Source organism: Vibrio sp. 9-16B-A1, from assembly GCF_056726165.1.
On sequence record NZ_JBSDZD010000003.1, the window covers coordinates 385,507 to 435,320 of the forward strand.

55 protein-coding genes (1 of these 55 running past the window's edge) are annotated in these 49,814 nt (G+C 50.2%); 25 read left to right on the forward strand and 30 right to left on the reverse strand.

Annotation, left to right across the window (positions count from 1 at the left end; genetic code table 11):
- On the forward strand, nucleotides 1-17 hold the final stretch of the coding sequence (locus ACVB80_RS07790; protein WP_481080714.1) for a hypothetical protein. It extends 277 nt beyond the left edge of the window; the window shows 17 of its 294 coding nt (coding positions 278-294); the start codon falls outside the window, past its left edge; it ends in the stop codon at nucleotides 15-17.
- 64 nt (nucleotides 18-81) lie between these two features.
- Here ACVB80_RS07790 and ACVB80_RS07795 read toward each other — a convergent pair whose 3' ends face one another.
- From ACVB80_RS07795 to ACVB80_RS07805, 3 genes are all read right to left on the reverse strand, one after another.
- On the reverse strand, nucleotides 82-636 hold the full coding sequence (locus tag ACVB80_RS07795) for a sugar O-acetyltransferase (protein WP_481080715.1): 555 nt from the start codon (nucleotides 634-636) through the stop codon (nucleotides 82-84).
- 80 nt (nucleotides 637-716) lie between these two features.
- Nucleotides 717-1,106 carry a VOC family protein gene (locus ACVB80_RS07800; protein ID WP_481080716.1) on the reverse strand — a complete coding sequence of 130 codons (390 nt, stop codon included), beginning with the start codon at nucleotides 1,104-1,106 and terminating at the stop codon, nucleotides 717-719.
- A complete protein-coding gene (locus tag ACVB80_RS07805; protein WP_481080717.1) occupies nucleotides 1,103-1,291 on the reverse strand; it encodes a hypothetical protein in 189 nt (62 codons plus the stop codon). The genes ACVB80_RS07800 and ACVB80_RS07805 overlap by 4 nt, the downstream gene beginning before the upstream one ends.
- A gap of 195 nt (nucleotides 1,292-1,486) precedes the next feature.
- On the opposite strand from ACVB80_RS07805, the gene ACVB80_RS07810 reads away from it, so the two are divergent.
- Nucleotides 1,487-3,226, forward strand: coding sequence for an SgrR family transcriptional regulator (locus ACVB80_RS07810; protein WP_481080718.1), 1,740 nt, complete (start codon nucleotides 1,487-1,489; stop codon nucleotides 3,224-3,226).
- 259 nt (nucleotides 3,227-3,485) lie between these two features.
- Nucleotides 3,486-5,129, forward strand: coding sequence for an NAD-dependent malic enzyme (locus ACVB80_RS07815; RefSeq protein ID WP_481080719.1), 1,644 nt, complete (start codon nucleotides 3,486-3,488; stop codon nucleotides 5,127-5,129).
- A gap of 129 nt (nucleotides 5,130-5,258) precedes the next feature.
- Here the strand turns inward: ACVB80_RS07815 and ACVB80_RS07820 are convergent, their stop codons facing one another.
- The 9 genes from ACVB80_RS07820 to ACVB80_RS07860 form a co-directional block, all read right to left on the reverse strand.
- Complete coding sequence (locus tag ACVB80_RS07820) at nucleotides 5,259-5,864, reverse strand: hypothetical protein (RefSeq protein WP_481080720.1); 606 nt, start codon at nucleotides 5,862-5,864, stop codon at nucleotides 5,259-5,261.
- A complete protein-coding gene (locus tag ACVB80_RS07825; RefSeq protein WP_481080721.1) occupies nucleotides 5,837-6,556 on the reverse strand; it encodes a hypothetical protein in 720 nt (239 codons plus the stop codon). The genes ACVB80_RS07820 and ACVB80_RS07825 overlap by 28 nt, the downstream gene beginning before the upstream one ends.
- A complete protein-coding gene (sctJ, locus tag ACVB80_RS07830) occupies nucleotides 6,540-7,301 on the reverse strand; it encodes a type III secretion system inner membrane ring lipoprotein SctJ (RefSeq protein ID WP_481080722.1) in 762 nt (253 codons plus the stop codon). The genes ACVB80_RS07825 and sctJ overlap by 17 nt, the downstream gene beginning before the upstream one ends.
- 13 nt (nucleotides 7,302-7,314) lie before the next feature.
- On the reverse strand, nucleotides 7,315-7,656 hold the full coding sequence (sctI, locus tag ACVB80_RS07835) for a type III secretion system inner rod subunit SctI (protein ID WP_481080723.1): 342 nt from the start codon (nucleotides 7,654-7,656) through the stop codon (nucleotides 7,315-7,317).
- Nucleotides 7,649-7,930 (reverse strand): hypothetical protein, encoded by a 282-nt coding sequence (locus ACVB80_RS07840; protein WP_481080724.1) that lies wholly within the window; start codon nucleotides 7,928-7,930, stop codon nucleotides 7,649-7,651. Before ACVB80_RS07840 ends, sctI begins: the two co-directional genes overlap by 8 nt.
- A gap of 77 nt (nucleotides 7,931-8,007) precedes the next feature.
- Nucleotides 8,008-8,223, reverse strand: coding sequence for an EscF/YscF/HrpA family type III secretion system needle major subunit (locus ACVB80_RS07845; protein WP_481080725.1), 216 nt, complete (start codon nucleotides 8,221-8,223; stop codon nucleotides 8,008-8,010).
- Between the two features lie 170 nt (nucleotides 8,224-8,393).
- A complete protein-coding gene (gene sctD, locus ACVB80_RS07850) occupies nucleotides 8,394-9,599 on the reverse strand; it encodes a type III secretion system inner membrane ring subunit SctD (RefSeq protein ID WP_481080726.1) in 1,206 nt (401 codons plus the stop codon).
- Entirely contained in the window at nucleotides 9,596-11,146 is a 1,551-nt protein-coding gene (sctC, locus tag ACVB80_RS07855; RefSeq protein WP_481080727.1) for a type III secretion system outer membrane ring subunit SctC, read from the reverse strand. Before sctC ends, sctD begins: the two co-directional genes overlap by 4 nt.
- Nucleotides 11,147-11,148: 2 nt before the next feature.
- Nucleotides 11,149-11,574, reverse strand: coding sequence for a hypothetical protein (locus ACVB80_RS07860; RefSeq protein ID WP_481080728.1), 426 nt, complete (start codon nucleotides 11,572-11,574; stop codon nucleotides 11,149-11,151).
- A gap of 352 nt (nucleotides 11,575-11,926) precedes the next feature.
- Between ACVB80_RS07860 and ACVB80_RS07865 the strand changes: the two genes are divergently transcribed.
- From ACVB80_RS07865 to ACVB80_RS07905, 9 genes are all read left to right on the forward strand, one after another.
- A complete protein-coding gene (locus ACVB80_RS07865; RefSeq protein WP_481080729.1) occupies nucleotides 11,927-12,235 on the forward strand; it encodes a hypothetical protein in 309 nt (102 codons plus the stop codon).
- 35 nt (nucleotides 12,236-12,270) lie between these two features.
- A complete protein-coding gene (locus ACVB80_RS07870; protein WP_481080730.1) occupies nucleotides 12,271-13,278 on the forward strand; it encodes a DUF1521 domain-containing protein in 1,008 nt (335 codons plus the stop codon).
- A gap of 10 nt (nucleotides 13,279-13,288) precedes the next feature.
- Nucleotides 13,289-13,549, forward strand: a complete 261-nt coding sequence (locus tag ACVB80_RS07875) for a hypothetical protein (RefSeq protein ID WP_481080731.1) — start codon at nucleotides 13,289-13,291, stop codon at nucleotides 13,547-13,549.
- Nucleotides 13,550-13,561: 12 nt separating this feature from the next.
- On the forward strand, nucleotides 13,562-14,071 hold the full coding sequence (locus ACVB80_RS07880; protein ID WP_481080732.1) for a hypothetical protein: 510 nt from the start codon (nucleotides 13,562-13,564) through the stop codon (nucleotides 14,069-14,071).
- On the forward strand, nucleotides 14,005-14,589 hold the full coding sequence (locus ACVB80_RS07885; RefSeq protein ID WP_481080733.1) for a SycD/LcrH family type III secretion system chaperone: 585 nt from the start codon (nucleotides 14,005-14,007) through the stop codon (nucleotides 14,587-14,589). The genes ACVB80_RS07880 and ACVB80_RS07885 overlap by 67 nt, the downstream gene beginning before the upstream one ends.
- Nucleotides 14,573-15,532 (forward strand): type III secretion system translocon subunit SseC family protein, encoded by a 960-nt coding sequence (sctE, locus tag ACVB80_RS07890; protein ID WP_481080734.1) that lies wholly within the window; start codon nucleotides 14,573-14,575, stop codon nucleotides 15,530-15,532. Before ACVB80_RS07885 ends, sctE begins: the two co-directional genes overlap by 17 nt.
- Before the next feature lie 9 nt (nucleotides 15,533-15,541).
- Entirely contained in the window at nucleotides 15,542-16,354 is an 813-nt protein-coding gene (locus ACVB80_RS07895; protein WP_481080735.1) for a hypothetical protein, read from the forward strand.
- Between the two features lie 71 nt (nucleotides 16,355-16,425).
- Entirely contained in the window at nucleotides 16,426-16,818 is a 393-nt protein-coding gene (locus ACVB80_RS07900; RefSeq protein WP_481080736.1) for a type III secretion system chaperone family protein, read from the forward strand.
- Entirely contained in the window at nucleotides 16,815-20,510 is a 3,696-nt protein-coding gene (locus ACVB80_RS07905) for a hypothetical protein (protein WP_481080737.1), read from the forward strand. Before ACVB80_RS07900 ends, ACVB80_RS07905 begins: the two co-directional genes overlap by 4 nt.
- 212 nt (nucleotides 20,511-20,722) lie before the next feature.
- Here the strand turns inward: ACVB80_RS07905 and sctU are convergent, their stop codons facing one another.
- From sctU to ACVB80_RS07945, 8 genes are all read right to left on the reverse strand, one after another.
- The gene (gene sctU / locus ACVB80_RS07910) at nucleotides 20,723-21,757 is read right to left on the reverse strand and encodes a type III secretion system export apparatus subunit SctU (protein WP_481080738.1); all 1,035 of its coding nucleotides are present in this window, start codon (nucleotides 21,755-21,757) and stop codon (nucleotides 20,723-20,725) included.
- 4 nt (nucleotides 21,758-21,761) lie between these two features.
- Nucleotides 21,762-22,544, reverse strand: a complete 783-nt coding sequence (sctT, locus tag ACVB80_RS07915; protein ID WP_481080739.1) for a type III secretion system export apparatus subunit SctT — start codon at nucleotides 22,542-22,544, stop codon at nucleotides 21,762-21,764.
- Complete coding sequence (gene sctS, locus ACVB80_RS07920) at nucleotides 22,545-22,811, reverse strand: type III secretion system export apparatus subunit SctS (protein WP_481080740.1); 267 nt, start codon at nucleotides 22,809-22,811, stop codon at nucleotides 22,545-22,547.
- Between the two features lie 10 nt (nucleotides 22,812-22,821).
- Entirely contained in the window at nucleotides 22,822-23,472 is a 651-nt protein-coding gene (gene sctR, locus ACVB80_RS07925) for a type III secretion system export apparatus subunit SctR (RefSeq protein ID WP_481080741.1), read from the reverse strand.
- The gene (locus ACVB80_RS07930) at nucleotides 23,465-24,385 is read right to left on the reverse strand and encodes a hypothetical protein (RefSeq protein ID WP_481080742.1); all 921 of its coding nucleotides are present in this window, start codon (nucleotides 24,383-24,385) and stop codon (nucleotides 23,465-23,467) included. Before ACVB80_RS07930 ends, sctR begins: the two co-directional genes overlap by 8 nt.
- 55 nt (nucleotides 24,386-24,440) lie before the next feature.
- Entirely contained in the window at nucleotides 24,441-24,941 is a 501-nt protein-coding gene (locus tag ACVB80_RS07935; RefSeq protein WP_481080743.1) for a hypothetical protein, read from the reverse strand.
- A gap of 220 nt (nucleotides 24,942-25,161) precedes the next feature.
- A complete protein-coding gene (gene sctO / locus ACVB80_RS07940) occupies nucleotides 25,162-25,662 on the reverse strand; it encodes a type III secretion system stalk subunit SctO (RefSeq protein ID WP_481080744.1) in 501 nt (166 codons plus the stop codon).
- On the reverse strand, nucleotides 25,659-27,035 hold the full coding sequence (locus tag ACVB80_RS07945; protein ID WP_481080745.1) for a FliI/YscN family ATPase: 1,377 nt from the start codon (nucleotides 27,033-27,035) through the stop codon (nucleotides 25,659-25,661). The genes sctO and ACVB80_RS07945 overlap by 4 nt, the downstream gene beginning before the upstream one ends.
- A gap of 343 nt (nucleotides 27,036-27,378) precedes the next feature.
- Between ACVB80_RS07945 and ACVB80_RS07950 the strand changes: the two genes are divergently transcribed.
- Genes ACVB80_RS07950 through sctV form a run of 5 tightly spaced genes read left to right on the forward strand, consistent with a single transcriptional unit; the run spans nucleotide 27,379 to nucleotide 31,513 of the window.
- Complete coding sequence (locus ACVB80_RS07950) at nucleotides 27,379-28,377, forward strand: TyeA family type III secretion system gatekeeper subunit (protein ID WP_481080746.1); 999 nt, start codon at nucleotides 27,379-27,381, stop codon at nucleotides 28,375-28,377.
- Nucleotides 28,364-28,747: a hypothetical protein gene (locus tag ACVB80_RS07955; protein WP_481080747.1), complete on the forward strand. Its 384-nt coding sequence runs from the start codon at nucleotides 28,364-28,366 to the stop codon at nucleotides 28,745-28,747. Before ACVB80_RS07950 ends, ACVB80_RS07955 begins: the two co-directional genes overlap by 14 nt.
- A complete protein-coding gene (locus ACVB80_RS07960) occupies nucleotides 28,740-29,114 on the forward strand; it encodes a hypothetical protein (protein ID WP_481080748.1) in 375 nt (124 codons plus the stop codon). Before ACVB80_RS07955 ends, ACVB80_RS07960 begins: the two co-directional genes overlap by 8 nt.
- Entirely contained in the window at nucleotides 29,111-29,422 is a 312-nt protein-coding gene (locus ACVB80_RS07965) for a hypothetical protein (protein WP_481080749.1), read from the forward strand. The genes ACVB80_RS07960 and ACVB80_RS07965 overlap by 4 nt, the downstream gene beginning before the upstream one ends.
- Nucleotides 29,423-29,440: 18 nt before the next feature.
- Nucleotides 29,441-31,513 (forward strand): type III secretion system export apparatus subunit SctV, encoded by a 2,073-nt coding sequence (gene sctV, locus ACVB80_RS07970; RefSeq protein WP_481080776.1) that lies wholly within the window; start codon nucleotides 29,441-29,443, stop codon nucleotides 31,511-31,513.
- Nucleotides 31,514-31,540: 27 nt separating this feature from the next.
- Here sctV and ACVB80_RS07975 read toward each other — a convergent pair whose 3' ends face one another.
- The 6 genes from ACVB80_RS07975 to ACVB80_RS08000 all read right to left on the reverse strand — a co-directional run bounded on the left by ACVB80_RS07975 (nucleotide 31,541) and on the right by ACVB80_RS08000 (nucleotide 38,793).
- Entirely contained in the window at nucleotides 31,541-32,029 is a 489-nt protein-coding gene (locus ACVB80_RS07975; protein WP_481080750.1) for a hypothetical protein, read from the reverse strand.
- A complete protein-coding gene (locus ACVB80_RS07980) occupies nucleotides 32,016-32,864 on the reverse strand; it encodes a winged helix-turn-helix domain-containing protein (RefSeq protein ID WP_481080751.1) in 849 nt (282 codons plus the stop codon). Before ACVB80_RS07980 ends, ACVB80_RS07975 begins: the two co-directional genes overlap by 14 nt.
- Before the next feature lie 597 nt (nucleotides 32,865-33,461).
- On the reverse strand, nucleotides 33,462-35,375 hold the full coding sequence (locus tag ACVB80_RS07985; protein ID WP_481080752.1) for an alkaline phosphatase D family protein: 1,914 nt from the start codon (nucleotides 35,373-35,375) through the stop codon (nucleotides 33,462-33,464).
- Nucleotides 35,376-35,548: 173 nt separating this feature from the next.
- Complete coding sequence (gene uxuA, locus ACVB80_RS07990) at nucleotides 35,549-36,733, reverse strand: mannonate dehydratase (RefSeq protein WP_481080753.1); 1,185 nt, start codon at nucleotides 36,731-36,733, stop codon at nucleotides 35,549-35,551.
- A gap of 118 nt (nucleotides 36,734-36,851) precedes the next feature.
- Nucleotides 36,852-37,652, reverse strand: coding sequence for an FCD domain-containing protein (locus tag ACVB80_RS07995; RefSeq protein ID WP_481080754.1), 801 nt, complete (start codon nucleotides 37,650-37,652; stop codon nucleotides 36,852-36,854).
- A gap of 157 nt (nucleotides 37,653-37,809) precedes the next feature.
- Nucleotides 37,810-38,793: a TRAP transporter substrate-binding protein gene (locus tag ACVB80_RS08000; protein ID WP_481080755.1), complete on the reverse strand. Its 984-nt coding sequence runs from the start codon at nucleotides 38,791-38,793 to the stop codon at nucleotides 37,810-37,812.
- Between the two features lie 337 nt (nucleotides 38,794-39,130).
- On the opposite strand from ACVB80_RS08000, the gene ACVB80_RS08005 reads away from it, so the two are divergent.
- From ACVB80_RS08005 to ACVB80_RS08035, 7 genes are read left to right on the forward strand one after another with little or no spacing between them, the layout of a single operon-like run.
- Nucleotides 39,131-39,640: a TRAP transporter small permease gene (locus tag ACVB80_RS08005; protein ID WP_481080756.1), complete on the forward strand. Its 510-nt coding sequence runs from the start codon at nucleotides 39,131-39,133 to the stop codon at nucleotides 39,638-39,640.
- Between the two features lie 16 nt (nucleotides 39,641-39,656).
- The gene (locus tag ACVB80_RS08010; protein ID WP_481080757.1) at nucleotides 39,657-40,958 is read left to right on the forward strand and encodes a TRAP transporter large permease; all 1,302 of its coding nucleotides are present in this window, start codon (nucleotides 39,657-39,659) and stop codon (nucleotides 40,956-40,958) included.
- Between the two features lie 47 nt (nucleotides 40,959-41,005).
- A complete protein-coding gene (locus ACVB80_RS08015) occupies nucleotides 41,006-42,469 on the forward strand; it encodes a mannitol dehydrogenase family protein (protein WP_481080758.1) in 1,464 nt (487 codons plus the stop codon).
- Between the two features lie 11 nt (nucleotides 42,470-42,480).
- Nucleotides 42,481-43,893, forward strand: a complete 1,413-nt coding sequence (uxaC, locus tag ACVB80_RS08020; RefSeq protein ID WP_481080759.1) for a glucuronate isomerase — start codon at nucleotides 42,481-42,483, stop codon at nucleotides 43,891-43,893.
- On the forward strand, nucleotides 43,893-44,843 hold the full coding sequence (locus tag ACVB80_RS08025) for a sugar kinase (protein ID WP_481080760.1): 951 nt from the start codon (nucleotides 43,893-43,895) through the stop codon (nucleotides 44,841-44,843). The genes uxaC and ACVB80_RS08025 overlap by 1 nt, the downstream gene beginning before the upstream one ends.
- 2 nt (nucleotides 44,844-44,845) lie before the next feature.
- On the forward strand, nucleotides 44,846-45,472 hold the full coding sequence (locus ACVB80_RS08030; RefSeq protein ID WP_481080761.1) for a bifunctional 4-hydroxy-2-oxoglutarate aldolase/2-dehydro-3-deoxy-phosphogluconate aldolase: 627 nt from the start codon (nucleotides 44,846-44,848) through the stop codon (nucleotides 45,470-45,472).
- Between the two features lie 5 nt (nucleotides 45,473-45,477).
- The gene (locus tag ACVB80_RS08035; RefSeq protein ID WP_481080762.1) at nucleotides 45,478-45,996 is read left to right on the forward strand and encodes a YgjV family protein; all 519 of its coding nucleotides are present in this window, start codon (nucleotides 45,478-45,480) and stop codon (nucleotides 45,994-45,996) included.
- Here ACVB80_RS08035 and ACVB80_RS08040 read toward each other — a convergent pair.
- The 4 genes from ACVB80_RS08040 to ACVB80_RS08055 form a co-directional block, all read right to left on the reverse strand.
- Nucleotides 45,964-46,383, reverse strand: coding sequence for a cytochrome c3 family protein (locus tag ACVB80_RS08040; protein ID WP_481080763.1), 420 nt, complete (start codon nucleotides 46,381-46,383; stop codon nucleotides 45,964-45,966). The genes ACVB80_RS08035 and ACVB80_RS08040 overlap by 33 nt on opposite strands.
- Nucleotides 46,380-46,886, reverse strand: coding sequence for a cytochrome c3 family protein (locus ACVB80_RS08045; protein ID WP_481080764.1), 507 nt, complete (start codon nucleotides 46,884-46,886; stop codon nucleotides 46,380-46,382). The genes ACVB80_RS08040 and ACVB80_RS08045 overlap by 4 nt, the downstream gene beginning before the upstream one ends.
- A 3-nt stretch (nucleotides 46,887-46,889) precedes the next feature.
- Nucleotides 46,890-47,927, reverse strand: coding sequence for an ethylbenzene dehydrogenase-related protein (locus ACVB80_RS08050; protein WP_481080765.1), 1,038 nt, complete (start codon nucleotides 47,925-47,927; stop codon nucleotides 46,890-46,892).
- A 178-nt stretch (nucleotides 47,928-48,105) separates the two neighbouring features.
- Entirely contained in the window at nucleotides 48,106-48,681 is a 576-nt protein-coding gene (locus ACVB80_RS08055; protein WP_481080766.1) for a hypothetical protein, read from the reverse strand.
- A gap of 123 nt (nucleotides 48,682-48,804) precedes the next feature.
- Here ACVB80_RS08055 and ACVB80_RS08060 point away from each other — a divergent pair.
- Nucleotides 48,805-49,814, forward strand: a 1,010-nt coding sequence (locus ACVB80_RS08060) for an IS4 family transposase (protein ID WP_481080767.1), incomplete at its 3' end; no start/stop codon positions are given.

A 49,814-nucleotide genomic window follows, 5' to 3' on the forward strand; every position in this document is an offset into this window, starting at 1 on the left:
GGGGTCGTCTTCAATAATCCTCCGGGTGGGTGAGAGCTTAGTCTGAACTGGCCCGGCAGGGTCAGGCCAGTTCAGACAGTATCAATTGATGGCTCTTATCACCCGCGCCGGATTTCCGCCAATAACCACATTATCCCCAAAGCTTCTGGTCACCACCGCTCCAGAGCCGACTACCACATTGTCACCCAGCGTTACCCCGGGATTAATGACCGCGTGGCCACCAATCCAGCAGCTGTTGCCTATGGTGACCGGGCGGGCGAACTCCACTCCGCCGTTTCGCTCCTGCGGATCGAGAGGGTGGCAGGCGGTATAGATGCCAACCTGAGGCCCGATAAAGCAGTTATCTCCAATGGCGACTCTGGCGCAGTCGAGGATTACTCCTCCGTAGTTCATATAGAAGTTTTCACCCACAGAGATGTTGCTTCCGTAGTCACAGTGAAAACCGGGCTGAACAGAGAGAGTACCTGCCACCGAGCCAAACAGTTCATTTAAGATCCCGATCCGTTTACCGCCCTGTTCCGGTGTTGTTTGATTGTACTTATGGGTAAGGGAGCGTGCCCTGGCGCGCATGTCAGATAAGGCTTTGTCTGCGGGATTGTACCTCTCTCCTGATAGCATCAATTCAAGTTCGGTCATGGCTGTCTTGTTCAATCTGTTCACAAAAATGGGGCTGAAAAGTCCGGTACACAGCAGGCCGCGTACCGGGTTGTGGATTTTTATACGGTCAGTTCGAGCCGGTTTCCTTCAGGGTCAAGTATCACGCTTTCATAGTAACCGTCACCTGTCCGGCGCGGGCCATCCATGACTTTGTATCCGTCAGTGCGGAACTTCTCAGTCATCTGATCCACTTTATCTTCCGAGCCCAGAGAGAAAGCCAGGTGCGCCAGGCCGGTGAACTGGATGTAAGGGTCGGCAGGCAGGACATCAAACGAGTCCATATGCATCAGTTCAAGTCTGGCGCCTTCCGGCAGCGTCAGAAAATAGGAAGAGAACTTGACGCTTTGGTTTTCATATTTCTCATTACTCTCTGCGTTGAAGTAGTGCTGGTAAAAGCGCTTCATGCTTTCCAGGCAGTTACACCAGATTGCGACATGTTCAATTTTCATTTCGGTTCCTCGTTATCCTGAATGTTCCAGAGACACAGCGACAGCAGGGATGACATATAGACAATTGCTTCTGCCTCAATGGCGCTGCGGGTTGCGGACAGCCGGAAACGGTAGTAATTGGCCAGTCTCCCTGTCGCTGCGCTGCTGTTAATTTGTTGCGGAAGATTTGTTTTCATCTTTGTCATGGTCACATCTTCATGCGTTGCTATGGAGCTATTATTGATGGAAATGCGGCAGGTAAAAACAGAGTAAGATCTTTTGTTTTCTTCCTTATATTTGCGAATTTAAGGCGAGGAAGGGTGCTTTCTGCCTGATCTTGGTTAAAATGAGGAAGTGATGAACAAAAATAGGTGCGGATTTTGTCGCGGGATAAGCTGATCATGTATTACTTACGTCTGACTCCGTTAGGTGTGAGAGCAGACGTACTTATTGCATTGTCTGATGTTGCTCAGGCGATGTTTACCAGTGTCAGGCATTGCCGGACTTTGCTTAAGGAGATGCATGAGGCCAGCTGGCTGGAGTGGACTCCGAGGGTTGGCCGGAATCAGCGCTCAACGCTGCACCTGAAGTTTCGCCCTGATGAGATAAAGGCTGAGCTGGCTAATGAGATGATCTGTGAAGGGCGCTACGAAAAGGCGCTGGAGCTGGTTGATAACGATCAGGCGCTGTTTGGTCAGCTGTTGCAACAGACCTCAGGCGCAATCCGGCGCGAGGGCCGTTTGCATATTCAGCTGACTTACGCCAGACCATTCTCAGAACTGCTGCCGCATATTCCACTCAGAAACAGCGAGCGCTTTCTGCTTCGTCAGGTCTACTCTTGTCTGACCCGGTGTGACGATAAAGGAAATGTTACCCCGGAGCTGGCGCATCACTGGAGTTACGATGAGCAGAGCTATAAGTGGCGTTTTTATCTTCGTCCTGAACTCAGTTTTCATGACGGCATCCAGATTAACGCAGAGGAAATCGCCGGACTGTTTAACGGGCTGAGAGCGCTTGCCGGATATCGTGAGGAACTGGCACACCTGGTTGCTGTCAGGGCGGTAAACCTGCATTGTGTGGAGTTTCAGCTGAACGAGCCAGACCCAGGTTTTGCCGGATTGCTGGCAGATGGGCGGTACTCCATCCAGCCTGTATCTCAGCTCTCTTCAAGGGTGGGGCCGGTCGGTTGTGGTGCGTTTCAGGTGCAGGAGCATTCGCAGCGAAGAATACAGCTTAAAGCGTTCAGTCAGTATTACGGATGCAGGGCGATTGCCGATACTTTTACTGTCTGGCAGGTGGCCCCTGAGGAAACAGATTCGTTTGGTCAGACGACGATTCAGACTGACGTAGCAAAGAAAAAGCAGCCCTTGTGCTCACATCATCTGGCGAAAAGTGACAGCTCTGAGCAATCCCGGGAAGGTCTGCATACAGGCGTTGAAGACGGCTGCATGTACATTCTTTTCAATCACCGGGCAGGGCTTGGATTGCAGCAGCGTAAGCATCTGAGTCAGATTCTGTCTTCCGGTCAGTTTGTTGAGGAGCTGAGCAGGGAGAATAAGACCATTGAGGCTGTGCCCGCGCGCAATCTGTTACCTGGCTGGATTCCCGTATCCGGTGTGCCATCGCCGCCGAAACTGTTGTCGGGTGATCTGCTGCCAGATGAGCTCAGCATCGCGCTGTTTAAACATCAGGCGCTGATGGACAGTGTTCAGCCAATTACCTCTTTGCTGCAAAGGGCAGGCATAACATGCAGGTTTAACCTCTATTCATTTGAAGAGTTCAACTCCAGGGCGTTGGCTGGCAATCTGAATGAGGATCTTATCCTGAGCTGCATGAATCTGGATGATAACCTGCCAGTTTCGGCTTATCGCTGGCTGCTGTCAGATCCTGCGTTACACCAGAGTCTGGCTCCGGAAAACAGCCAGTGGCTGAAAGCTGAGCTGAGGCGCATCCGGCAGACAAGCACCTTAACTGAATACATGCCCGGGCTGGAGGCGCTTTCCGTTGCTATGCTCGGTGATTCCTGGCTGCTGCCACTGTTCCACCAAAAACAGACCCTGCATTTTGAAGGGGTGCTGAAAGGCGTTTCTATTACCCCATGGGGCTGGCCTTCGATTCAGGAAGTCTGGGCTGAGGATTAGCCTGCTGTCGGTTGCTAAATAGCAGTAATTATCAATGGCTCTTTCACTCAACAAATTTATTTTGTGAAAAGAGCCAATGTCTCTGATATTTGGTTAGAAAAGCACCAGCTGGCAACTATGATGTAAGTGTATCCGGTTGGTTTGAAAACTGGTCCAGATTATTTCCCATTCAGCCTGATACGTTAATAACAGCGAGCAATATCATTGCTTTTGCGGCGAGCTGTCACCATTGGGCGATAAAAATAAGAAGGGACTTGTTATGCCTGATTCAACTGATGATAAATTCTGTCGTGGTGTCAAAGTTTTGCATGATCCGGTTCGTAATAAAGGAACCGCGTTTACGGACGCTGAACGTGAACGGTTAGGGTTAAGAGGCTTGCTTCCTCCCCGCATTCATTCCAGTGCGGAGCAGGAGTTGCGGGTGTTGGGCAATATTCGCAACAAAACAACGGATCTGGAGAAGTATCTTTTTCTGATAGCACTTCAGGACCGTAATGAGACATTGTTCTACCGCGTGGTGATGAACAACATCGAAGAGATAATTCCCCTGATATACACCCCAACAGTGGGTAAGGCGTGCCAGGAGTTTGGGCATATATTCCGCCGCCCCAGAGGGCTGTTTATCTCAATTAATGATCGTGGCCGGGTGGCTGAGATTTTGGATAACTGGCCCCATGACCAGGCCAGGGTCATAGTCGTTACTGACGGTGAGCGGATTTTGGGCCTGGGCGATCAGGGCGCCGACGGGATGGGCATTCCGATAGGTAAGCTTGCTTTGTATTCTGCCTGTGCGGGAATTGATCCTACTCAGTGCCTGCCGATAACTATTGATGTCGGCACGAACAACGAGGCCCTGCTTAATGATCCGCTTTATATTGGCCTTGAGCGGCGGAGGGTGCGCGGCAGTGAATACTATGAGCTGATTGAGGAGTTTATTACTGCGGCAGAAAAGCGTTTCCCCGGTGTGCTGATACAGTTAGAGGACTTCGGTAACGTCAATGCCTTCAGGTTGCTCAGGTACTACCGTGATAAGAGCTGCCTGTTTGATGATGATATTCAGGGTACGGGCGCTGTAGGGCTGGCAGGTATACTGAGTGCGCTGCGTATTACCGGCGGCAAGCTTGAAGACCAGCGTATCCTGTTCTTTGGTGCAGGCCAGGCCGCAATCGGTATAGGTAACACTGTGGTTGCTGCTCTTACCGCCAGAGGCGTTCCTTTGGAAAAAGCCAAACAGTGCTGCTGGTATTTCGATACCCAGGGGCTGCTTACCGATAAGCGGGAAAATGTGCCTTCGCCAAAGCAGCCGTTTGTCCACAGCGGCAGCCCGGTGACCAGTTTTACTGACGCTATCCGTCAGGTTAAACCGACTGCCATCATTGGCGCATCAGGCCAGCCAAGTGAGTTCTCAGAGCCGGTAATAAAAGCCATGCTGGAGCTCAACAGCCAGCCGATCATCTTTGCACTTTCCAATCCTACTTCAAAAGCGGAGTGTACCGCCGAGCAGTGTTATCGCTGGACTGATGGCAGGGCAGTGTTTGCCAGCGGCAGTCCTTTTCAGCCGGTTCAGCTTGGTAACAGAACTTTTGTTTCAGGGCAGGGGAACAACGCCTATATTTTCCCCGGCGTCGGACTTGGGATTGTCGCAAGCGGTGCTACACGGGTAACCGATGAGATGTTCCTGGTGGCTGCGCAGGCCCTGGCGGACACGGTAACAGAAGAGGATTTAGCCCTTGGCAGGATTTATCCCGCCCTGTCCCGGATACGCGAAGTGTCAACGCTGATTGCGGCTGAGGTTGCCAGGGTAGTGTATGAGCGGGGGCTGACCAGCAGGGAGCGGCCGGATGATATTCTTGCTGATATTCACCAGCAGATGTATCAGCCGGTTTATCCGCATTATGCTTAATCTTTAATGAGGCTCAGGAAAACCAACGTTTTTTTCTGGCCGGTCAGCTAACTCACCTCTGCTGGCTGGCCCTTTTTATACGGCATCGGTTCAACGGCAGCACCAAAGCCAACTGGTTGCTGGCAGGCCTTACCGGCTGCTCTGTAATTGCTTCATCAGGTCATCCACTGACAGCATATGGATTTTGTCGTTGACCTCAATCTCAATGCAGTCTGACATCTCATGAATACCTTCTATTGTCAGGTGGGGAAACAGTTTTGCAATATCAGACAGGACAGCTTCAGGTACCCGTATAGTCATGCTCTGCTTTGTGTTCCATTTTTGAATACTTCTGTGGACCATACTGCTGATAAGCGCAGCTTCATCAATGTTGGGGAGCATTGAGGCCAGTCCATCTGCCAGTGTGCTTTCGAGCTGCGTCTGAAAATTGTTAAGCGTTTTCTGCCAGTATCGGCGTTGATGTTCTTCCAGCTGAAGCTCTTCCAGCCGGGCCTGGCACAATGCGGCTTGTTTGGCCTCTTCAAGTATTCGCGAACTCTCGGTACGCGCCTGCTCCAGTATTTCCTGTGCCTTCTGGTGTGCCTGTTCTGATGCGGACTGAGCTGACTGGAAGAGCGCTTCCAGTTGTTCGTCAGCTCTGCTCAGGCGCAGAACCGTATCCGACGGTACGATGAGACTCTGCTCAAACTGAATGCCGTCCTGAGTGCTCAGGAAGGGTAGAATTTTGCGTACCATTTTGGGGATATCCTTTTCAGACAATGAGAAGTGGAGTGCTCAAGTTCGCTCCGGTTTAAGGGAAAACGGTTTGTTGGTTTATCAAGCGTCCGGCCCGGTTTTGCGAGTTTAAGCAGCAAGAGATGTCTGGCCAGAGAGGGCCATCCTCTTGAGATCATTTCTGCACCGACAAAGGCGGTTTGGGTAATATGATTTTTAAGAAAGTAACTTACCGGGATAGAGTGCGAGTGGTTAGGCAGAGCCATATACAACATGACCGGTTTCAGGTGGTTCCTGGGGTGCCCAGGGTCGCAAAGGGCTGAGGTTGTCAGCCAGTTGTAGTGCTGGGAGAAGTGCCTTTTTAACGCTTCTATATCTTTTGGGGCGATATATTTGTTTATCTGCCCGGCATAAACACAGGCTGCCCATAGTTCGAAGATTGCGGTCAGTTGCTTACCTGGCATCAGCGACATGAACAGTAGCGGCCAGGTATGTGAATCTGCTGAAGTGGTGATCCATCCAAAATCTGCGTTGAGATCAATGTTGAAGAACTCAATCAGAGCCTGGTTGAGAAGGCCGCCTTGTCTGCCAGCCGAACAAACCGGTATAGAGGAAATGCCCATGGTTTTGGTAAAGAAATCTTCAACATGTGAAATATGAGCATGTTGTTTTATGTTCAGTATTTGCTGCGTTATTTCATTGCATAGTGACATTTTCCAAGACCTCCTGTTGCTGCTTCCTGTACTTGCGGTTAATCAACACAAACGTGACAGCCATGGCGATTGAGATAACGGTTAAGAGAATGACCAGGCCATACAGATAGATAGTCTGGTTATTTTGTGTTTTGTCCGGAGTGAGCAGTTCCGGGGGAGGGGAGTCAGATTCGACCAGGACGACTTTAACATCATCGTACTCCAGTCCTTCAATACTGCTCTGTATCAGGCTTTTTATCTCCGGTTTTAACTGAGATATATCGTTGTTTTGAGTGTGTTTGACGAATACAGCGGCAGAAGAAGGCAGAGCTTTCTGGCTGGCGCTGCTTTCAGGGATAACGAGGTGTACCCTGGCTGTGATCACCCCGTCGATCTGATTCAGCGTTTCTGCCAGTGACTGAGACAATGAGTACTCTAAGCGGGCTTTCTCCTGCGTTGGAGTGGCTACTAATCCATCCTGGGGAAACAGTTGCTCTACCGTAGCGAAGTGCTTACGGGGAAAGCCGTTCTGTTTGAGCAGCTCTACTGCTGCGGGGAACTGGCTCTCTTCTACCTTAATAATGACGTTATCTCCGCTCCCTCCAGGAGTTTTCTTTGAGGCATCAATATTGTGACGTAACAGCAGAGAGAGCATCTGGTTCGCTTCTTCTTCCGGCAAATTGGAATACATGTTCTCTTTACAGCCGGAAAGCAGAATAAGAATCAGAAATACAAGCAGTGACAGGCTTCGAACTGGAGCAGGCATGATGTTCTCCGGCTTACTGGCTTTTCAGCAGGGTATCAATATTCTGGGTCGACTTGCTTACGGTTCTGGCAAGTGTCTCTTCAGCCAGCATCAGCCGTGATAAATCCATCTGAACCTGCATCAGATCAGAGAGAGTCATCTCACTTTCTGTTGTTACTTTGGTTTCAATGGCGCTGGATTGCTGCTGAAAATCAGAGCGGATATTCTGAACGCCCTCCAGAAAAACCTTGCCCAGAGGCTGAAGTGGCTTAGCCATTTCCTGACTAAACATTGACTCCAGTCCGATATCGAAGACAGCCGAAGAAGAGGTCAGCTCTGAAAGTGTGTTGGTTAAAGGTGAAACGGGCTCAATCATTGTTCAGCTCTCTGGTAAGTTGTTGGTAAAGAGGGTAGAAAGAGGAACCGGGAGCAATTTCGCTGCTCTCCAGTTTCTGGCTCGCTTTGTATGGTTTTCCTGACAGCAGGTGTGTGAAAGCAGAAAACAGTTTACCCGCGTCAGACTGGTCACTTTCCAGTGTCAGGAGTGCTTTCTGGTATTGCTCAAGCCGGCTCTGGCAAAGTGAAAATATCAGCCTGGCTACCTGCTCCTGATAACACGCAGCGGGTGAGTCGCTGCTGCGTTTCAGCATGGGGGCTAAGATTGCCAGGGTTGCCTCAGCATCGCCTTTCTGTGCGGCAGAGAGTGCGACCTGAGCAAGTGCCTGAGCTACATTTTTTGAACTATCCCCTGCAAAGTATCCCGGACTATCTTGATCGTCGCGCTCTGCAGGGATACCAGTGCGGACCATTCTCCCATCAGCTGTTGAAACTGAACCATGTCCGCTGAACTGTCCGGATCCATGCCTTGGGAAAAGTTGTCCATCTCGGCAGTCTTGGCATCGAGTGCTGAGCCGATGGTTAGGTTGATGGAATCGAAATCCATGGTTTTTCTCCTGTGGGCTTTCTGTAAGGGTTTTCAGAGCCTGCCTGATCGCTTTCATCCAGCTCTCTGTATGGTCAAATTCATCCTGTCGCAGGGGCTGCGACATTGTTTTCTCAGCCCGGCGGAGTGCATTGCTTAGCACGGTCTTTGCCCGGGCCAGTTGGGTACTGTCAGTTAGCATTCGGGCCTCCGGCTGAGATCCAGATTCTCTGGCCGTTTTTAGAAAGCGCTATTCCCTGCTCACCGATCGACTGTATGGTGAAGCCGCTGCCAATAACCGCATCCTCCAGGTATTTCTGTCCGTTAGTGAGTTCAATGTAAGGGGTCCGGCTTGTGATCACTGCTCTCAGGTTCGGCAGTACACCATCCGGGTGAACGGTCGGTTGGTAGCTCATCATCACCTGATCGCCAAACTGGCTGGCCGCCTGGTGGATAAGCGTATATATCTGCTGACGCTGCTCCCCGGTTGCCTGACCGGTCAGCAGGATCTGGTGGTCATATTCTGAAACACCGATCTGCCCGAGTCCTTCCTTTTTGAGCGACTTAGTCAGCCACTGAGTCAGCGCCGAAATAGTGATGACGTTAAATGAGACTTTTTTTACGCCCGGGATCTCTGTCCTGATCGCTTTGCTCAGGTTTGGCGTTGTCAGTTGATCCGGGACTACGCCAGAGATAATGGCATTGCCTGTTGAGCTGACAGTGACCTGATAATCTTTTAAATTGTGTTCGCTCAACCAGGTCCGGACTGACCCTGCCAGCTTGTCCTGCCGGTAAACACGCCAGACAATGGGTTTGCCATATTGCGCTCTCGCCTGGCTGAGGGTTTGCCGGGATGATTTCCGGTCAGGCAGATAGCCGGAAATCAGCACTTGTTTGTCCTGTTGGCTTATGTTTATGGATTCAGCAAAGCCCGAGCCGTATAGCAGAGGTTGCCCGTTTCTGTTGTTGTCCCGATCACTTGCTGCAAAGTAGAGTGAGGCATTAAGGCTTCCGACGCATAACAGGCCGGAAATGAGCAGGCCTGATCTGGGAAGGCGAAATCTCTTAATCGGTGGAGCCTGAACAGCAGGCCAGGGCTGATCCTGCAGGCCTAAAGTGAAGGCGACGGTACCGATTTGAACCACATCAAATGGTGATATCTTCGATATTGATGATGACTGCTTTCGTCCGTTAAGATACCAGGGGTTTTTAGACAGCATTTTTAGCACCAACAGAGACTCGGTTACGGTTATCTGAAGGGATTGCTCATTAAGTCCCGAGTCACTGATCACACAATCGGCCTGCGTTGGGCTGGAGCCGACAACAAAATGCTTCTTGTCGATTTCCAGTTCTGCTCCCGAATGCTTTCCACTGAGGACTTTGATTACCCAGGTCATTTTGTTTTCCTCGTGTTGTCTACTGCCCACTTAAGTGCAGCAAGTTCAGGAAGTGCATCGAAGTTCAGTTCTTTACGAACAGTGCTTTCATCAACATTGACTGGTTGATCGGGAAGTATCCGGGGCCTGATAAGAAACATCCGCACTGCACGGTGCTCGTCTTCACTATTGAACCGGAACAGGCGTCCCAGATAGGGGATATCCCCTAGAAGCGGGACTTTTGAGTTTCCATCGACCTGTCTCTCGGTATAAAAGCCACCGATTAAAAGACTCTGGCCTTTGTAAACCGTTGCCTGAGTTACAATTGTGCTCGCCTTAACTACAGGCAGGTCTGAGATTGTCTCCTTTTCCCTTGAGCCATCGGTTAAAGAAATATCCATACTGATAGCTTCACCTTTCGCTGACGGAACAATACGCGGTATGACCACAAGCTCGGTGCCTGAATAAAGAGTAATTAGCTGAGCATCCTCTTTTGCCTCGACTTTGGCATAAAACTGCTCTTTATTACTGATGATTGCGCGGCTGTTTTCTTTTGCCAGCAGAGTAGGCCGGGAAAGGGTCCTTGCTTTATTTTCCTGCTCCAGTGCTTTCAGGGTCAGGTAGAAACTGTTGGACTGTGGCTCTTCGAGAGTTGTTGAACTTGAGCTGGTGACACCGTTGCTGCTGTCGAAATTGAACGCAAAATGATTGCCATGAATTGTCCAGTTGACGCCTATCTCTTTGAGTGCACCCTCAGTGATGTCGACAATGGAGACAGAAATCTCGATCTGACGCCGGGCACTATCAAGAGTTTTGATCAGTTCCAGGGCTTTCAGATAGGCCGGCTCTGTATCATAGATGAGTACGGAATTACTTACGCTGTCAGCAACGAGGTGACCCTGAGCATTTTCTTTATCGTACCCAAGCAGTTCCTGCAGACGCGTTACCATGCCTGCCTCGACAGTGCCGTCTGTCAACTGTCGGTCATCGACACTGGTATGCTTTAGTGCAACCACATAAGGCCGGAGCTGGTGATTAGGTGTTTGAGAGGCAATAGCGTCCAGTCCCCTGGCTGCTTCTTCCGCAATTTCAAGAAACTTAGGCGGGCCGGACACCAGTATCAGACCGCTTTCAGGAAGACTCTTAAGGCCGAACTGGTTAAGGTTTAATCCAATCGCCTGCATCTTCTGGATAAAACGTTCTGGTGAGATGCTGATCAGAGTAATTAGTCTGGTCTGTATTTCCTGCGGACAGTTGAAATAGATGGCGGTATCAAGCTTAAACCACACCACATCGTAGGCGGATGATAGCTTTAAAAGAAATGCATCACCGGAGTTGGCTTTCAGATAGCCGTTGAAGTCCTCATTCAGGCACTCACTGATCACAGCCGAAAGGCCGTAGTGACTGGAGAAAGCCTTCAGTACTTCAGATACCGGTGTGTTGTGCGCCCGGTAGCTGAACTGAGATTGTTCAAATACTGTTTTTGCCTGTGCCTGCAGGCATAGCCCGGACAATAAAGCCAGCAGCAGAACAGAGCAGGCAAAGCGTAATGTGCGAGATATGACCATACCTACACCATTATCATATGCGGAGTATTGGCGGTGTAAGGAGCCGTATTGTGCTTTTGCTCCATTGATGTGAATTTTTCTCTCGCCCATATTAAATCGCTTACCGCTTCTGTATATCCTTCCAGATTCTGGCTGCGGGAGGACAGTCTTATCTTCAGCCAGTAACTGTTTTCTTTTTCTCTGAAGTAAATTTCAGTCTCAGTGTTCGGAATAATGCACAGCATGGTTTTCAGTACTTTTCGTACAAGTAAGTTGTTTTGGTTGGCTGAGTCCCTGGTATCCAGAGTAATAATGCATGTCCTCAATTCATTTAACTCTGTGTCTTCCTGGATGACAGTGTTTTTGATGAAGAAGGTTAGCCCGGAATCATTGGTTAAATGACCGGTGATATTGTGTTTTTTTAGAAACTTGCGGGTGACTTCGTTCATTCTTTTTATCCAGTTCTAATGCTTCGTATATCCTATTTGTTTTTTGGGTAAGAATCTCAATAAAACAATAAAATGATTATTAACTCGTTTTTTGTTTGATACGTTAGAAGGTTTTGATTTAACTTTTGCTAATTTATATTTCTTGTGTAAGTCGTTGTTATGGAGGTGTTTTGTGTCTTTTGGGGTTTTTATTAAAGGATTGGTATTTTTCAGGCTTAATAAATTTGTGAATTAGTTTCTGCTGAGTGTTAATCCTGCTTGGTCGGGTGTAGAGTCTGGATTGTTTAGTCACTTCTTTGCTTCTGGTTTTCAATCGATGGCAGAGATATCACGTTTGTTATGAGGTGTAAAAATGCCGATTGATGCCAAGCTCAATATTGATCCGCTGGTTCTGGCTATTCGTGAAAATCACGAGCTATATCAACAAGCACTGCATTTGCTCGATGCTTCCAGAATTACGATGGAAGAAACTCCCCAGCATTGGATTTTGAAATCTGAACATCTTAAGGAAGCGGTGGGTGTAGTGAGTAGAAATAATCTTGTTGACCAGGATGAACTGAACTTAATTGATGGTAAGGCTTCACTGTCTGCCCCGGGAAAGGGTATTGATAAAGTGTCTGGACCCAGGGTCGCTTATAAGAGTGGCCGAATGTTTGTTTAATCGAAATTCAATCGTAAAAAACAGGAGACAACATTATGTCTGATGTAACAGGTGTATCGAATATTAATGCCGGTAATGCAGGAGAGCTATCCAGTATGTCCCTGGACGCTGCTTATGCGGCAGTGATGGTACACAGAAACGTATTACTTGATAACCAGGTGCGTGAAAGTCTTGACGAAGTTAATTCTCAGAACCAGGCAATGGAAGACGCTCAGAAATATCTGGCGGAGGCCCGTGAAGCGGCGATGAACTCCGGCGACATAGTGGATGAAGCAACCTGGAAAGTTGAAGGCAACACGATCCAGTTGGACGGTGGTTATTCCATTACTTTTAATGATGACCAGACCGCATCCTGGACCATTAACGGCCCGGATGGTGAAAGCACCACAGTTTGGGGAGACCCACACGTCAATGAAAGTGATGAGTCTGGTAACAGAAACTGGGACTTCAAGGAAGACGTCACCTTTGTACTTGGGGACGGAACCAAGATAACAGTAGGTACCGAGGACTACGGTAATGGTATGACCGTAACGGATTCCCTGACCATTACCAAAGGGAACCAGTGTATCCAGGTAACCGGCATTATGGACGGTAATGTCCAGATTAAAGGTCCGACTTTAGACGGGATCGCAGTCGATGAAGCGACCAATGACGGAACCATTATCCATATGGGGGACAATGCGGCTGACTGGCTCACAGAAGGTGGCGACGAAATCGACAGTGATCAGGCTATGAGTGATACGCAGACCATTAATGAAATGGAAACCGATATCCCTGAAATGAGCGATGAAATGCGTCAATGGATGGATGCTAACGGTATCGCTTATCCACCAAGTGAAGACGGTACCTATTCACCTGAAGAGTGGCAGACGATTATCAAAAACATCGAAGGTTTCAATGACAGTCAGTCTTCAATCTCACAGTTGAGCATGGTTGAACTCCAGTCTCTGATGGGCAAATTGCAGCAGGGAATCGAATGGCAGTCTAACGAAATCAGCAAGTTCCAGGGCACCAGTTCCAGCGTTGTTCGTAACATGGCTTAAGGAGTTGATGATGCTTGAAGAGCATAGCGTCTTTGATGTTTTGGATGAGCACACGCAGCGTCTGCAACTGCTGAGCTCAAGGTTTCAGGATCTGGTGGATACGGCCACCCAGCTTGGTTTCAGCGACCTTGCGGAGAGCTTTCGTTCACAAATTGGCCTGGATCAACTGCGGGAGGTCGATCAGTTACGTGATCAGTATCTGGCTGATCTTGATCCCGCAGCACCATATCGTCCGGAATCTGCCCTGCCGGGCTCAGGGCACCACTATTAAGGAGAACAAGTAATGGACAGTGCAACATTTGTATCGCCGGTCACTTTCAATGAGATGAACAATATTCAGCAACTCCCGTTGGAAGGCCTGGTCGCGATCGTAATGAGTGAGCGTTCTGCGCTGCTGGAAAACAAGGTGCGCGACCACCTGGAAGCCGTAGAGTCAAACAATAATCAGCTTGAAGAGCTCAACGGAGTAATGGCGACGCTGCGTAACGATATGTCTCAGATGGGAACCGAAGCGGATGACGAGGGGACGATGTCACCGGAAGTCGAAGCGTACCTCCAGGCCAACTTCCCTGACTTTGAAGTGAGTGGTGATCATAAGTACACACGAGCGACGATGGAGCTTCAACTGGAGAACATGAAAGGTAAAGCCGACTCGTTATCCTCTGTCTCTCAGCTGGACATGGTTGAGCTTCAGTCTGTTATGGGGAAATACGAGCAGAGCATTGAATGGATGTCGAACCTGGTCAGCAAGATTCAGGGAACCAGCGGTTCGGTTATCCGGAATATGGCGTAATAAATAGGGTGTTTTCTATGCTAAATGCAGCGATCGACAGCGAGTTATCAGATGAAATCCTGAACTTTCTGAGTGGAGGTGGAACACTGGCAGAGATTTATGATCTCAGTCCGTCAATGATTGAAACGGTCTATCAGGTTGGTTACCGGTATTACAGCGCCGGAAGCTATTCAGATGCTGAGTCCATATTCCGTTTTCTGTGCACATTTGACCACTTTTCAGCCAGAAATTTTCTCGCGCTCGGGTCCTGCTTGCAGATGCAGTCACAGTTTCAGGCAGCGCTGGATGCATACAGTTTTGCCGGAGTACTGGATTGCAACGATCCAAGACCTCCTTACCATGCCGCTCAGTGCCATTTAAGACTGGGTGCCAGACAGGAGGCCGCAAGCGGATTTTACGCTGCCAGTCGGCTGAAAGGAAAACAGAGTAAACACGATAGATTATGTGCAGATGCGGCGGTGCGCTATAAGCAGCTCAGCTCTGTACTAAAGGTGAATGATGATGGAAATCATAAATAACCTGTCGTTTTCAGCACTTGATGACAGCTCAGGTATCTCATTTAACGAGGTGGAAAAGCTGATACGCAACGTGCCGGGGAAAAATCAGGCCGTTCAGGTCAGCCAGGCTCCCTCTACCGGGCCCAAGCCAGGCCAGGTTCCTGTTCTGGATCAGCCGGATATGGGACTGGTCGATTTGACTACTGCACTGTTAGAAGCGCAGAGCAAACTTGAGCAGGAACAACTGGGATTTACAAAAAACGACATTGAAGCAACAAGCATAAAAAATGAAGCGGCGCACAAAGAGCGTATCTCTTCACTTGAAGAATCAATAAAAGAAATGGAAAAGGCGCAAAAAGGCGGTCTTTTCGGCAAGATTTTTGGCTGGATCGCTACTATTGCCACCTGCATTGCGGCAGTAGCGACGGCTGTAGTGACAGGTGGCGCAGCAGCAGCGCCACTTATGGTGGCGGCAGGGTTGATGCTGGCACAACAGATTTCTTCAGAGTGTGGGACGTCGTTGACGGAATTTATAGCGAAAGCGCTGGAGCCGATAATGGGGGAGCAGGCGGCGCAGTGGGTAGCCGATATCGCCTTTGCGGTGGCTGTGATTGCCCTGACGCTGGGAGCCGGAGCCGGGGCTGCTGCAAACACAGCGTCCAAGGCTGTGAAAATAGCGACTCAGATTGGCCAGGCGGCGAGGGTGACAGGCGGAGTCTCGACTGTCGCCCAGGGGGCCAGCCAGGGAGTTGCGACAGAGGCAAATTATCAGGCCACCATGTATCAGGCAGATGCGAAAGAGATAGCCGCATTTATTGCCAAAATGCAGGCGATGATGAGTGAGAACACAGACCGGGTGCAGGAGCTCCTGCTGAGTATTCAAAATTGCACGTCAAAAGTGATGGCAATAATGAACAGCAGCCATAGCACAGGGCAGTCAATTTCTCAGAATATTCTGGCCTAAGGAGTAATTATGGATATTCAGACGATATCTGGAAACCCTGTTTCGGCCGGGTCAGGTCCGGATGGGCCACTCGATCTTGTGGTACGTCAGTCAGTTACGGAGAAACAGGCTGTAGCCGTGCATAATCAGGTTCCAGGCGAGGCTTTCGGGAAAATTCCGCCTCCTGAATTGGAGGGAAGCACTTCTCCTGTTTCCACCGCCTCAACCAGAGAAGCCGTGAATGACATCGGCCGGATGAGCGGTTCAGGAAATGTTGCGCTGGATTTGGCCGAAATCCTTAAAGAGCTGCACAAGTTTGGACTTACTCAGTATAAGTATGCCAAAGAGGCGCGGCACGCGGAGCGTGACTCTGTAATGGCAGCATGTGAAGGACAGGCTGACAAAATGCGTGAGCAGGCGAAAGACGAACGTATCTCTGGCTGGGTTTCTGCTGGTTTTTCAATGGCAAGCGGCATTGTACAAACCGGTATTGGAGCCTGGGGTTCTTATAAGGCCAGCACTGTGGGTACTAAATCCATCAACCCGAACAAGGTCTCGATGGAAACGCGTATTCAGAGTGCAAACCATCTGGCTGAAGGAGGAAGTCATGTGCTGGAAGCAACCGGGCAGCTTATTTCAGCCCAGTTCAACTACCTGGCCAAGAACAAGGAGGCAGATGCAAAACTGTTAGAAGGAGAACAGAAACTGCATGAGTCTGCTATGGATGACGAAAAAGCCAGGGTGGATTATTACAGGGACATGATGAATGACTGTAAAGAAAAGCTGGAAAAAATCCTCACTGGCTCGATCGAAACAAGTAAGAAAATAACAGCCAGAGCATAAATATCAGGAACAGCACCTGCAGGGATGTGGGTGCTTTTTTTGTCCGATCGTTAAAGTAATATGGTGAAATTATGAATAATATCAGTGCGTTGCTAAAAGAGTTATGCGCATACTTCAGGCTGCCTTTTAACGGGCAACAGGAAGTAATGTTCCAGGATGACAATGGTGGAGTGTGGAAGATTGAAGTTGAAAGTGAATTTAATCTTATCGCGATATCTTCTGAACTGGAGGAACTGGAACATACTACCGAACTTCCATTGAAGCTGCTTGCCCTTAATAACCGTAAAGACCTTACCTGGGGGGCAATGTTTTCTTATAACGCAGAGCCGGGGATATATAACCTCAGCTATTGTATTCCTGCTGCTTTATGTGACTTTGTTTTAATAAAAAACGTTACAGAAAACCTGATAGTACTAAGGTCTTCCGTTATCAGCGAAATTAAGCAGGAGAAGGTGGAATTATGAGCCCGGTAATTCACAGAAGTACCAGCACGGTTTCATCTGTTAGTGCTGCAGAGCAACACAGGCAGCCTTCCCAGAGCCAAACCCTGAAACGCTCCCAGAGCCTGCTGTCACCAGCTAAAGAAGGTGCCCGTGTTGAGCCTGTAACCAGTTCAGTACAGGATGTTCGCTTTTCTCCTTACAGCACGAAATCAATCAATACTGACAACTTTGTGGATCTGAGGGCGCTGTCGTTAAAAACTAACCTGTCTTTGATGGCTGAAGTTACCGGAGACGGAGACTTAAGGCTCATAACCGGTAAGAGCAAGGGTTTATTAAGAGAGGCGGCTCACCAGGCGAAGCGAGCACTTGGTAAAGATGGGGCGAACAGTCACCGTTTATCTGGTGTGGTATCAGTACCGGATCTCTATCAGGGCCATGGCAAGAAACTGAACCTGGAAAAGTTGTGGGTTTCTGAGGGAAGAACACTACTCGCCAGGCAAAAAGACAGCAATGATGTTTATGAAATCTCCCTGAGGCCAGAAAAAACCAAGGTAGTGCTGAAAGGAGAGGGTGAGGGCAGTGACAGCGAGTCGTTTAAAATTAATGTCGTAGCGAAAAAGCATACTCAGAGCCAGCCAGATGCCGTTTCAGCGGACACTAAAGCGCAGACTGTTAAAAAAGGCGAAGACACAGTCCGGGTATCTCTGCCGAGGCAAGGCTTAAAGGCAGTAACGTTTACGGATATCAAGCCCTGTGGCGATGACTACCAGCTGTCGGTCGTCGACAGTAATGGAAAGAAAGGAGTGCTTTATACGGCGCCGGAAGGACGCGGGAAAGAGTTAAAACAGCAATTTGCTCACTTTACTGATCAGGTCCCCGTTCATCCGCTTAAGAAAGGTCAGACTCCATGGACATCGATGGATCCATTTGAAAGAAAACACACCATAGGAAACAACTATTCTCTGATTTCTGCGCTTCAGAACAATGTCGCGCACAGGGTGGAATCGGCACGGAAGAAATGGCATCAGGGAAGGCATCTTGCGGCGGTAGGCTCTGCCGTGAAAGTGCTGGACCCTGGCTTGTGTGCTGCCACCAGGGTGATCAGAAAAATGGTCAGTTCCAATTGCGTCTCTTCGAAATGCCGGGGTGAACTGTCTCAGTTACGCGCGGATGACAAGACGCTTCAAAAAGAAGCCAGGATGATTGCAACCCTGTCCAGAAATGTCTACCGGGGTAGCGACGACAGGCAGACCAACGCAGTGTCCCAGGCATTTCCGGGTGTGCTTACCGATTACGGGAAGAAAAATACTACCGGGCCGGGTGAGGTCGCGCAGTTGACTGAAACAGAGATTGGCGCACTGGAAAAGAGCATTGAAAAATGCAGTAAGTTTGCTGACTTTATAAAGGGAGCGAGTTTTAGTAAAAGTGACAAGAAGTCCGGTCAATCGGGTGACTCTGAAGGCGGGCTGGATATTTCCGCTCTGAACGATCTGGTAAAAGAGTGTCGTCATCAGGTCAGGTTTATTCCAGAGCCGCGCAGCGAGAGTGTGGACGCTCTGGTCAGAGCGATGGATACCCTTTGCAGCAAAGTGGAGGACCTGAACAACAACAGTCTGGTTGACAGTAAAAAACTGCATTTACTAATCGATTATATTTCTGAGCAGGCAATTAATGTCGGCCTGTATGGAATCTCTCGTTGTGCCCGTGACCAGTCCCGGCCAGATTTTCGGACCGAGGTTTTTGATACTCATGCAAAGAATGCTGCGGTTTCATTGCATGAGCGCCTTGAAAAACAAGCCAGCTCTCCGTTACACCGGGCAATTGCCAGTGGGGCTCCCAGTGAGGCCGCTTACAACTCCTATTTAAAAGTGACGGAGGAGCTAAACCATGATACTGACGATCTGGGAAAAATCCTGGAGCTGGATGAAAGTGCTACCCGGGAAAGTGTGGAGTCGCGAAGAGCGAACATCTGCAGGCAAGTGGCTCAGGACGTAATCAGCCTGCCAAAAGACAGCAGTATTTCGCTTAAAGGTGATGATAGCGCGGGGCTTGATTTTGGTATTTTGAAAACAGGTACTCCTTTTACTGAAGGTTTCTCTGCCGGGGTTAAAGTTCAGCACAGCCAGAAGCACTCGGTTAAGTTCACCGCTAAGGATGGAGATAAAACGGAGATCACTCTTAAACGTCAGTCAGAGTCGTCAGTGGAGGGCTCGCTCGGTACAGGTAAAGGGCTTGAGCAAAAACTGATAGCCAATAATGTCGGTCTGGTGCCGGCAGAGGCCAAAATTGTGGCGGGGTACGCCCTGCTGACAGGCAGTGAGTTTAAGTTTCAGCTGGAAAATGGAGAGCAGGGCGAAAATATTAGTTCGTTTATTGAAACGCTTTCTGCTCCGGTATCAGAAAAAGCGATTGATGAGTACCTGGAATCTGAGAGTAAGTATTCTGAATCCCGTGAAACCGTGAAGCGTATTGCCCTGGAACTCAAAGCATTACAGATGCGTATGAAGACCGGGCCGGGCAATGCATACCGGAACGACATTGGTCCTTCCGCTCAGGGGGAACTTGCTTTTAAGACTAAGTCAGAGCTGAAAGTTGGTAAGGACGGCTATATAAGAGAAGAAAGTAGTGTGGCTGCAAGCGGGAAGGTTGGTGTATCGCACAGCCATGACATAACCAATAAACTGACTATAGCTTCGTATGGTGATGAGGCAGAGGGCTCAGTCAGTAAGCTTGCTGTAGCTCAGCCATTCGGGAAAAAGAGTCAGGATATTTCACACTCTGCAGAGAAGGTTCTTACCCACAATACTCTTCAGTCCGACCAGAATGCCTCGTTGCTTAAGAAGCTGAAAGAGGAGATAGAGGCGGATAAAAAAGAAGACAAAAACACGGATGATAAGGACAGCAACCTCAGGTTATGTGAACAGCTGCAAGCAAAACGGGAGGCAATAACCAGTCAGTATCCTCAGAGCCGTCAGAGGAATGTGCTGACAGAAGGGATTGACACTTTGATTAGCGGTCTCGCAGCGGGAGGTGCAACAATCGAAGTAGAGAAGGACGCCAATAATCTGACCAGCCGCCTGAATGGATTCCGGGTTAACTATGGCGACCCTAACCGGTTTGAATCGCAGAAGCCATCGGTTCGTAAGGAGTTTAAGAACTGGCTGAAGGGCAGTTCAACTTTAGGACATACCCTGGACTTAAAAACCAACGCTAAAAATGATGATTATCTGAAAAGTCTGCTCTCTTCGGTACAGAGTCAGACTCAGCTTGAAAGCTATGGAAAATCGTCATCCGTGATCGGAAAACTCAGCTATGAACTTGATCAAAGTGATCTGCGTGCAAAAGCAGAACAGCTTTTAACGAGTTTAGGTAATGATACTTCTGTCTCCAGAGAGACTCTCACTAAGGCTTCGAAAGAGGCCTTAAAGCTGGGAGAGGACATAAGCAGCCTTCGCAAAGGTTTATACCACCTGAAGTCCGTTAAGTTCAGCCACCGTGCTATGAACAAGCGCCAGGTTGAAACATTTCTGCCATGGCTGAAGTGCAAAGACTCTGTCGGGATAGAGACCGAAGTCCCGCTGGGGAAACTGGAACTTGAGTACTCAGAGGAGAGCGGCAGGATTGCAGCGACTCCGAAGACAGTCACTGCTGATATGAGCTCCGGCAGCTTCTCAACTCCGGTTAACTACAGACATCGGGCTGCTCAGAGTTAGTACGCTGATTCATCCTGAATCTGACAGCCGCCTGATTCTCAGGTGTCTGTCAGACCCTCTCCCTTCCCCGGCTGGTTTTCTGTTAGTTTATTCACTTTGTCTGTCAACTCATGTCACTGCTGATGTTTGGCCCTGCCACAGTTTTCTCTGACGAACATGATGGGGGGGGGATATACCTTGAATTGTGTGGGCTTGTATCCGGCGGGGCAAAGTTAGCTAAGGCTGTTCAGCCATTTTAATGCCTGGGCGACAGCCTCAAAATGTTCTCTTGGTATTGGCTCTGCAGTTTTGGCTGAACCGAAAAGGCCACGGGCCAGAGGGACATTTTCCAGAACGGGTACTCCCTGTTTTTCTGCCAGCTTCTTTAAGGTCCGGGCTTGCTCCCCTGAGTATTTCAGGGAAATGACCGGGACAGGGGCATGCAGCCTGTCATAATAGAGTCCTACAACCAGATGGGTCGGGTTGGCGACGACCATGGTTGTGTTTTCAAGCTGCTTCGGCATTCCTCCTGCCTGAAGTTCCTTGTGAAAGTCGCGGCGCTTTTGTTTAATTTCCGGACTGCCGTCATTATCTTTATGCTCCCTTTTTACTTCATCCTTGCTCATTTTCAGTTCTTTTTCATGGTTATGTTTTTGAAACAGAAAATCCAGAATGGCGATAATGGCAAGCGGTGTTGTCAGATACAGTGTCAGCAGAATAAACAGGTCTGAGGCGACCGGGAGTATTGCATTAACGTTTGCATAGGGCAGCCGTGCCAGGGGTGGGATATCAAAGTAGATAACGCAGGAAACCGTAATTCCGAAAATCAGCACTTTTAGTACAGACATCATGAAAGCGATGAGATTCTTTTTAGAGAAGATCTTTTTTGCTCCGGATAAGGGGTCGATCTTCTTTATATCCGGCTTTACAGACTCCGGGGCGAAAAGGGGGCCAGTTTGAAGCAGGTGAGAGAACACACCAATACAGGCAACCAGCAATAAGAACGGCAGTACAATCTGGCCGATCAGAAGGAGCGACTGTGTTATGGCTGCTTCGGCAGACTGAGGAAAGCCGGCTGTCTGCAACTGGGCAGCGATGTCGAACAGAGCGGTCAGTTTTTCGCCTGCCCGCTTACTATCGAGAAGCAGCCAGAACAGGGCGGTAAGCATCAGCGCCAGAGATGGTATCTCTTTGCTTTTAGCTACTTGCCCTTTTTTGCGGGCGTCCCGGATTTTTTTTGGGGTGGGTTTTTCGGTTTTCTCACTCATGTCCTTACCCTATAAGCAATTTCAGCTGCTCGCCAAACCGGATAAAAGGCTCCATTTCTTCTGCGAAGACGTGAAAAAGAAGTGTCAGGTAAATCAGCAATATGAATAGTGCAATTCCACTTTTGATCGGCATAGATAATATGAAGACGTTCATCTGAGGAACAAAACGGTTCATCAAACCCAGCCCGAACTCCGCCAGGAACATGGTGATAACGGCAGGAGCAGCCAGACGCCACGCAATTTCGAGTAAGTGGCGGAATATCTGAAACAGCTGATACGGCGCATCCGGAGAAATCTGAGGGAACATTTCGGTGACCGGCCAGAGCAGATAAGACTGATACACTCCGTGCAGCCAGATGGTAATGTAACCGAGAACAAAGAACAGGGTGCCTGCAGCCTGATTAAGCAGGATGCCAAGAGGAGAGGTCTGCTCACTGGAAAGGGGGTTGAGGGTAGTTGCCATTGAGGCTCCCCGGTGGTTGTCAATAATGAAGCCCGCGCTTTCGATAGCCTGAAATGGAATGGCAGTAACAAAGCCGATTAATAACCCGATAAATGCTTCTTTAAGGATAATTGGCAGCAGCCAGGCGCCCGGTACCATATCGGGGTACTGGTGCATAATACCCGGCAGGAGCGGCAGGGCAAACGCAGCCGCAATGGTGTTTCTGATCATTGCTCCTCCCAACAGCTGAGAAGAGAACCCCGGCACGAGCAGCATGGCCACGACCAGCCTTGGAAGGCATAAGCTGAAGCAGATCAGCAGTGGGTTAAGGAAGTCAGCGTTCATTCAGAGCGTGCCTGACAGGGAGTCGAACATCAGCAACCCAAAGCTATAGAGCTGGCTCCCAAACCAGTGCCCGGTTGCAAACAGCACCCCGATAACCGAGATCAGCTTGATCACAAAAGACAGGGTCTGTTCCTGTATCTGAGTGAGCGCCTGAACCAGGGCAATCAGCGTTCCTACCAGTGCAGCGGTAACTATGGTTGGCAGCGACAGCAACAGAACCAGCTGCAGGGCCTGGGCTGTGACTGCAATAAGCTGTGTGTCTCTCACCTTTCTCCTCCTACTGATAGCTAAGGACAATGCCATGAGTGAGCCGCGTCCAGCCATCTAACAGAACAAAGAGCAACAGCTTAAATGGCAGTGAAATGGTCATCGGTGAGACCATCATCATGCCCATGGCCAGCAATATGTTGGACACAATAAGATCAATGGCGATAAACGGAAGGTAGAGCAGAAAACCGGCTTCAAAAGCAGAGGTGAGCTCGCCCACGGTATAGGCTGGTATCAGAACCAGAAAACTGTCGGCATCAATGAGGTTCGCCTGATCGGCAGGCCAGAGTGTTTTAGCGGCATCTGCAAAAAAAGATACTTCGGATGGGGTGACCTTGTTGAGCAGAAAGGCGCGGTATGGCTCCATGATGAGGCCAAGCCCGTCGAGTGCCTGCCCGGTGTCTTCCCAGTTAACGCTAATTTCCTGTGCTATCTGAAAGCACTGATATGCCGTCGGTGCCATGATAAATATACTTAAGATCAGCGCCAGGCCATGGAGCGCCATATTTGGCGGTATTTGCTGAACACCAAGGGCATTTCTTATCAACGCAAATATTACGGCAAGTTTTACAAATGATGTCGCCATAATGGCTACAAAGGGGACCAGACCAATTAATGAGAGGCCAGCGATCAGGGTAAAGGCGTCAGTATCATTAAACATGTGATTCTCCTTCCCCGGCAATGGGTTGCCAGTGATGTACTTCTACGGCGTACCTGCCCATCAGCTCAACAATTTCACCTTCACCCTGGTAGCGGTATCTCTCTGTATCTGTCATAAGGTAGATGTTGACTGACTCACTCTGAAGCTGCTCCGTCAGTGAACCCTGCTCCGCGCCTGACCTGATTATCTTCAGGCACCGGCTTTCGGTATCGCGGATGTTCAATACTTCATAGGCCAGCCAGGTTCCGGTCTGCGGCTCCGCTGGCATAGTAAACTCTTCATCCGGTTGGCAGTTTCCTTCACTATTGATGGTTAGCGCTGTAAATGACTTAAAATCAATAACGCTTTTGGAGGGCAGTTGTAGTGCACAGGCCAGTTTTTCCGGGTAGAACAGATGACCGGAGCGTATAATGCAGCCGGTATGGATTTGCTGTAAGACTTCTCTGGAAACTGGTTGAACGCCTGCCAGAAATCTCAGGGTAGCTGGTGGCCTGGGATAGTCTGTACCTGTTATTTTTGGCCATTTAGCGAGCAGAGCGGTGAGAATGGGCTGGCTTTGTGGATCAGACTCGCTGAAAAACCAGCGGTAAGCCGGGCTTCCGGCCTGTTCTCCTGCTGGTTCACATTCAAGGACACCGGTTAATGATAGTGGCGAATGCAGTGTCACTCCTGTTACGACTGGTTTTTCAATACCAAGAGACTCCCACCACTTGTCACACAAAGATTGAACCAGGAACAACCGCATAGCTTCATTCAGACTGTTAAATGTTTCTGAGGTTACCGGTGGCTCAGTCTGGCTGAGCAGTAGGCCGGAACAGCAGTGAAGTCGCTGTTGCTTGCCCCCGGAGATGAGCGTGATGGTTAGGTCCGAAGGAAGCAGATTCTGCTCTGCCCTGGTTTCCAGAGTCCACATGGCAGTGTCCGTATGGTAGTTACGGCAGAGCTTCCTGAGACCGGAGTCGGGAGTGTTATAAGTCATATTCAGAGCACGTATCGGTTGGCTGAGAGTTGATGCCAGGGTGGACACCCTGCACTGAGGATGCCGGATAAATATCAATACTGGTATCCGGGAGTACGAGCTCAAGCTCCTGACGATGTCGCTTCAGTTTCTCCATAAAAACAGCGTCACTACAGGCGATAGTAAGGGTCAGGAGTCCGTTGGCCAGCGTCGAATTGATTTCGAGCGGGACACCTTTAACGCAGCCCTTGATTTGAAACTGGTTGGTGTGTTGGCTCCAGTGATGCTGTGCCCAGGATTGAACCGTATCAATATGGCGGGCGCTGGGTGGGGCAGCAGAGGCTATTTCATGAGTTTTAGAACAAGTGCTGTCAAGCAGGGCTGTAAAAATGATAGCGGAAGAACCTGCCGGCGTAGCTTTATCATCTGCCGGTTTTGGTTTCTTTTTTGAATGGCTGTCTGGATGAGACTGTGCTCCGGGAGTCGCGCTTTCACGTGAAATGCTGTGCACCTGCAATTCCTCTGTACTGGCAGATTTATGTATTAGGTTATCAGTAGCATAGTTCCGGGCCTAAAAGGGTGAATCATCAGCTATTGAGATTTTTTTTATATCCAGAGGAAGCTAACTGATTGAAATAAATGGCTTCCTGGTTGTGGCTGAACACCGGTGACGTTGTCAGAAGGTGCTGCCTGATCTGATACAGTGGCGGTGATTGTCAGATCCTTGCAGTTCACACTAACCTGTCAAAAGTCGTCTGGTTCAGGAGGAGAGGTGCGGGGGAAGGGAGCTCGTCAAGCTCCTTTTCTTCCTGTCTTACCTGTATACGTTTGTCTGTCTCATTCTCATGCGCAGCGACTTCCTGCCATTTTTCCAGGTTACGCTGGGTATGGCGCCATGTCTGAACCGTTGCTGTGAGGGCTTGTTCCAGATCTTCTAACTGGCTGGCAGACTGCTGAACGGCAAGGAAGGCCTGCTCCTTCCTGAGGCAGGTGTTCGCGATCTGTTTTCGCCACAAATCCAGAGCTGCTTTATCCAACTGAGCTGGCGTACCGGATCCCTGGAAAGGCTGCCTGCTGATTTGTTCAAGAGACAGAGCGAGCTGTTCCAAAACCGCCTGTTTTTCATCCAGCTCACGCCTTCCATTCCGGCAGGCTTCTCTGGCACTTAGCATTTCCCGTTCGGCTTTTTTTAACCGGTGTTTTTTGACTTCAATAACATCATCCAGCGTCATGGCCGGTCACCCAGAGAGAGGAGCTGTTCAATACTGCTGGCATAGTTACAGCTGTCAGATAACGGCTGTTTAAGCAGCGAAGCAATGTCAGCCTGTTTCGTGATGGCGGTGTCCAGTTCCGGGTCACTGTCTGGTTGGTATTCTCCCATGCGAATCAGGAGTTCATTCTTTTTGTACAGTGCCATCCAGTTCCGGACATTGTTGGCTGCACACTGGTGGGAGTGAGGTGTTATCTGTCCCATAACCCGGCTGGTGCTCTGCAGAATATCGATGGCCGGGTAGTGCGCCGCGGCTGCCAGTTCCCGGGAAAGAATGATGTGGCCGTCGAGTATCGAGCGGGTTTCATCGGCAACTGGCTCTGTCATATCATCACCCTCGACAAGTACGGTGTACAGCGCGCTTACCGACCCTTTTTCTGTTGCGCCAGGCCTCTCAAGTAACAAAGGGAGCTGCTCAAAAACGGAAGGAGGGAATCCCCGGCGTGTAGGTGGTTCCCCTGCAGCAAGGCCCATCTCTCTGAGTGCGCGGGCGTACCTTGTCAGTGAGTCAACCATGAGCAGAACACTGAGACCCTGTTCTCTGAAATGTTCCGCTACGGTAGTTGCAACCATAGCGGCCCGGGCTCGTTCCATTGAAGGCCGGTCAGAAGTGGCGATGACCAGTACTGATTTCTTTCTTGTCCGCTCATCCATATGGTGTTCGAGAAATTCGCGGACTTCCCGGCCCCGCTCTCCAACCAGAGCCAGAACGATGACGTCTGCTTCTGTATTCGCAATGATCATCGACAGCAGGGTACTTTTCCCGCCCCCTGCGGCGGCGAATATGCCCATTCGCTGGCCTTCTCCCATCGTCAGCATGGTGTCGATAGCCCGCACTCCAAGGCTGAGAGGTTTGGATATTACCGGTCTGCTCATTGGGTCTGGGGCAAGCTGAAAAACATTCCTCAGCGTAACATTCTCCTTTTCTCGCGGATTCTCCAGAGCGGTTTGGCCGAGTGGGGCTCCAAGGCCATCGAGGATGCTTCCCAGAAGAAAGTCGCCCACTTCAATTTGGTGTTGACGGCCGGAGTTGATGATACGGGTTTGAGCGGAGAGTCCCCGTGCTTCGCCGAGCGGCACTAAGAGCGTATATGGGGTTTGAATTGCGATAACTTCGGCGTACAGGTCCGGCTTTGCCGGCGTTTTTAACTGGCACAGGTCACCGATAGCGGCTCCCGGCAGGACCGCTTTAACCATGTTGCCCGTGATACCGGTTACCTTTCCTCCGGTTTGAAACTGAAGAGGCTGGTTACACAGTGTTGAAATCCGGTTAAGGGTGCGATCGAGGTTTGCAAGGTCAAGTGATGCAAATGGTGGGGGAAGAAGGTGGTCCATCGTTTTATGCAACCAGGTCACTAAGTGTTGTTCTGATTCTGCCAGTATCTGAGCTCTGATGTCTCAATAAAGGCCAAATAAAACAATGAAGTTTTCCTGGTTCCAGAAAGGTGGGAGAGAACAGATTTGATTCAGAAAAGTTTGAGTTTTTTTTTGTTTTTATTTCTGCCGTTCATTTTAGGCTAGCAGGGTTGCCTGTACTCCGGCTTTGGAGCTGCAACTATCACTTTCTTCAAACTACTGATGGAATGGGAGCACATCCAAAGTGTCAGAATCGTTTGCCATAAACAGCAGCCCTTTTAGCTCAGAGGTCCGTGACCGTTCAGGCAGTAGCGCGGTACAGGTGAACTTTTCACCAAAAAGTGAGCTTGCAAACGCGCTGGAGGAGTTAGGCAGCGCTGTATCCGAAAGACGGACAAGAAGCCTGGACGAAGCCAGAGGAAAGGATAAGGCTGACAAAGACCGCATACACTGGATAGAGCAGGTACAACAATATCTTGAAAAGGTCCCGGATTTAGAAAAGCAGCAAAAACTGCTGAGCTTTGTATCTGCCAACCTGGGTAAACCCGCTACTGGTGAGCAGTTTATTCAGAGCCTTAGCCAGTTTAGCCAGGACCCCGCTGCTCAGTACCTTGCCGGAAAGGTGCTGATTGAATCCAGCGAGCCATCAGACCAACGTTGCTTTAGTGAAGCGCTGGAGGCTTTTGCCGCCGGACATCAAACGGCAATATCGGTGATGCTAAATACCAGCCGTACCTATGCTGCAAATCTTCCCGGGAAAGAAATTGCCCGGGCCCGCGATGAGTACCGGAATATCACTGCTTGCAAGAGCTGCAGCCAGCTGTGGCGGCAACTTGCTCAGGTGGCCAGGCAGTATGGCTCGGTGGATTCTGCTATCACCCTGCATCAGCAGGCTCTTTCGGCAGACTACCATTCACTCACCCCGAGCCATGATCATGCGATTCTTGGACAGGTAATGAGAAACCTGGGGCAGCTAAAGCAGCTTAATACCCTTAGTCAGTTAGCTGAAAGTGTCGTCAGTCTGTTAAAAAGCCAGTTTCTGATCGCTGTCGATCAGGCGGCTCTGGTTGAGAGAGTCCTGACATTCCCCGAAAGCCAGATTGTTTCCAGGAGTATGCTTACTACGGCTTTGAAGCGTTTAGGTGTTAACTCACTGGATGCCAAAGTAGTGACTACACAAGAGCTCAGGAAGATGGCAGTTGCACTGCCTGACTCCCTGTATCCTTCAGAGAACCACCGTAACCGGGTTTTATCCAGCTTGCAGGAGCGGATAGATGAAGCAGTTTCAATGGAAGAGGCCCAGGCAGATGATAAACGCTAGGCAGGAAGTGGTGGCAGAGTTTGTCCGTTTAGTAGGGGGGAGATTTACGCCGGGCTCTGAGCAGGTAGTGGCCTGTGAGTCGGGCTGTCTGAGCATCAGTCTGATGCATCAACCCCTGCAGCAGTTTGAAATATGCTGGTGTGCCCGCTGGATATCGGTTTCGGTGTTGCTGTGTGATGAGCACACAGAGTCAGGCCGTCTGTTCAGCTTACTGGGTGAGCATCCGCTTCCGTTGCAATGTGCTCTGGACAGGCGCGGGCAACTGCATCTGGTGTCCAAACTGCCGGCAGAACAGGCCAGAGCCGAAGATTTATACCTCAGGTATGAGTTTCTGAGACAAAAAGCCAGTGAGGTGAAATGGAATGGTTGAGTCAGTAAGCACAGTAGTTGCCCGTTCTTCCATAAAGCCTTCATCAGGCCCGGTTACGCAAACACAGCGACAGGAGCCTTTGACTGACGGGCTGTCCGTCTGTGAACGCAATCGGCCCGGGCTGGTGGGTCAGTCTGAACACCGGCCATGGCTGCTCTCTGTAAAGCAGCAGGGTTTACTGGACTGGACCCGTGACCGCTGGAAGTTGCAACCCAGATATGTTGCGGAGGCTGAACTGCGGGCTCTGGGGCTTTCCCTGCATGAGTGTGACGAAGACAATAACGCGTCTCTGTACTCACTGGTGGAAGTGCTTTGGTCTTTAAGCCGTGAGGCCCGGGTAGTCCGTAGCCTGGTGAGCAGTGCATGACAACACTTAAGATTTCTGCCGGGCCGGATGAGGTCGCCAGACAATTGCTTTTTGTGCAGTTAGATCAGAAACAATGGAAGCAGTGTTTGCTGGTTTCAGAATGGCTGACATTACGCGGGGATGAAGTCGCGGCGGTGATCAGAGTTGAGTCTCTCTGCAGGCTTGAGCGGTGGGATGAAGCACTGGAGGCGCTGTGCCATTTGCCGGTTGGGATCAGAAGGGAAAAAGAAGTTCGGCGAATTGAGGCGAACCTTCTCTATGCCCTGGGTTACCACCAGTACGCCAGACAAGTGTACCGGTTAAGTTAATACAGCAGATTATAAGGACTGAAATTGAAAGGTTGGCTTCAAAAACTCTCTGGTCGTAATGACCTTGTGCTGGCAATGTTGCTTATCGCTGTTGTCTTTATGATGATTCTGCCTATGCCGACAGAGCTGGTGGATGGCCTGATAGCGATCAACCTGATGGTTGCGGTCATTCTGCTGATGATGGCTATCTATATCCACTCTCCGCTGGAATTTACCGCTTTTCCATCCCTGCTTCTTCTGACTACATTGTTCCGGCTTTCGCTGTCGATCACCACGACGCGCCTGATCCTTCTTCAGGCTGATGCGGGGAAAATCGTATATACATTCGGTGAGTTTGTGGTTGGCGGTAACCTGGTCGTCGGGGCAGTGATTTTCCTGATCATTACCATAGTGCAGTTCCTGGTTATTACCAAAGGGGCAGAAAGGGTCGCCGAAGTTTCTGCCCGGTTTAGTCTGGATGCGATGCCGGGAAAACAGATGAGTATCGATGGCGATATGCGGGCCGGAACAATTGATATGGAAGAAGCGCAGGCCCGTCGCAGCAAAATCGAAAAGGAGTCTCAGCTCTACGGCGCAATGGATGGAGCGATGAAGTTTGTAAAAGGAGATGCGATTGCCGGGCTGATCATCATAGTAGTGAACCTGTTGGGAGGGATAACCATAGGTATGGTGCAGCGGGGAATGAGCGCAGGAGAAGCGCTGTCTGTCTATTCCCTGCTCACCATAGGTGACGGGCTTATTTCTCAGATTCCGGCTCTTTTTATTGCGATAACGTCCGGAATGATAGTCACACGGGTTTCCACTGATAAAAGTGAGGATCTCGGTAAGGACATTGGCGTTCAGGTCCGGCAGAAACCATACGCTCTGCTTATCGCCGGAGTTATTCTGTTGCTGTTCTCTATGTTACCCGGCTTTCCAACCATAATCTTCCTTGTACTCTCTGGGTTACTGCTGGCTGGGTCGAGGTGGCTTATCAGAAGCGCCAGGCAAGAGGGTGATAATGATATGAGTATGGTTCAGGAGGGGCATGGGCCCGGTCAACCCGTTCAGAAAGGTTTCAGCTTAACTCAGCCCTTGTCCCTGTCCGTTTCCGCTTCGCAGGATATGTCTCTCAGCGTGGAAACCCTGGTTCCGGTACTAACAGAGTTGCGTCAGGGACTGATTACTGAGCTTGGCGTTCCGTATCCCACAATTCATCTGTACTGTCAGCCTGAAACAGAAACTGATGGCCAGTTATCTCTCGTTCCCTATCAGTTATTTGTGCATGAAGTGCCTGTCCTGTCCGGGAGTCTGCTGAAAAATGCGTTGCTTGTCAGGTGCGATGAACAGCAGCTCCAAATCCTGGACCTGGAATATGAAGTGTCCGATTTCAAGTCTGGAAGTTTGTTTTGGGTGAAAGGGACTGATACAGGAGAAATGGAAGGGGTAGGTATTGAAGTTATTGAGCCATTGAATGCACTGAGTTATGAGCTTTATACACTGCTCGCCAGACAGGCAGGAGAGTTCTTGGGTGTGCAGGAAACCAAACAGCTGCTGGAACATGTGGAAACTGAGTATGAAGAACTGGTGAGAGAAGTTCAGCGCCAGTTACCGGTTTATAAACTGACGGAAGTACTTCAGAGATTAGTGTCAGAGCAGGTACCGGTGAGGAACCTCAGGGTCATACTTGAGTCTGTTGTCGAGTGGAGTCAGAAAGAAAGCTCTACGGTTCAGTTGGCAGAGTACGTCCGCGTCGCCCTTAGCCGCTATATAAGCTTTAAGTACAGTAATGATCAAAACATGGTAATGGCGTTTATGTTATCCCAGGAGACAGAGGAGACGATTCGCGCCGCCATCCGTCAGACGTCATCAGGCAGTTATCTGGCGATGGAACCAGAGCAGTCAGAGCTCTTGATAAACCGGTTCTCAGAAGTAATCGGTGACATTAGTGAAAGGGCCAGTCAGCCGGTTCTCATTACCGCGATGGATATCCGGCGCTATGTTAAGAAGATGCTGGACAGCCGCTTTCCTGAGTTAGCGGTAATGTCTTTTCAGGAGTTGCATGACAGCGTCAACATTCAGCCTCTGAACCAGATAGGCATAGAGCAATAGCATGGGTATGCTATTGCTCCGGTAGTTTTAGTGCTTTGTAAGGGCCAGCAGCTGACCACCGTTTAGTGAGGAAGCGACAATCATATATGCATCGGTTTCTTTGATTACTTTTATATTATTTTTACGTGGAACCCGCTTCTCTGTGCTTAGTGAAGCCTGACTTTCAGTATGCTGGTATAAACTACTCAGTCCGCTAATACTTTTGAATCGGATATCCCGGCTTTCCACTTTGAGATGGTAAGTGTTATCATCTATTTTTATCAGCTCTCCGCTGTCATATATTTCGTAACTGCTGCTGTGGCCCTGGTTGTCGTACTCCTCAGAAATAATACTCCCGTCATAAGTGCTGCCATTGATAAATACTTCTACTGTGCCGGTAGCGTGATAGGAACCGTCCTCCCGGCTCAACGTATATTTCGATGACATGGCCGTATAGTCGTGGTTTTCAGTCTGGCTAATGGCAAAGACAAGACACATGTTAAGCAGTAAAACGATCGCAATTTTAGTCGACATCATTACTTAACTCCCTTGTGATATAAGATGGAATATCCGAAGAGGGGCTGGCATTTTCTGAGATACTTAGCCTGTTAATAATCTCTCCGTTGGTCTTGACTACTGAAAGTGAGATACTTGTTCCGGATATCATTACGGACAAAAACTGGATGTCATACCTTTCAACCAGGGCATCCAACCTGGACTGACTTACTATTTGTGGTGTGTCAGATAATATTTTAATCTTGTTGCCAGCGTATACTTCAGGTGGGAACTCTGAATGTTGCTTGATTTGTTGGCGATTGGTATATATGCGCAACGATAGCATTGCAGCCAGAATTACCATGGAGAATACCGAAAACCACAGGAAAGTAAGTTTTATCATGCACTTGTGGTTGTAGATGCTTTGAGGAAGAAGGGTAGTGCCTCCCATATTGTGAGTGACTTCTGTTTTTTTCATCGTTTTTTCAGGGGGGGAGTCAAAAACCCCTGTATTGCTGCAAATAACCTCTGCGTCAGAGTGGGGGATGTCCGGGTACTGCTGAACAATCTCAAGATCCAGGCTATAGCCTACCTTTGATATGGTCTTCAGCCATAACTGCTCCTTTCCATTATCTCCGATTATGCCTCGTACGTTACTGATAGCCTGTGTGATTGAGCTGTCTGCAACAATTTTTCCCGGCCAGGCTTTTTCCAGCAATTGCTCTTTGGTAACAATATCTCCCGCATTCCTACATAGCTCAAAAAGCGCGAGAAAATCATGAGTACCAATTCGTCTCTTCTTACCTGACTTAGTATCTTGTATAGAATATGTATGTTGATCCAGGATCAAATGTCTTACTTTATATGATGTAGACACAAGTAATACTCCTTTTTTAATTTTATTCACTTAATTTTAACTTGTGGTATTTTTTCTAGATCATTGATGCAACTTTTATTGTTTGGTTGTTTATCATGACTTCTTAATGCTGTTGCTGCACCGGGTAATAATATCAACATATGCTCTTAGTGAACCCGGATAAAGATCTAATAAAAATGTGAAACGGTCATTTTTTAGGATTTTAGGTAGAGGTTTATCGTCAGCTTTCAGATATTTAGAGTCGCCACTCTAAATAAAACTGTAAGCTGAGTTGGGTGATTATGGAATACCGGAGAATAAAGTCCGCTTTCCGGAAGGCTAGGTTTGATATGGTGTGTCTGTTATTTAGAATTTTATTATATTAGTTTGACAGGGCTGTTTTTCGATATTTAGATGCCTTTTTCCTTAAATTTCCAGGAAATTCACTAAAGAAATGTAATAAAAACGAAGCAGGTAATTGTCTGTTTGTTAAACGGGTTGAATGTGGTAGCTCCTGAATTTATGCCTGTTGAACGTAAATACATAATAAAACCAATATCATTTTGATCTTTCTTTTCGATAGTGTTTGGGCTGGCGACTCAGCCTTTCGTCAGGGGCTCAATTATTTTTGGATGGAAAGCTAATGGTTTCATTTTCAGAGGTTAAAAGGTTCACGTGCAGCGGTTTACCATGCTCATCTAACTTCAGTTCCCCAATCGCACTCTGATTGACCAGGCGGCAGAACTTCTGATTATCTGGGTCACGCTTTTTGATTTTCAGGCGTTTACGCTTGGTAAACCAGTTAAGCGGGGAACGCGGGCTGTAGAGCAGGGTGTCCATGGTGTCACAAAACGTCAGCAGCCTGGCCGGGAACTGGTTTTTGATTCCGCTGCAGGTTATCTGATAAATATTGGGGCTGCATTTGCGGTAGCGCAGCTTGATATCGTAGGCAAACGAGTAGTGGACATCGCCTGAGAGGATCACGAAGTTGGTTGGCGTTTTGGTATGGGTGAAGATACTGATAAGCGTATTGGCACTGCCCGGGTGAGCCATCCAGTTTTCCGCATCGATTAAAAGCGGCTGTCCGGCAATGGTCATCGCCCGCTGCAGCATCTCGATAAACTTCACCCCAAATATCGGTGCGGCGGAGACGATGATCACCTTGTCCTGATGTAACAGCTCCTGCTGAAACTCAATCAGCCCTTCCCAGTCCAGCAGGCCGGATGGTTTGTTCATACGTGACTCTGAGCGCCAGCGGCGGGTTCGGGTATCGAGTACCACCACTTTGGGAGAGGTATGAATTGTGTAGTGCCACTCTTCAAAGCGCTGCAGGTGACGGATCAAAAGATCCTGATTCTCGCTGGTGGGCTCGCTGAAGTAGGCATTGATACGGGCCATAAACTCAGGGCCGAACTTCTCCGGCGCATTTCCCCATCCCTGGCAAAGAAAGTAGGCGATAAGGCCGTTGCCGATCACCCGGCGGGAGAAAAGGTTATCAAACGCGGCTTTCTCCCAGCCGACGGTCAGGTTCCAGTCATCGGTGATATCGTGATCGTCAAAGATCATATAGGTTGGGATATGCGCCAGCAGCCGCTGAACCTGAGGCAGGCCTTCCACAAACTTATCGATATGGACTTTTTCATCCCGCCACTGCTGCTGCCATTTGGGTGACAGTGAAACACCGCCGGTTTCAAATCCCCGCTCTGCCAGCCTTTCCCGGTTGATAAGTTGCCACAAAGCCGGTGACCAGACTAAAAGATACATGGCAAAGTACTCAGCAAAACTGACCAGGTGGTTTTCAGCTTCACGGGAACTGAATATCGGCGTTCCACGATGGGGGAAGAACTTGCTCAGCAGGGATCCATCGTCCACATAGTGGGGCAGCAGCTTATCCCGGCCGTAGTAGCAGTCAGGGTGGTTATAGAGTGCCAGGGTATCTTTGACCGGAGCCTGTTCAAACTCTTCATCCGGCAGGCCGAGAAGCGAGATGGTCTGTTCAATTGCATCCAGCATCGGCCCGGCAACATGGTCGGCGTAGATTTGGTCGCCACTCATGATCAGCATGTCCGGACGCTCAGCGGCAGCCTGCTGCTTAAGTTTGTTGTCTGTTGCGACCAGGGTGTCATCGCTGAAGTGGTGTGGGTTACGGCACGAGCCATGCAGAACGTAATCCGCCTTATCGCTGATGATAAACTCAATCCCGTTCTGTTCTGAGTAGGTGAGGTGGGGCAGAAGATCGGTCAGCGGTCCCTGTTGGGTGTCAATCTGATAGCGAAGGGGCTGATTAAGCGGGAAGTTGCCTTTTAGGGAAAGCATCGCAACCCAGCACCGTTTTCCCGTCTGTAACTGCTGCTCAGAAGCAATGCTGCCGTCGAAAACCAGCTGCCCTGCAACAGAATCAGTGACGCTAACCCGCCCGGAGAGCGGCTCGCTGGAGACCAGCCACAGGTTGATTTCATCTTTGCTGACTTGACGCAGTATCGGACCTGCGAGAATGAGCGGCAGAGGCTTTGCGGTGAGGGCTTCGTTCAACGTTACTTCCTTGTTTTACGGCGACTGTTTCCAGCATATCGCGTGGCTTTGTTCTTTGCACGGCCGAAACCAGGGAAAGTGTGACGTTTTGTGAGCACAAAAAAGGCCCCGGACCGGGGCCAATACGCCTGATGCAAGAGAAGAGCTCAGGAAACTTATCTGTTCAGGATGAATCAATCCTTAAAGAAGGTACGCTTGAGTGCCATTTCAACGCCGCGTACTTCTGCCAGGCCTTTAAGACGGCCGATGGCTGAGTAGCCTGGGTTGGTGGTCTTTTTCAGGTCATCCAGCATCTGGTGGCCGTGATCCGGACGCATCGGGATGAGCTCGCCAACGCCTGAGTCTGCGCGGCGTTTCTCTTCTGCCAGCAGTGCCATGACCACTTCGTACATGTCCACATCACCGTCCAGGTGGGCGGCTTCGTGGAAGCTCATCTGGTTTTCTTCACGCTGGGTGGAGCGCAGGTGGGTGAAGTAAATGCGGTCACCGTATTCTTTGATCATGTTAACCAGGTCGTTGTCGCCACGTACGCCGTAAGAGCCGGTACACATGGTGATGCCGTTCATTTTGCTCGGCACTTCATTGGTCAGCCAGGCGATGTCATCAATGGTTGAGACGATGCGTGGCAGGCCAAGAATAGGGCGCGGTGGATCGTCCGGGTGAACGGCCATCTTCACATTGTTTTCATCACATACCGGCATCAGCTCTTTGAGGAAGTACGCCATGTGCTGGCGAAGCTGATCTTTGTTGATGCCGTTGTAGCGGTCCAGCTGAGCCTGGAACTCTTCCAGGGTGTAGCCTTCTTCTGCGCCAGGCAGACCAGCGATGATGTTAGAAGTCAGCTTGGCGATCTCCTCCCCACTCATCGCTTCAAAGTAATCACGTGCCTGGGTTTGCTCGGCTTCGCTGTAGTCGTTTTGCGCACCAGGGCGCTTGAGAATGTGAAGCTCAAATGCTGCAAACGCGATCTGGTCAAAGCGCAGCGCTTTGGAGCCGTCCGGCATTTCAAATTCAAGGTCGGTACGGGTCCAGTCCAGAACCGGCATGAAGTTGTAGCAAACGGTATGAATGCCGCATTCCGCGAGATTTTTCAGGGTCTGCTTGTAGTTGTCGATCCAGGTCTGGTAGTTACCGGTCTGAGTCTTGATCTCCTCATGCACCGGCACGCTTTCAACTACCGACCAGGTCAGGCCCTTGCTTTCAATAAGCGTTTTGCGCTTCATGATCTCTTCAACGGTCCAGATTTCACCGTTCGGGATATGGTGGAGTGCATTCACTACACCGGTTGCGCCAGCCTGACGCACATCATCCAGAGATACCGGGTCATTTGGCCCGTACCAACGCCATGTTTGTTCCATAACAGTCACCTTTTAGACGTGCTTAACCCGCCGGAATTGACCGGATTAAGCGAACAACGATACACATATTCGATAGCCACAAGGGTCGTGGCGAAAAGGGCTCTGCAAAGAGAGGGGATTAAGCCTCAGTACTGTTTAGCAGAACCACTGGGTTTGAGCTGAACAGGTAACCGTCAAAATTCGGGTCATCCATGTCCGAGAGCTCAAGCAGGCGTTGTTTTACGTTTTCAAGGTGTTGCCACATGGCGTTTTTGGCCGCGACCGGGTCTTTACGCTGCATGGCAGTGAGGATGCGGGCGTGGTCTTCGAGCCACTCTTTGCGGTAGTCCTGACCCTGAATGTGAGAGTGCAGTTTTTTCCACATCGGGCTTTGCTCGCGTCGTGCCCATGATTGTTTCAGCATATCAACCAGAACGGTATTTTGCGTTGCTTCGGCAATGTGCAGGTGGAAGTGTTCATCCCCCACACAATCCTGAGTGCCGGCTGCCAGTTCATTGCGTTCCAGCTCCAGCGCAGCGCGCATTTTTGCGATGTCACCCGGGGTTACCTGCATGGCTGCAAATTCAGCAATGTTGCTTTCCAGCAGCTGTCTTGCCTGCAGCATTTCAAACGGGCCGGCGTCATCGCTGATCACCTGTTCGCGGTTATTGGGCGTATCGGGAATATTGAGGACATAAACGCCGGAGCCTTTTTTAACTTCTACCAGGTTCTCCAGTTCCAGCATGATGATGGCTTCACGTACTACGGTGCGGCTGACCTGCAGACGTTCTGCAATGTCGCGTTCCGGCGGAAGGCGGTCGCCCACTTTGTAGCGGCCATCGCTCAGCTCTTTTCTGAGAATTAATCCGAGTTCCTGATATGGTCGTTTTGGTTCAAAAGGCATCATAATGGAATTGTCGCTATATTCTAATACACTCATACGTCATCATAATGACCAAATACGATTGGTCAACCTCTTTATGATAAAGTGAAACAACACCTTGATTTAAGTTCTGTTTCGCCTGCTTATTGGGGCCGGGGAGATAAAAACCTTTTCGTATAGAGGGTTAAATATCACCGCCGGCTCCGGTCAGGGTTTACTGTACAGCCTTGATTTCGTTAACCAGGGTGTTCAGCTCAGGGTTAGATTTCTTCAGGTCAGCGTAAATTGGTTGAACCGCTTCAACAAATGCTGCCTTGTTTGGCTGAACAAATTTCACGCCCATTTTCTCTGCTTTCGCACGTTCTTTCTGCTCTGACTCAGCCCACAGCTTCTTCATCAGCTGAGAAGATTCCAGCGCAGCGGTTTTCAGTGCTTTTTGCTGTTCTTTGCTCAGGCCGTCAAATGTTTTGGTTGAGATAACCAGTACATCCGGAACCATGGTGTGCTCGTCCAGGCTGAAGTACTTCGATACTTCGCTGTGACGGCTCAGGCTGAACGACGGAATGTTGTTTTCCGCTGCGTCTACTACGCCCTGCTGAAGAGCAGTGTACAGCTCACCGTATGCCAGTGGAGTAGGGTTACCACCCAGCGCTTTTACCATGTTGATAGCTGACGGGCTTGGCTGAACGCGGATCTTCATACCTTTCAGATCAGCTGGTGTGTTGATTGGCTTGGAGGTGTAGAAAGAGCGTGCACCTGCGTTGTAGTAAGTCAGACCAATAAAGCCGCTGTCACGTGAAGAAGCCAGGATCTTTTCACCAATTTCACCTTCCTGCACATCAAAGTAATGCTGCTGATCACGGAACAGGTAAGGCAGGTTGAACGCAGAGTAGTCAGAAGCGAACGCTTCAAGCTCTGCTGCGTTCGATTTCACCATGTCCAGAGCGCCGTTTTGCATCAGCTCCATGGATTCACGCTGGGTACCCAGCTGCGCATCAGGGTAGATACGGATGCGAACTTCGCCGTCTGTCAGGCGTTTTACTTCTTTCGCCATAAAGTCCATTGCTTTATGTACAGCATGGTCACGCGGGTGGTTGTGGCTCAGTTTCAAAGTGGTTGCAGCAAAAGCAGAAGCACTGGCTCCAACAGTAAGCGCGGCGCCAATCAGGGTAGTCAGCACGGTTTTGCGGGTCATCATTATAGTGTCTCCGTGAAATTGGTTGTCCATTCAGTTTTTAATTCAGTATCCGGCATATTGCTTATTAAGGGCTACTGGTCTGAATCTGTAGGGTACGTTGTTGAGTACGGTTTGATTATTGAGCGGCATTGGTTCATCAGTCAAAGGGGAATGTTTAATTGGTTGACCGCTATCACAAGTTTTTCGCTAAAATTGGTCAACCAATGTTGTTGTGAGGTTGGTCACATGACTTTTGTGCGGGTTATTTATACTCTGTGCAGGTACCCGGCCCCGTGCTGCCACTTTTTTATAAACATTGGTTAACCACGTGGTGCATAACAGAACACAAGGATTCAAGATGAATAAATTAATTGGATATATAAACCGAGGGTTGGCCATCTTTACCGTATCACTCTCCAGCTTTCTGGTTTTCTGCGTGATCTGGCAGGTTTTCTCCCGCTACGTGATTGGTAAGCCAAGCACGGTGACTGATGAGCTGGCACGCTATCTGTTTATGTGGGTTGCTCTGGTCGGTGCGGCTTACACCACTGGCGTAAAGCGCCACCTGGCGATTGACCTGCTGACCATGAAGCTGACCGGCCGACGCAAACTGGTCAACGAAATCATTATCCAAATCGCTATTGCTGTATTCGCTGCGGTAGTTCTGGTTTACGGCGGCACTAACCTGGCGCTGAAAACCCTCGCTACAGGTCAGGTAACACCGGCTTTGGGACTGGAAATGGGCTATGTCTATTACTGCCTGCCAATCAGTGGCCTGCTGATGATTTTCTACTCGCTGGTGTTTATGACCGAAAAAGTCAAAGCGCTGCTGAAGCCGCAACTCTCCCTGAAACAAGAATCTGTTTAAAAGAAGGATGCCCCTCATGGAATGGCAAGTAATTTTAACCCTGTTTGGAAGCTTTGCAGTATTGCTCTGTCTGGGCGTTCCTGTCTCTTTTGCTATCGGGCTTTCCTCGCTGGCAACCATTATGATGAGTCTGCCGCTGGAGCCGGCCATTGCCGTGGTCGCTCAGCGTATGGCGGCTGGCCTCGACAACTTCGCTCTGCTGGCGATCCCGTTCTTTATCCTCGCGGGTAACATCATGAACCAGGGCGGCATCGCGGTTCGTCTGATTAACTTTGCAAAAGTCCTGGGCGGTCGCCTGCCAGGCTCTCTGGCACACGTAAACGTGATGGCGAACATGATGTTTGGTTCTATCTCCGGCTCTGCGGTAGCTTCTGCAGCAGCGGTAGGTGGCACCATGTCTCCGCTGCAGAAAAAAGACGGCTACGATGAGCACTTCTCGGCGGCGGTAAACATCACCTCCTGTCCGACAGGTCTGCTTATTCCGCCAAGTAACACCCTGATCGTGTTCTCGCTGGTATCGGGCGGTACTTCTATCGCTGCGCTGTTCCTGGCGGGTTACATCCCGGGCATCATTATGGGTCTGTCCCTGATGCTGGTGGCGGGCTATATTGCCAAGCGCCGCGGTTACCCGATTGCCGAGCGTCCAACCCTTGCTCAGATTTGGGATACCACGCTGAAAGCTGCGCCTTCACTGCTGCTGGTTATCGTCATCATGGGCGGTATCATCGGCGGTATCTTTACTGCGACTGAAGCTTCCGCGATTGCGGTTATGTACACTTTCTTTCTCGCGGTACTGGTGTATAAAGAAGTGAAGTGGCGTGACCTGCCAGGCATCGTGCTTGAATCTGCGGTAACTACTTCTATCGTACTGCTGCTGGTGGGCGCATCCATGGGTATGTCGTGGGCGATGGCGAACGCGGATATCCCGTATATGATTGCTGACGCGCTGCTGGCTGTATCTGAAAACCCGCTGGTTATCCTGCTAATCATCAACCTTATCCTGCTGATTATCGGTATCTTCATGGATATGACCCCGGCTATCCTGATCTTTACCCCTATCTTCCTGCCAATCGCACTGGATATGGGTATCGACCCGGTACACTTCGGTATCATGATGACCTTTAACCTGGCGATTGGTATCTGTACTCCGCCGGTGGGCAGTGCGCTGTTTATCGGTTGTTCGGTGGCGAATGTTTCCATCGACAAGATCATTAAACCTCTGCTGCCGTTCTACGCAGCCCTGATTGTTGCCCTTGCAGCGGTCACCTTTATGCCACAGCTCAGCCTGTTCCTCCCTCAGCTGCTGCTTAACTACTAAGATGGATTCCCCACAGCTGCGGCTGTGGGGCTAAGGACAAGAAGAAAATGAATACCATTGCAAATATTTCACGAAGCGACGCTATCCAGTGGCCTGAATACGATCGCTCTCAGCTGACTACACGTATTGTCCACCTGGGCTTCGGTGCATTCCACCGTGCGCATCAGGGCCTTTATACCTGCGAAACCGCAGCCAAAACCGGCGGTGACTGGGGTATCTGTGAAGTAAACCTGTTTGGTGGTGAAGCACTGATTGAGGCCCTGCGCGAACAGAACCACCTCTACACAGTGGTTGAGAAAGGTGCGGATAAAAACACCGTTAAAGTGAGCGGCGCAGTTACCGAATCACTGCATCCTGCACTGGATGGCCGTGAAGCCGTACTGGAAAAACTGGCTGAGCCTCAGGTCGCGATTGTTTCCATGACCATTACTGAAAAAGGCTACTGCGCAGACCCGGCTACCGGCCGCCTTGATAAGAACAACCCGCTCATTCAGCAGGATGTAGCTAACCGTCATGAGCCGGTATCTGCCATCGGCTATATCGTTGAGGCCCTGCGTATCCGCCGTGATCGCGGCCTGACGCCATTTACTGTGATGTCGTGTGATAACGTGCAGGAGAACGGCCACGTAGCCCGCGCGTCAGTACTGGATTTCGCCATGCTGGTGGACCAGGAGCTGGCAGGCTGGATTGAAGCGAACGTGACTTTTCCGTGTACCATGGTTGACCGTATTGTACCAGCGGCGACCGATGAAACCCTGGCTGAGATCGCCGCTTTGGTTGGCACAGAGGAGCCATGTGGCATTGCCTGTGAGCCGTTCCGTCAGTGGGTGATTGAAGATAACTTTGTTAATGGCCGTCCGCACTGGGACGCGGCAGGCGCTGAGTTTGTACAGGATGTGGTGCCTTACGAAGAGATGAAACTGCGTATGCTGAACGGCAGCCACTCGTTCCTGGCATACCTTGGTTACCTGGGCGGTTACCCGCATATTTCCGATACCATGACCAACGAGTATTACCGCAGTGCAGCGCGGGATATGATGCTGAAAGCGCAGGCACCAAGCCTGGACATGCCGGAAGGTACTGACCTTGAGCAGTACGCGAACCTGCTGATTGACCGCTTTACCAACCCGTCACTGAAGCACCAGACCTGGCAGATCGCGATGGACGGCAGCCAGAAGATCCCTCAGCGTATGGGCGGTTCTCTGCGCTTCCACCTGGAGCAGGGCAGTGACTACCGCTGGCTGGCAATGGGCATCGCAGGCTGGATGCGTTATGTCGGTGGCGTGGATGAAAAAGGTCAGTCAATTGATGTGCGTGACCCAATGGCTGAGCAGCTGGCTGCTATCCATAACGAACACGCGACCGATGAATCCCGCGTACGTGCTTATCTGTCTCTGCAGACCATCTTCGGCGAAGATCTGATTCAAAACGAAGCGTTTGTCACTGAAGTGACCAAAGCGTACCAGCTTATCGCCAACAAAGGCGCGCGCGCCGCTGTCGCATCACTGTAAGGAGCCGTTTCATGAAAGCATTTATGTGTGAAGATTTTTTGCTCAGCAACGACACCGCCCGTGAGCTTTACCACGGCTACGCCGCTGAGATGCCGATTTATGACTATCACTGTCACCTGAATCCGCAGGAAGTCGCGCAAAACCGTCGTTTTGAAAACCTGACTCAGATCTGGCTGGCCGGTGACCACTACAAATGGCGCGGCATGCGTGCTGCCGGAGTGCCGGAGCAGCTGATCACCGGTGATGCCAGTGATTACGATAAGTTTATCGCCTGGGCCAACACGGTTCCGAAAACCCTGGGGAACCCGCTCTATCACTGGACGCACCTTGAACTGCGCCGTCCGTTTGGCATTACCGGTACCCAGCTCAGCGGTGACAGTGCGGATGCCATCTGGAACCAGTGTAATGAGATGCTTCAGTCGGATGAGTTCAGCGCCCGTGGCATCATGAAGCAGATGAACGTGGTGATGGCCGGTACTACCGATGACCCGATCGACAGCCTGGAGCACCACGCGGCGATCGCGGCTGAGAGCGGTTTTGACGTTGAGGTTCTGCCAAGCTGGCGTCCGGACAAAGCATTCAAGATGGAGCTCGATGGTTTTGCCGGATACATGCACTCGCTGGCACAGGCTGCGGATGTGGAAATCCACGACTTTGAAAGCCTGTGCTGCGCGCTGGAAAAACGTCTGGCTCATTTCGACCAGCATGGCTGCCGCGCTGCAGACCACGGTATCGAAGTGGTGCGCTATGGTCGTATCCCGGAGACCAAGGTACTCGATGACATTCTGGCCCGCCGCCTGAAAGGTGAAAGCCTGAGTGAAGCGGAAGTAGACCAGTTCAGCACCGCCGTTCAGGTATGGCTGGGTCAGCAGTACGCCCGCCTTGGCTGGGTAATGCAGCTGCACATTGGCGCGCAGCGTAACAACAACACCCGTATGTTTAACCTGCTTGGCCCGGACAGTGGTTTTGACTCGATTGCAGACCGCCCGTTTGCCCTGGAACTGGCATCGCTGCTGGATGCAATGGACAAAGACGATGCGCTGCCAAAAACCATCCTGTACTGCCTGAACCCGCGTGATAATGAGATGATGGCAACCATGATTGGTAACTTCCAGGGTGGTGGCGTAGCCGGTAAAGTGCAGTTTGGTTCAGGCTGGTGGTTTAACGATCAGAAAGATGGCATGCAGCGTCAGATGGAGCAGCTGGCTCAGCTTGGCCTGCTAAGTCAGTTTGTGGGCATGCTGACTGACTCGCGCAGCTTCCTCTCTTATACCCGTCATGAGTATTTCCGCCGCATTCTGTGTGACATGCTGGGACGCTGGGCAGAAAATGGCGAGGTACCACGCGACATCCCAATGCTGGGCAGCCTGGTGCAGGACATCTGCTTCAATAATGCAAAAGCCTACTTCGCTAAGGAGGCCTGATGAAGAGCATTGCCTTAATAGGTGAGTGCATGATAGAGCTGAACGGCGAGCCGTTCGGCGCTATGCGCCAGGCATACGGTGGTGACAGCCTGAATACCGCCGTCTACCTGGCCCGCATGGCAGGCAGCACGTGTCACGTACACTATGCGACTGCCATGGGGACAGACGCACTCAGCACGGAAATGGTCGCCCGCTGGCAGGCTGAAGGCGTGGAGACAGATACAGTATTAAGCGATCCCCATCGCCAGCCCGGACTGTATCTGATCCAGCTGGACGCCCGCGGCGAGCGTACCTTTCTTTACTGGCGAAACCAGTCTGCAGCGCGCTATTTGCTTCGTCATCCGGAGTTTGACCAGCTGGAGACGCAACTGCTGGATAAAGACTGCCTGTACATGAGTGGCATCAGCTTGGCGATTCTGCCGGATGCTGACCGGGAAATCCTGCTCGAAACGCTGCAGGCGGCGTCACAAAACGGCGCTAAAATAGTGTTTGATTCAAACTACCGCCCGGCTCTGTGGCAAAGTGCAGAGCAGGCGAGGGAAGCGTATCGCCAGATCCTGGCGCTGACTGACCTTGCGCTGGTGACCGACGATGACGAGCGCAACCTGTGGGGTGATGCTGACGATAATCAAACCCTGATCCGCCTGGCGGACGCAGGTGTGAAACAGGCAGTGCTGAAACGAGGTGCGAAAGCCTGTCTGTGGCGGGATTTTGTGGAAGACAAAGCCTGTGACGTTGAGCCGGATGACGTGGAAAAAATCGTCGATACCACTTCCGCCGGTGATTCATTCAATGCCGGTTTTCTGGCTGGTTACCTGAATGATCTTCCCGCCGAAGAGTGCGCCCGTCTTGGCCATAAAATGGCAGGCAGGGTGATTCAGCACAAAGGGGCCATCATCGACCCGAACACGATGAGCGATCTGATGAATTTAGTGAACAAGGAAAAATAACAATGAGTACTATTGCCGAGCAACTGGGCCAGGTAAAAATCATTCCGGTAATCGCGCTGGACAACGCGCAGGACATCATCCCTCTGGGCCGCGCCCTGGCAGAAAACGGCCTGCCAGCCGCTGAGATCACTTTCCGCTCTGAAGCGGCAGCAGAAGCAATTCGCCTGCTGCGCGAAGACCAGCCAGACATGCTGATCGGCGCAGGCACAGTGCTGAACCGCGAGCAGGTGATCGCTGCGAAAGAAGCGGGCGCAACTTTTGTGGTTTCCCCGGGCTTTAACCCGAACACGGTTAAAGCGTGTCAGGAAGTTGGCATTGAAATCGTTCCGGGCGTAAACAACCCAACAGCCATCGAAGCAGCGCTTGAAATGGGGCTGACTACCCTGAAATTCTTCCCGGCGGAAGCCTCTGGTGGCATCAACATGCTCAAAGCTCTGCTGGCTCCTTACGGTGACATCCAGTTCATGCCAACCGGCGGCGTAAACGTGAAAAACGTGAAAGACTACCTGGCGCTGGACCGCGTATACGCCTGCGGCGGCACCTGGATGGTAGACAAGAAGCTGATCAACGAAGGCAACTGGGAAGAGATCGGTCGCCTGGCGCGTGAAGCGGCGGAACTGGTTGGGTAGGAGCCATGTGGCCCCTTAACTTCCCCCAATCCATCGGCATTATCGCATTCCTCGTCGGCGTCAGCGCGTTCTGGCAAAAAGATGGCCGGCATTTCCGTCTGCACCTGATGGTGTTTCAGGCGGTGCTGTTTATCCATTTCATCCTGATGGGGGCATGGGTAGCGGCGGCGGGGTGTGGTGTCAGTGCGGTGCGCAGTTATGCGTCGACTAAAACCAGTTCGGTGTGGGTGATGACCTTTTTTATCATCGCACTGTGGGCGTTTGGTCTGCCTAAGCTGCAGTATGCCTATGAGTTGTTGGCACTGTTTGGTTCATCGATCGCCACATACGGGCTGTTTCGTGCCCAGGGTGTGGCGATGCGGCTGATGATCCTGTTTAACTCCTTCTGCTGGCTGACCAACAACCTGCTGCTGGGATCAATCGGTGGCTCCATGATGGAAGCCACCTTCATCGTGACCAACATTATCACTATAGTGCGGATGGTGCGTCAGTCAGGGGAGAAAGAGCGCGACCTTGTCACTTAGGCTGCTGACCCGCCAATGTTTTTGGCTTCGCCAGCTGGTTTCACCCCAGACGTTTTCATCGTCATCATGGCAGTCTGAACAGATCTCCCTTGGATCGAACTCTTCATGGGGCAGGTGGCACTCAACACAGTCCATCTGCTTTTCATCCTGATGTTTAATGTTATGAGGTTTTCCGCCTACTTCCGTCATTACCCCATGGCATTCGATACAAGCCTGCAGCTCAAACTCCAGGTCATCTGATGGCCCTTCTTTTTCATGGCAGGCTCCGGCGCACTCTTCATCTTTGAGATGATAGTTGGCCAGATTATCTTCGTCCGGATTGGGCAGCTCATCGGCACTGACAGTTGCCGAAAATAACAGAAGCAGAACGCTGATAATCAGTTTCATTGTTTGGCTCCTTTATGACAGTCAACGCAGAGTTTTATGCGTTGCCTGGGCGTAAGCGATGTTATGGGGTCGTCTGGCTGGTGCAGTTGGTGGCATGCAGAGCAGTTGATCTCCTTTACGTGGACATCATGAGTCCAGTCATACTGGCGAAGGTCGACCGCTCTGTGGCAGTTAATGCACCGGATGTTTTGCTCAAGTGCTGTATAGCGGGGGTGAGGAGTATGAGAGATCATCACGTCATCGTTCAGGGGATGTGAGCCTTTGTCGCCATGACATGCGGTGCAGTTATTCGCGTACTGTTCACTGTCATGGGCACCGACTGTTTTGATAGCCTCTGTTTGAGACTTTTTCCTTATCACCCTGTGGCAGCGGATACAGCGCTGATTTTCTGCGACAATATGCTCAATCCCCTGCATAGGGGATAGCTGTGAATCAAAATCGGCGGCCAGAGCACCGCCGATGGTGGCCATACAGAACAGCCACCAAAGGCGAGAGAGTCCCATGCTCTATTTGAACTTCATGTTCAGGACATTTCGGTGGTAAATATGGTTGATTTGAGAGTTATCAAATACCGCGATACCGAACGGGTACACTTTACCTTTGTCGCTGAACTGAACGTCCTGGATTTCGGCCATTTCGCCGCCTGTCACCAGTTTACGCTTCATTTCCAGTGTCCAGATTCCGTCTTTCCATACCCCGACGGTGGCGATATCGCCACGGGAGCCTTCAAACGGCTTGGTCAGCAGGTTGGGGATGCGATCCAGTTTGTCGTAACCAGCCGGAATCGGAACTTTCTTCGAGTCTGTGATCGCTGCTGTTTCCATCGTCATATCCATGACAATGAACTCTGGTTGGCCATCTTTTTTGTTATAGCCATAACCACCACCAGTTTTGTTGTCGCCTTTACGTCCCCATCCTTTGTTTTTCTTGGCGTCGGTATTACTGTCGATGTACTGGTCATCGAGTTGGCCGTTAGGGTTAGTACGTACTGATTTCCAGTGCCACATGTCAATCGTCTGGCCTTCTTTGGTGAACTTTCTGGCCGGAGATTTACTTGGTTTGCCATCGATCATGCCGTTCTTGGTCTGGTGGCAGGCTGAGTTACAGCCTTTTTCGGCAAAGCCATCACTATTGATATCCCACAGGATGGCGAACTTATCTTCGTAGTAGGTGTTTTCGTGTCCGGTGTTGTCTTTGTTGGTCAGAGATTTCCAGCTGCCGTCGGGTTGTTTAATCCAGGGGTATCGTTCAAGGCTTTTGGTCGGATCTTTGTAGGTGACCAGGAAATAGATGTACTCGTCGTCATAGAGTGATTTCATTTCAACATTGGTGCGCTTGATTCCTTCATAGCCATTGTTTGGCTTATAGGGAAGTTTGTTCAGCTTCACTTTTATAGCCGGAGCCTTATCCCAGACACTGTCTGCGATACCGTCAACAGTGACGTTTCCGGGAGCCCGGATACTTTCCAGAGTGGTGGTTTTGGCGATGGCGGCCGGGGCGATCGCCAGTGCGATACTGCTGAGCACGAACACTGATCTCTTCATAACAATGCCTCTTTCTGTGTTGCTCGTTTGTTTTGTTGGTGTTTATTAATTGTTACCTCACTAATTATAGTGCGGGTATTTGAGGAGGCGGAACTTTGAGCTGAACAGGTAAGGTTTTTACGGGTTAGATTTTGGATTTCAGAGAGGATATGCGGCGCTTGAGCGCCGCTGCAGTTGATTAACGGAGAGCCAGGTAATGGCACAGGGACTCTGCCAGCTGATGGCTGGCGAGGTTGCGGGCGACTGTCTGTTCGTCCAGTTTTCCGTGTTCAACCACTTCAAGCCAGTCTTTGAGCATGGGCACAAAGCCTTTGGTTTCCAGCATAGGTGTCCAGTCTTTTTCGCTGATGGTGCGGATCTGGCCTTCCTGCATCATATTCCCTTGTCCAAACGAATCAAACCGGTAACTGCGGTTGTCATAGCGCGCTTCGATAACTTCGTTTGTCACGCCGTAGTTCCTGTCCATTGAAGCCTGCAACAGCGTCTCACCCAGTTGCCACTCAATATCTATCCGGCTCACCAGGTCGCCGTTTATCTGCCAGTGGATGTGCGCATCCTTGATGTCTGCTTTACCTCCGATATTGATGCTGTCGAGCGGGTGGATAAAGTCATCGAAGATGAAGGTTCTCAGCTCTCCCGGCAGGTTGTGGCGGTTCTTTTCCCATCGCAGGGCCCGGAGTTCATTATGTTGGCCGTTTTGTATGCCGGGCAGGTGTTGGTTCAGCAGTGGCAGGTGGCGGCGGTTAAAGCCCACATCTTACGAATCCCCTCATAATTTCCTTTCAAAACAATGAGTAGACGCACATCGCCCTATCTGATCTAATGAATTTCGCCAAAAACACACCTTCACAGATAGATAAGAAAGAGATTCTTAGCGATGTGCGATATCCAGATTCTACAGCAAACACTGGCTCAACAGTGTCCCAACATTCACAAAAAACGACTTAATTCTCTGATACTTGCTACCAAATCCGTTCTCGACGGCGCTGAGTTGACCCTGACCAAAATTGGTCGTTCACTTGAAGCAAATACCACGGTAAAGCATTCAATTAAACGCATCGACAGACTCCTCGGAAACCACAACCTTCACCGAGAAAAAGACGCCATCTATAAATGGCATGCTTCACTTATTACCCACGCTAACCCCTTTCCTGTTGTTCTTGTCGATTGGTCTGATGTTCGAGAGCAACTACGGTACATGACCTTACGTGCGTCGATTGCTGTTAAGGGACGAGCGGTGACGCTATACGAGCAAGCTTTCGAATATAAACAGTACAACTCACCCAACAGTCACCAACTCTTCTTGAACAAACTGCAAACCATACTCCCTGACGGATGTGTTCCAATCATTGTTTCCGATGCTGGCTTTCGAAATACCTGGTTTCGACAAGTAGAAAGTAAAGGGTGGTTCTGGCTTGGCCGTGTTCGTGGCGAAGTCTCTATCAAACTTCCTAACCAAGCTTGGTGCTCGAACAAAACCTTCTATCCAGAAGCCACTGATAAACCGCGTTTTCTTGGTGAATGTGAACTAGCGAAACGCTCCCCTCTAAAGTGTTCTGCTTACTTGTATAAGGGTCAACCCAAAGGCAGAAAGGCACATCGTCACAGCAGAACTTGTCAAAAGCACTCGGCTGGAAAAGTATTCCTCAAAGGTGCAAAAGAACCGTGGTTACTTGTTACGAGTTTGCCCAATAACATCATGAATGGGATTCAGATAACTCAACTCTACTCAAAGCGAATGCAGATAGAAGAATCCTTTCGGGATCTCAAAAGTCCTGCTTATGGGTTAGCACTGAGGCACAATCGAACCCGATGCACCAAGCGCATCGACATCTTGTTGCTCATGGCGCTACTGGCCGAAATCATTATGTGGTGGAATGGGCTAAT

Bases quoted from the DNA above. Each gene is read 5' to 3' on its own strand.
- ACVB80_RS07810 (WP_481080718.1), top strand. From the start codon at position 1,487: ATGTATTACTTACGTCTGACTCCGTTAGGTGTGAGAGCAGACGTACTT.
- ACVB80_RS08000 (WP_481080755.1), bottom strand. From the start codon at position 38,793: ATGATGACCCGCAAAACCGTGCTGACTACCCTGATTGGCGCCGCGCTT.
- ACVB80_RS08050 (WP_481080765.1), bottom strand. From the start codon at position 47,927: ATGAAGAGATCAGTGTTCGTGCTCAGCAGTATCGCACTGGCGATCGCC.
- ACVB80_RS07865 (WP_481080729.1), top strand. From the start codon at position 11,927: ATGCCGATTGATGCCAAGCTCAATATTGATCCGCTGGTTCTGGCTATT.
- ACVB80_RS07825 (WP_481080721.1), bottom strand. From the start codon at position 6,556: ATGTCACTATGCAATGAAATAACGCAGCAAATACTGAACATAAAACAA.
- ACVB80_RS07815 (WP_481080719.1), top strand. From the start codon at position 3,486: ATGCCTGATTCAACTGATGATAAATTCTGTCGTGGTGTCAAAGTTTTG.
- ACVB80_RS07965 (WP_481080749.1), top strand. From the start codon at position 29,111: ATGACAACACTTAAGATTTCTGCCGGGCCGGATGAGGTCGCCAGACAA.
- ACVB80_RS07860 (WP_481080728.1), bottom strand. From the start codon at position 11,574: ATGAACGAAGTCACCCGCAAGTTTCTAAAAAAACACAATATCACCGGT.
- ACVB80_RS07905 (WP_481080737.1), top strand. From the start codon at position 16,815: ATGAGCCCGGTAATTCACAGAAGTACCAGCACGGTTTCATCTGTTAGT.
- sctE (WP_481080734.1), top strand. From the start codon at position 14,573: ATGGAAATCATAAATAACCTGTCGTTTTCAGCACTTGATGACAGCTCA.
- ACVB80_RS08015 (WP_481080758.1), top strand. From the start codon at position 41,006: ATGAATACCATTGCAAATATTTCACGAAGCGACGCTATCCAGTGGCCT.
- ACVB80_RS07895 (WP_481080735.1), top strand. From the start codon at position 15,542: ATGGATATTCAGACGATATCTGGAAACCCTGTTTCGGCCGGGTCAGGT.
- sctT (WP_481080739.1), bottom strand. From the start codon at position 22,544: ATGAACGCTGACTTCCTTAACCCACTGCTGATCTGCTTCAGCTTATGC.
- ACVB80_RS08030 (WP_481080761.1), top strand. From the start codon at position 44,846: ATGAGTACTATTGCCGAGCAACTGGGCCAGGTAAAAATCATTCCGGTA.
- sctD (WP_481080726.1), bottom strand. From the start codon at position 9,599: ATGACCTGGGTAATCAAAGTCCTCAGTGGAAAGCATTCGGGAGCAGAA.
- sctC (WP_481080727.1), bottom strand. From the start codon at position 11,146: ATGGTCATATCTCGCACATTACGCTTTGCCTGCTCTGTTCTGCTGCTG.
- ACVB80_RS08010 (WP_481080757.1), top strand. From the start codon at position 39,657: ATGGAATGGCAAGTAATTTTAACCCTGTTTGGAAGCTTTGCAGTATTG.
- sctJ (WP_481080722.1), bottom strand. From the start codon at position 7,301: ATGCCTGCTCCAGTTCGAAGCCTGTCACTGCTTGTATTTCTGATTCTT.
- sctI (WP_481080723.1), bottom strand. From the start codon at position 7,656: ATGATTGAGCCCGTTTCACCTTTAACCAACACACTTTCAGAGCTGACC.
- ACVB80_RS07900 (WP_481080736.1), top strand. From the start codon at position 16,426: ATGAATAATATCAGTGCGTTGCTAAAAGAGTTATGCGCATACTTCAGG.
- ACVB80_RS07870 (WP_481080730.1), top strand. From the start codon at position 12,271: ATGTCTGATGTAACAGGTGTATCGAATATTAATGCCGGTAATGCAGGA.
- ACVB80_RS07960 (WP_481080748.1), top strand. From the start codon at position 28,740: ATGGTTGAGTCAGTAAGCACAGTAGTTGCCCGTTCTTCCATAAAGCCT.
- ACVB80_RS07930 (WP_481080742.1), bottom strand. From the start codon at position 24,385: ATGTGGACTCTGGAAACCAGGGCAGAGCAGAATCTGCTTCCTTCGGAC.
- ACVB80_RS08025 (WP_481080760.1), top strand. From the start codon at position 43,893: ATGAAGAGCATTGCCTTAATAGGTGAGTGCATGATAGAGCTGAACGGC.
- ACVB80_RS07885 (WP_481080733.1), top strand. From the start codon at position 14,005: ATGGATGTCGAACCTGGTCAGCAAGATTCAGGGAACCAGCGGTTCGGT.
- ACVB80_RS07975 (WP_481080750.1), bottom strand. From the start codon at position 32,029: ATGATGTCGACTAAAATTGCGATCGTTTTACTGCTTAACATGTGTCTT.
- ACVB80_RS07880 (WP_481080732.1), top strand. From the start codon at position 13,562: ATGGACAGTGCAACATTTGTATCGCCGGTCACTTTCAATGAGATGAAC.
- ACVB80_RS07800 (WP_481080716.1), bottom strand. From the start codon at position 1,106: ATGAAAATTGAACATGTCGCAATCTGGTGTAACTGCCTGGAAAGCATG.
- ACVB80_RS07805 (WP_481080717.1), bottom strand. From the start codon at position 1,291: ATGACAAAGATGAAAACAAATCTTCCGCAACAAATTAACAGCAGCGCA.
- ACVB80_RS07795 (WP_481080715.1), bottom strand. From the start codon at position 636: ATGACCGAACTTGAATTGATGCTATCAGGAGAGAGGTACAATCCCGCA.
- ACVB80_RS07955 (WP_481080747.1), top strand. From the start codon at position 28,364: ATGATAAACGCTAGGCAGGAAGTGGTGGCAGAGTTTGTCCGTTTAGTA.
- ACVB80_RS07945 (WP_481080745.1), bottom strand. From the start codon at position 27,035: ATGGACCACCTTCTTCCCCCACCATTTGCATCACTTGACCTTGCAAAC.
- ACVB80_RS08040 (WP_481080763.1), bottom strand. From the start codon at position 46,383: ATGAAACTGATTATCAGCGTTCTGCTTCTGTTATTTTCGGCAACTGTC.
- ACVB80_RS08045 (WP_481080764.1), bottom strand. From the start codon at position 46,886: ATGGGACTCTCTCGCCTTTGGTGGCTGTTCTGTATGGCCACCATCGGC.
- ACVB80_RS08035 (WP_481080762.1), top strand. From the start codon at position 45,478: ATGTGGCCCCTTAACTTCCCCCAATCCATCGGCATTATCGCATTCCTC.
- ACVB80_RS07875 (WP_481080731.1), top strand. From the start codon at position 13,289: ATGCTTGAAGAGCATAGCGTCTTTGATGTTTTGGATGAGCACACGCAG.
- uxuA (WP_481080753.1), bottom strand. From the start codon at position 36,733: ATGGAACAAACATGGCGTTGGTACGGGCCAAATGACCCGGTATCTCTG.
- ACVB80_RS07840 (WP_481080724.1), bottom strand. From the start codon at position 7,930: ATGCTGAAACGCAGCAGCGACTCACCCGCTGCGTGTTATCAGGAGCAG.
- ACVB80_RS07995 (WP_481080754.1), bottom strand. From the start codon at position 37,652: ATGAGTGTATTAGAATATAGCGACAATTCCATTATGATGCCTTTTGAA.
- ACVB80_RS07845 (WP_481080725.1), bottom strand. From the start codon at position 8,223: ATGGATTTCGATTCCATCAACCTAACCATCGGCTCAGCACTCGATGCC.
- ACVB80_RS07820 (WP_481080720.1), bottom strand. From the start codon at position 5,864: ATGGTACGCAAAATTCTACCCTTCCTGAGCACTCAGGACGGCATTCAG.
- sctU (WP_481080738.1), bottom strand. From the start codon at position 21,757: ATGAGTGAGAAAACCGAAAAACCCACCCCAAAAAAAATCCGGGACGCC.
- uxaC (WP_481080759.1), top strand. From the start codon at position 42,481: ATGAAAGCATTTATGTGTGAAGATTTTTTGCTCAGCAACGACACCGCC.
- sctR (WP_481080741.1), bottom strand. From the start codon at position 23,472: ATGTTTAATGATACTGACGCCTTTACCCTGATCGCTGGCCTCTCATTA.
- sctO (WP_481080744.1), bottom strand. From the start codon at position 25,662: ATGACGCTGGATGATGTTATTGAAGTCAAAAAACACCGGTTAAAAAAA.
- ACVB80_RS08005 (WP_481080756.1), top strand. From the start codon at position 39,131: ATGAATAAATTAATTGGATATATAAACCGAGGGTTGGCCATCTTTACC.